51 protein-coding genes and 1 tRNA gene (2 of these 52 cut by a window edge) are annotated in these 56,241 nt (G+C 65.9%); 32 read left to right on the top strand and 20 right to left on the bottom strand.

Annotated features, from left to right (window positions below; genetic code table 11):
* From hppD to bchJ, 4 genes are all read left to right on the top strand, one after another.
* Positions 1–248: the final stretch of a 4-hydroxyphenylpyruvate dioxygenase gene (gene hppD / locus Ga0102493_RS13225; protein ID WP_034906855.1), read on the top strand. 871 nt of this gene lie to the left of the window's left edge; the window shows 248 of its 1,119 coding nt (coding positions 872–1,119); its start codon lies beyond the left edge, outside the window; it ends in the stop codon at positions 246–248.
* Positions 245–811 (top strand): VOC family protein, encoded by a 567-nt coding sequence (locus tag Ga0102493_RS13220; protein WP_034906858.1) that lies wholly within the window; start codon positions 245–247, stop codon positions 809–811. The genes hppD and Ga0102493_RS13220 overlap by 4 nt, the downstream gene beginning before the upstream one ends.
* Positions 812–912: 101 nt before the next feature.
* On the top strand, positions 913–2,541 hold the full coding sequence (bchE, locus tag Ga0102493_RS13215) for a magnesium-protoporphyrin IX monomethyl ester anaerobic oxidative cyclase (RefSeq protein WP_034906860.1): 1,629 nt from the start codon (positions 913–915) through the stop codon (positions 2,539–2,541).
* On the top strand, positions 2,531–3,562 hold the full coding sequence (bchJ, locus tag Ga0102493_RS13210; RefSeq protein ID WP_051698485.1) for a bacteriochlorophyll 4-vinyl reductase: 1,032 nt from the start codon (positions 2,531–2,533) through the stop codon (positions 3,560–3,562). Before bchE ends, bchJ begins: the two co-directional genes overlap by 11 nt.
* A gap of 55 nt (positions 3,563–3,617) precedes the next feature.
* On the opposite strand, the gene Ga0102493_RS13205 is transcribed toward bchJ, so the two are convergent.
* A complete protein-coding gene (locus Ga0102493_RS13205; protein WP_051698486.1) occupies positions 3,618–4,310 on the bottom strand; it encodes an alternative oxidase in 693 nt (230 codons plus the stop codon).
* A gap of 374 nt (positions 4,311–4,684) precedes the next feature.
* On the opposite strand from Ga0102493_RS13205, the gene Ga0102493_RS13200 reads away from it, so the two are divergent.
* From Ga0102493_RS13200 to Ga0102493_RS13160, 11 genes are all read left to right on the top strand, one after another.
* Positions 4,685–6,769, top strand: coding sequence for a hypothetical protein (locus Ga0102493_RS13200; RefSeq protein WP_034906862.1), 2,085 nt, complete (start codon positions 4,685–4,687; stop codon positions 6,767–6,769).
* Between the two features lie 401 nt (positions 6,770–7,170).
* Complete coding sequence (locus Ga0102493_RS16490) at positions 7,171–7,266, top strand: hypothetical protein (RefSeq protein ID WP_150132533.1); 96 nt, start codon at positions 7,171–7,173, stop codon at positions 7,264–7,266.
* A 71-nt stretch (positions 7,267–7,337) separates the two neighbouring features.
* Positions 7,338–8,672 (top strand): MFS transporter, encoded by a 1,335-nt coding sequence (locus tag Ga0102493_RS13195; RefSeq protein ID WP_034903015.1) that lies wholly within the window; start codon positions 7,338–7,340, stop codon positions 8,670–8,672.
* Positions 8,669–8,836, top strand: coding sequence for a hypothetical protein (locus tag Ga0102493_RS16175; protein ID WP_161490067.1), 168 nt, complete (start codon positions 8,669–8,671; stop codon positions 8,834–8,836). Before Ga0102493_RS13195 ends, Ga0102493_RS16175 begins: the two co-directional genes overlap by 4 nt.
* Positions 8,837–8,839: 3 nt before the next feature.
* Entirely contained in the window at positions 8,840–10,297 is a 1,458-nt protein-coding gene (locus Ga0102493_RS13190; RefSeq protein ID WP_034903016.1) for a cytosine permease, read from the top strand.
* Complete coding sequence (locus Ga0102493_RS13185; protein ID WP_034903017.1) at positions 10,294–11,637, top strand: APC family permease; 1,344 nt, start codon at positions 10,294–10,296, stop codon at positions 11,635–11,637. The genes Ga0102493_RS13190 and Ga0102493_RS13185 overlap by 4 nt, the downstream gene beginning before the upstream one ends.
* A 405-nt stretch (positions 11,638–12,042) precedes the next feature.
* On the top strand, positions 12,043–15,519 hold the full coding sequence (locus Ga0102493_RS13180; protein WP_083228528.1) for an autotransporter domain-containing protein: 3,477 nt from the start codon (positions 12,043–12,045) through the stop codon (positions 15,517–15,519).
* 595 nt (positions 15,520–16,114) lie between these two features.
* Positions 16,115–17,566, top strand: coding sequence for an efflux transporter outer membrane subunit (locus Ga0102493_RS13175; protein WP_051697857.1), 1,452 nt, complete (start codon positions 16,115–16,117; stop codon positions 17,564–17,566).
* Positions 17,563–18,879 (top strand): efflux RND transporter periplasmic adaptor subunit, encoded by a 1,317-nt coding sequence (locus Ga0102493_RS13170; protein ID WP_034903022.1) that lies wholly within the window; start codon positions 17,563–17,565, stop codon positions 18,877–18,879. Before Ga0102493_RS13175 ends, Ga0102493_RS13170 begins: the two co-directional genes overlap by 4 nt.
* Complete coding sequence (locus Ga0102493_RS13165) at positions 18,876–19,592, top strand: ABC transporter ATP-binding protein (protein WP_034903024.1); 717 nt, start codon at positions 18,876–18,878, stop codon at positions 19,590–19,592. Before Ga0102493_RS13170 ends, Ga0102493_RS13165 begins: the two co-directional genes overlap by 4 nt.
* Positions 19,592–20,788 (top strand): ABC transporter permease, encoded by a 1,197-nt coding sequence (locus tag Ga0102493_RS13160; RefSeq protein WP_034903025.1) that lies wholly within the window; start codon positions 19,592–19,594, stop codon positions 20,786–20,788. Before Ga0102493_RS13165 ends, Ga0102493_RS13160 begins: the two co-directional genes overlap by 1 nt.
* 648 nt (positions 20,789–21,436) lie before the next feature.
* Here Ga0102493_RS13160 and Ga0102493_RS16010 read toward each other — a convergent pair.
* From Ga0102493_RS16010 to Ga0102493_RS13145, 5 genes are all read right to left on the bottom strand, one after another.
* On the bottom strand, positions 21,437–21,721 hold the full coding sequence (locus Ga0102493_RS16010; protein WP_150132481.1) for a hypothetical protein: 285 nt from the start codon (positions 21,719–21,721) through the stop codon (positions 21,437–21,439).
* Between the two features lie 239 nt (positions 21,722–21,960).
* The gene (locus Ga0102493_RS16170) at positions 21,961–22,110 is read right to left on the bottom strand and encodes a hypothetical protein (protein WP_161490066.1); all 150 of its coding nucleotides are present in this window, start codon (positions 22,108–22,110) and stop codon (positions 21,961–21,963) included.
* Positions 22,111–22,174: 64 nt separating this feature from the next.
* The gene (locus Ga0102493_RS13155) at positions 22,175–22,429 is read right to left on the bottom strand and encodes a hypothetical protein (protein WP_034903626.1); all 255 of its coding nucleotides are present in this window, start codon (positions 22,427–22,429) and stop codon (positions 22,175–22,177) included.
* A gap of 411 nt (positions 22,430–22,840) precedes the next feature.
* On the bottom strand, positions 22,841–24,205 hold the full coding sequence (locus Ga0102493_RS13150) for a sensor histidine kinase (protein ID WP_051697859.1): 1,365 nt from the start codon (positions 24,203–24,205) through the stop codon (positions 22,841–22,843).
* Positions 24,202–24,858: a response regulator transcription factor gene (locus Ga0102493_RS13145; protein ID WP_034903028.1), complete on the bottom strand. Its 657-nt coding sequence runs from the start codon at positions 24,856–24,858 to the stop codon at positions 24,202–24,204. Before Ga0102493_RS13145 ends, Ga0102493_RS13150 begins: the two co-directional genes overlap by 4 nt.
* Positions 24,859–24,960: 102 nt before the next feature.
* On the opposite strand from Ga0102493_RS13145, the gene Ga0102493_RS13140 reads away from it, so the two are divergent.
* The 3 genes from Ga0102493_RS13140 to Ga0102493_RS13130 are packed head-to-tail and all read left to right on the top strand — an operon-like array spanning position 24,961 to position 30,394.
* Positions 24,961–26,043 carry an efflux RND transporter periplasmic adaptor subunit gene (locus Ga0102493_RS13140; RefSeq protein WP_069297550.1) on the top strand — a complete coding sequence of 361 codons (1,083 nt, stop codon included), beginning with the start codon at positions 24,961–24,963 and terminating at the stop codon, positions 26,041–26,043.
* A 5-nt stretch (positions 26,044–26,048) separates the two neighbouring features.
* Positions 26,049–29,171, top strand: coding sequence for an efflux RND transporter permease subunit (locus Ga0102493_RS13135; protein ID WP_034903036.1), 3,123 nt, complete (start codon positions 26,049–26,051; stop codon positions 29,169–29,171).
* The gene (locus Ga0102493_RS13130) at positions 29,168–30,394 is read left to right on the top strand and encodes a TolC family protein (RefSeq protein WP_034903039.1); all 1,227 of its coding nucleotides are present in this window, start codon (positions 29,168–29,170) and stop codon (positions 30,392–30,394) included. The genes Ga0102493_RS13135 and Ga0102493_RS13130 overlap by 4 nt, the downstream gene beginning before the upstream one ends.
* 287 nt (positions 30,395–30,681) lie before the next feature.
* On the opposite strand, the gene Ga0102493_RS13125 is transcribed toward Ga0102493_RS13130, so the two are convergent.
* Positions 30,682–30,774: transfer RNA gene (locus tag Ga0102493_RS13125), tRNA-Ser, on the bottom strand.
* A gap of 401 nt (positions 30,775–31,175) precedes the next feature.
* On the opposite strand from Ga0102493_RS13125, the gene Ga0102493_RS13120 reads away from it, so the two are divergent.
* The 4 genes from Ga0102493_RS13120 to Ga0102493_RS13105 all read left to right on the top strand — a co-directional run bounded on the left by Ga0102493_RS13120 (position 31,176) and on the right by Ga0102493_RS13105 (position 34,011).
* Positions 31,176–32,009 (top strand): DUF1134 domain-containing protein, encoded by an 834-nt coding sequence (locus Ga0102493_RS13120; RefSeq protein ID WP_081845612.1) that lies wholly within the window; start codon positions 31,176–31,178, stop codon positions 32,007–32,009.
* 73 nt (positions 32,010–32,082) lie between these two features.
* The gene (locus Ga0102493_RS13115; RefSeq protein WP_034903046.1) at positions 32,083–33,258 is read left to right on the top strand and encodes an amino acid aminotransferase; all 1,176 of its coding nucleotides are present in this window, start codon (positions 32,083–32,085) and stop codon (positions 33,256–33,258) included.
* Positions 33,259–33,398: 140 nt separating this feature from the next.
* The gene (locus tag Ga0102493_RS13110; protein WP_034903047.1) at positions 33,399–33,578 is read left to right on the top strand and encodes a hypothetical protein; all 180 of its coding nucleotides are present in this window, start codon (positions 33,399–33,401) and stop codon (positions 33,576–33,578) included.
* A gap of 16 nt (positions 33,579–33,594) precedes the next feature.
* On the top strand, positions 33,595–34,011 hold the full coding sequence (locus Ga0102493_RS13105) for a PilZ domain-containing protein (RefSeq protein WP_034903048.1): 417 nt from the start codon (positions 33,595–33,597) through the stop codon (positions 34,009–34,011).
* On the opposite strand, the gene Ga0102493_RS13100 is transcribed toward Ga0102493_RS13105, so the two are convergent.
* From Ga0102493_RS13100 to Ga0102493_RS13065, 8 genes are all read right to left on the bottom strand, one after another.
* Complete coding sequence (locus Ga0102493_RS13100) at positions 34,008–35,360, bottom strand: MBL fold metallo-hydrolase (RefSeq protein ID WP_034903050.1); 1,353 nt, start codon at positions 35,358–35,360, stop codon at positions 34,008–34,010. The two genes, Ga0102493_RS13105 and Ga0102493_RS13100, sit on opposite strands and share 4 nt — an antisense overlap.
* Positions 35,361–35,430: 70 nt before the next feature.
* Positions 35,431–36,057, bottom strand: coding sequence for a riboflavin synthase (locus tag Ga0102493_RS13095; RefSeq protein ID WP_034903053.1), 627 nt, complete (start codon positions 36,055–36,057; stop codon positions 35,431–35,433).
* A gap of 19 nt (positions 36,058–36,076) precedes the next feature.
* The gene (gene ribD, locus Ga0102493_RS13090) at positions 36,077–37,042 is read right to left on the bottom strand and encodes a bifunctional diaminohydroxyphosphoribosylaminopyrimidine deaminase/5-amino-6-(5-phosphoribosylamino)uracil reductase RibD (protein ID WP_150132480.1); all 966 of its coding nucleotides are present in this window, start codon (positions 37,040–37,042) and stop codon (positions 36,077–36,079) included.
* Between the two features lie 29 nt (positions 37,043–37,071).
* Positions 37,072–37,515: a hypothetical protein gene (locus tag Ga0102493_RS13085; protein WP_051697954.1), complete on the bottom strand. Its 444-nt coding sequence runs from the start codon at positions 37,513–37,515 to the stop codon at positions 37,072–37,074.
* 75 nt (positions 37,516–37,590) lie between these two features.
* A complete protein-coding gene (locus tag Ga0102493_RS13080) occupies positions 37,591–38,169 on the bottom strand; it encodes a DUF4402 domain-containing protein (RefSeq protein WP_051697860.1) in 579 nt (192 codons plus the stop codon).
* Between the two features lie 56 nt (positions 38,170–38,225).
* A complete protein-coding gene (locus Ga0102493_RS13075; protein WP_034903059.1) occupies positions 38,226–38,948 on the bottom strand; it encodes a M48 family metallopeptidase in 723 nt (240 codons plus the stop codon).
* Positions 38,945–39,439 (bottom strand): YcgN family cysteine cluster protein, encoded by a 495-nt coding sequence (locus tag Ga0102493_RS13070; protein WP_051697863.1) that lies wholly within the window; start codon positions 39,437–39,439, stop codon positions 38,945–38,947. Before Ga0102493_RS13070 ends, Ga0102493_RS13075 begins: the two co-directional genes overlap by 4 nt.
* Entirely contained in the window at positions 39,427–40,062 is a 636-nt protein-coding gene (locus tag Ga0102493_RS13065; RefSeq protein WP_051697865.1) for an SCO family protein, read from the bottom strand. Before Ga0102493_RS13065 ends, Ga0102493_RS13070 begins: the two co-directional genes overlap by 13 nt.
* Positions 40,063–40,167: 105 nt before the next feature.
* On the opposite strand from Ga0102493_RS13065, the gene Ga0102493_RS13060 reads away from it, so the two are divergent.
* From Ga0102493_RS13060 to Ga0102493_RS13040, 4 genes are all read left to right on the top strand, one after another.
* Entirely contained in the window at positions 40,168–40,830 is a 663-nt protein-coding gene (locus tag Ga0102493_RS13060) for an ankyrin repeat domain-containing protein (RefSeq protein WP_236922231.1), read from the top strand.
* 1 nt (position 40,831) lies between these two features.
* The gene (locus Ga0102493_RS13055; protein WP_418251642.1) at positions 40,832–41,524 is read left to right on the top strand and encodes a COQ9 family protein; all 693 of its coding nucleotides are present in this window, start codon (positions 40,832–40,834) and stop codon (positions 41,522–41,524) included.
* A gap of 131 nt (positions 41,525–41,655) precedes the next feature.
* A complete protein-coding gene (ssb, locus tag Ga0102493_RS13050) occupies positions 41,656–42,204 on the top strand; it encodes a single-stranded DNA-binding protein (protein ID WP_034903062.1) in 549 nt (182 codons plus the stop codon).
* A 780-nt stretch (positions 42,205–42,984) separates the two neighbouring features.
* Entirely contained in the window at positions 42,985–43,908 is a 924-nt protein-coding gene (locus Ga0102493_RS13040; RefSeq protein ID WP_034903068.1) for a DMT family transporter, read from the top strand.
* Here the strand turns inward: Ga0102493_RS13040 and Ga0102493_RS13035 are convergent.
* Together Ga0102493_RS13035 and Ga0102493_RS13030 are read right to left on the bottom strand one after the other, a co-directional pair.
* Positions 43,905–44,456: a YceD family protein gene (locus Ga0102493_RS13035; RefSeq protein WP_034903070.1), complete on the bottom strand. Its 552-nt coding sequence runs from the start codon at positions 44,454–44,456 to the stop codon at positions 43,905–43,907. The two genes, Ga0102493_RS13040 and Ga0102493_RS13035, sit on opposite strands and share 4 nt — an antisense overlap.
* Positions 44,457–44,466: 10 nt before the next feature.
* Positions 44,467–45,021, bottom strand: a complete 555-nt coding sequence (locus Ga0102493_RS13030) for a ubiquinol-cytochrome C chaperone family protein (RefSeq protein ID WP_034903073.1) — start codon at positions 45,019–45,021, stop codon at positions 44,467–44,469.
* Positions 45,022–45,346: 325 nt separating this feature from the next.
* Between Ga0102493_RS13030 and Ga0102493_RS13025 the strand changes: the two genes are divergently transcribed.
* From Ga0102493_RS13025 to Ga0102493_RS13005, 5 genes are all read left to right on the top strand, one after another.
* The gene (locus tag Ga0102493_RS13025) at positions 45,347–45,796 is read left to right on the top strand and encodes an outer membrane protein assembly factor BamE (protein ID WP_034903649.1); all 450 of its coding nucleotides are present in this window, start codon (positions 45,347–45,349) and stop codon (positions 45,794–45,796) included.
* A 54-nt stretch (positions 45,797–45,850) separates the two neighbouring features.
* Positions 45,851–46,411, top strand: a complete 561-nt coding sequence (hslV, locus tag Ga0102493_RS13020) for an ATP-dependent protease subunit HslV (RefSeq protein ID WP_034903075.1) — start codon at positions 45,851–45,853, stop codon at positions 46,409–46,411.
* Positions 46,412–46,429: 18 nt separating this feature from the next.
* Positions 46,430–47,728, top strand: a complete 1,299-nt coding sequence (gene hslU / locus Ga0102493_RS13015; RefSeq protein WP_034903077.1) for an ATP-dependent protease ATPase subunit HslU — start codon at positions 46,430–46,432, stop codon at positions 47,726–47,728.
* Positions 47,725–48,114 (top strand): ACT domain-containing protein, encoded by a 390-nt coding sequence (locus Ga0102493_RS13010; RefSeq protein ID WP_236922230.1) that lies wholly within the window; start codon positions 47,725–47,727, stop codon positions 48,112–48,114. Before hslU ends, Ga0102493_RS13010 begins: the two co-directional genes overlap by 4 nt.
* A 98-nt stretch (positions 48,115–48,212) precedes the next feature.
* A complete protein-coding gene (locus tag Ga0102493_RS13005; protein ID WP_034903078.1) occupies positions 48,213–51,086 on the top strand; it encodes a M16 family metallopeptidase in 2,874 nt (957 codons plus the stop codon).
* A 9-nt stretch (positions 51,087–51,095) separates the two neighbouring features.
* On the opposite strand, the gene Ga0102493_RS13000 is transcribed toward Ga0102493_RS13005, so the two are convergent.
* Together Ga0102493_RS13000 and Ga0102493_RS12995 are read right to left on the bottom strand one after the other, a co-directional pair.
* A complete protein-coding gene (locus Ga0102493_RS13000) occupies positions 51,096–52,931 on the bottom strand; it encodes an ABCB family ABC transporter ATP-binding protein/permease (RefSeq protein WP_034903079.1) in 1,836 nt (611 codons plus the stop codon).
* Positions 52,932–52,999: 68 nt separating this feature from the next.
* Positions 53,000–54,004: a retroviral-like aspartic protease family protein gene (locus Ga0102493_RS12995; protein WP_034903081.1), complete on the bottom strand. Its 1,005-nt coding sequence runs from the start codon at positions 54,002–54,004 to the stop codon at positions 53,000–53,002.
* Between the two features lie 153 nt (positions 54,005–54,157).
* Between Ga0102493_RS12995 and Ga0102493_RS12990 the strand changes: the two genes are divergently transcribed.
* The gene (locus Ga0102493_RS12990) at positions 54,158–55,042 is read left to right on the top strand and encodes a glycosyltransferase family 2 protein (protein WP_034903651.1); all 885 of its coding nucleotides are present in this window, start codon (positions 54,158–54,160) and stop codon (positions 55,040–55,042) included.
* On the opposite strand, the gene Ga0102493_RS12985 is transcribed toward Ga0102493_RS12990, so the two are convergent.
* Positions 54,948–56,241: the 3' portion of a lipopolysaccharide biosynthesis protein gene (locus tag Ga0102493_RS12985; RefSeq protein ID WP_069297548.1), read on the bottom strand. Its footprint extends 305 nt past the window's final position; only the last 1,294 of its 1,599 coding nucleotides appear in the window; its start codon lies beyond the right edge, outside the window; its stop codon occupies positions 54,948–54,950. The genes Ga0102493_RS12990 and Ga0102493_RS12985 overlap by 95 nt on opposite strands.

The following is a 56,241-nucleotide window of genomic DNA, read 5'->3' as shown; positions in this document are numbered from 1 at the left end:
GCCAGGATGCCGAGGCATTGCAGGCCCGCGGCATCCTGCTCGACGGGACGACCGAAGGGGGCAAGCCCCGTCTCCTCCTGCAGATCTTCGCCGAGGCGCAGGTCGGCCCGGTGTTCTTCGAATTCATCCAGAGGAAGGGCGATGAGGGCTTCGGTGAGGGCAATTTCAAGGCCCTGTTCGAAAGCCTCGAACGCGACCAGATCCGCCGCGGCGCGCTCGAGGTGGACGAAAAGGAACCGGCCGAATGAGCGAACATCCGGTCAAACTGGGCGGCATCCACCACGCCGCATATCGCTGCAAGGACGCGAAGGAGACGGTGGAGTGGTACGGCCGCGTGCTCGGCATGGGCTACACCACTGCCTTTGCCGAGGATCACGTGCCCTCGACCGGGGAATACGATCCTTACATGCACGTCTTCCTCGATGCCGGGAACGGCAACGTGCTCGCCTTCTTCGAATTGCCGAACCAGAAGGACATGGGCCGCGACGAGAACACGCCCGCCTGGGTGCAGCACCTCGCCTTCAAGGTACCTGACGAGGAGGCGCTGCTCGCCGCCAAGGCGCATGTCGAGAGCGAGGGCATCGAGGTGCTCGGCCCCACGCATCACGGCATCTTCAAGTCGATCTACTTCTTCGATCCAAACGGCCACCGGGTCGAGCTCGCCGCCGATATCGGGACGGACGAACAATATGCCGAACTCGCCCGCGTGGCGCCGCTGATGCTGGAAGAATGGAGCCAGACCAAGAAGGCCCCGCGCCACGCGGACTGGCTGCATGAAATCGCGCGCGAGGAACACGCGGCGAAGGGGTGATCCGGCCCTTTTAGGCCTTACGCCCCTTTTTTGATCTCGGACAAAGCGCATGGCCGCCGCCTCCCCCAGTCTGGGCAAATCCAGACAAGGGGAGTCGGTCCATGCGTATCCTGTTCGTTCATCCCAATTACCGGTCCGGAGGCGCGGAAATCGCCGGGACCTGGCCGCCCGCATGGGTCGCCTACCTGACGGGTCCGCTCAAGCGTGCGGGCTTCACCGACATCCATTTCATCGATGCGATGACCGAAGGGGTCAGCGACGAGGAACTGCGCGACCGGATGCTGGCGCTCCAGCCCGATGTCGTCGGAACGACCGCGATCACTCCCTCGATCTATGCCGCCGAACGCGTGCTTGAGATCGCGGCGCTGAACGTGCCGAAAGCGGTGCGGGTGCTGGGCGGGGTGCACGCGACCTTCATGTACAAGCAGGTGCTTTCCGAAGCCCCGCATATCGACGTGATCGTGCGCGGCGAGGGCGAGGAGATCGCGGTCGAACTGTTCACCGCCATTTCCGAGGGCCGCTGGAAGCAGGACCGCGCCGGGATCAAGGGCCTCGCTTTTCGCGACGGCGATAAGATCGTCGCTACGCCCGCCGCCGACACGGTCAAGGACATGTCCACGCTCAAGCCCGACTGGACCATTCTCGACTGGGACCAGTACATCTACCTGCCGCTCAATACCAAGGTCGCGATCCCCAATCTCGCGCGTGGCTGCCCGTTCACCTGCTCGTTCTGTTCGCAATGGAAGTTCTGGCGCGACTACCGCATCCGCGATCCCAAGGATGTGGTCGACGAGATCGAGGACCTGCACGTCAATCACGGTGTCGGCTTCTTCATCCTCGCGGACGAGGAACCGACCATCAACCGGAAGAAATTCATTGAGTTCTGCCAGGAACTGATCGACCGCGGCCTGCCCGACAAGGTGAAATGGGGAATCAACACCCGCGTCACCGACATCTATCGCGACAGGGAATTGCTGCCCTTCTACCGCAAGGCGGGGCTGGTCCATGTCAGCCTCGGCACGGAAGCCGCCGCGCAGATGAAGCTCGACCGGTTCAACAAGGAAACCAGGGTCGAGGAGAACAAGCAGGCGATCAAGCTGCTGCGCGATGCCGACATCTTCGTCGAGGCGCAGTTCATCGTAGGGCTGGACAATGAAACGCCCGAAACGCTCGAGGAAACCTATCGCATGGCGTGGGACTGGCAACCCGATCTTGCCAACTGGGCGATGTACACGCCCTGGCCCTTCACCCCGCTGTTCGAGGAGATCAAGGACCAGGTCGAGATCCACGATTTCAGCAAGTACAATTTCGTGACCCCCATCATGAAGCCTTCGGCCATGGAGCGGGGCGAGCTTCTGAACGGGGTGATGAAGAACTATCGCCGCTTCTACATGCAGAAGGCGCTGTTCCACTATCCGTGGCGCGGGACGGGGTTCAGGCGGCGTTACCTGCTCGGTTGTCTCTATGCCTTCCTGCGCGCCGGGTTCAAACGGACCTTCTACGATCTCGGCAAGGCAGGGTACTGGGGTCCCCAGACGCAGAAGAAGGTCGATTTCCATTTCGATGAAAGCCGCGCGGCGGCTGAGGACGCTGCGACCGACTGGCAGACCAATGCCGACCGCGCGGCGCAGGCCAAGGCGCGGCGCGAGGCGGTGCGCAAGCAGATGAAGGAACGCGGGGAAGAACGCCGCCGCGACCGGATCGACGTGGCTGCGGACAATGACGCGTAAGGCGCGCGCCTCCACGCCCGGCGAGGCGGAGATCGGCCCCAATGCCGTGCTCCAGACCGTGCGCATCATCGAGGAGCGCCTGGGCAGCGAGGTAAGCGCGGCGATCCTGGCCGAAGCCGGGCTTTCTGGGCTCCCGAGCGGCGAGTGCATGATCCGCGAGACCCATGCGATCGCGCTCCACCGCGCGCTTCATCGCCGTCTCCCGCGCGAGGCCCCGGCGATCGCGCGCTCGGCAGGATGGGCGACTGCCGACTACATCATCGCCCACCGGATTCCGGGCGCTGCGAAGGTCCTGCTCCGTCTGCTCCCGGCCTCGCTCGCCGCGCCCTTGATGATGGCGGCGATCCGTCGCCACGCCTGGACGTTCGCGGGGGCAGGGCGCTTCACGCCGCGCGGGGGCTGGAGCTTCACGATCGATCGCTCGCGCGCCGGGGACCAGCCCGCGCCGCCCGCCTGCCTGTTCGAATGGTATGGCGCGGTCTTCACCCGCCTGTTCCGCGAACTCGTCGCCGAGCGCTGCGAATGCCGCCCCCTGGCAAGCGAGAGCGAAAGCGGTGACGAGCGGCTCGTTCGCCATTACCGGATCGCGCGGTTCCCGGCAGCCGAGAGCCGATCGCCGGCGCCTGCGCCGCTCGGCATGGCTCGGATCGACCCGACGCGAAGCGGCGAGACGATCGCGAACGGGTCGCAGCAGGTGACGGCATCGGGCAATGCCCTGCGCGACATGATCGAGATCATCGACCGGGCGAGCGAGCGGGTCGAGGAGCTCGCTCCCGCCTCGCTGGTGCAGGCGGGCAATCTCAACGAGGTCGACGCGGCGATCTCCGATCTGGAGCGCGACACCCAGCAGAACGCGGCGATGGCCGAACAATCGAGCGCGGCGAGCGCGCTGCTCAACGAGGAGGTCGCGCGGCTGAGCGAACGCACGGCGTTGTTCGCCCTGTCCGCGCAGGATGAGGCCGCGCAGGGCCGCCGTAGCGCGGGCGAAGGCGCGCCGGTCGATCTCAGGCTTCACGCCTGAGGGTCCCCTCGGTCGCGTCAGGCGCGCGGCTGGGTGGGCAGCCGAATGCGAACCGTCAGCCCGGCGTCGCTCCCTCGAGCGGCCGGTGCGCCCGGCGGGCATCGAGCTCCTCGACGAAACCGTGGTTGACGTCGCGGTGCTCCGCCTCATCGGCGCGCACGGCGGTGATCACGTCGCGCAGCCTCGCATTGGCAGGCAGCTGCCAGTAATCGATCGCAATCTGCGGCGCTGGAAGGTTTTCGTGGCGGCCCGCATCGACCTCGGCCAGATAGGCGGTGTAGCTGATGACGGCTTCTTCCTCGAAATAGCCGACCACGCGGTGCGCCGTGCGCGGGGCCAGGAGATAGAGGAAGAAGTAGAAATTGTAGAACACCATCTGCGTGATCGCGATCAGCAGCCGTTCGAACCAGCTGGGCTGTGCGATCTCGATGAACGTCATCAGGTGCATCCGCTCGTTCTCGGCCTCGTCGAGCAGCGTGCGGATCCAGCCTTCGTCGTCACGCATCTTGCGCAGGGCGGTCAGATGCTGCCACAGGCCGCCGACCATGCCGGGCACCGCGGCGACAGTTTCAAGCACGACCGCGCGGTGGCCGTAGCGCTTTGAGAAGAACGTATCGGCGACGAATCGCAAGGCCTTGACGAAGCCGAAGGCGACCTTGTCGCTGGCATTGCGCGGCGGCACGTGGCTATCGATGACGGCGGCGTGATTGACCTGCCGGACGAGGGGGCGGGGATCGATCGGTTTCATGGTTTCGGGAACACCCAAAGCTCGCCTGGCCCCTTCTACCCGACCCCATGTCGGGCGCCCTGACCAGAACTCTCTCGGCGAGTTCAAGATAGACATCGGGGAGGAAATTTCGCGCGAAACCGGCGCAAAGGATGTGCGCTTTTCTGCAACGGATTCCGCTTTCGATCCTGCGCTCATGCGCGGAGTTCAAGTTCCGCGATGTTCGCGGCCTCGGGTCGCAATCCGCATTGACCCCGAAGCAAACGCGAATAAGCCCATGGCCGCTGTCGAACCCGCGTGCTTCGCAGGCGCACCTCGGACCCAAGCGCACCGTCTCGCCCGATTGCAAAGTATCGGTCCGCCTGTAAGGTTGAGCCGTTCGGTGGAGATATCGATTGGAACAGGCGGAGAGCCGGGTCGCTGCGCACGGCTTGATGAAGGCGACACTGTTCGGAGAGTTCCGGATCGAGACGCCGAGTGGGGAACTCGTGGTCCTGAGCAACCGCCGGGCCGCGCTCCTGCTCGCTGTCCTGTGTCTGGCGCCCGACCATTCGATCGATCGCGAAGCGCTTGCCCGGCTGTTGTGGCCGGACCGATTCCTCGCGCAGGCCAAGGCAAGCCTGCGTCAATGCCTGCTCGAGCTCAGGCGCAGGCTCGAAGAACATGGGATCGACTGCCTTCGGGTATCCCGCGCAGAGGTGGCGCTGGCGCCGGGGAGCCTGGAGTGCGACCTGTTCGATCTTGAAGCCGGGCTGTCATCCGATGATCCGGAGGCCGCCATCGCAGCCTTGCTTGCGATCGGAAACCGGCCGCTCATTCAAGGCCCCCCTCTCAACCCCGAGTTCGAGGAGTGGATCACCACCCGGCGCGACCATGTCGACGCGCAGCTGCGGGCGGCGATTTCCGGAGCGATCCGAAACTCTCCCAAGGCGACGAGCGAGCGGCTGCTGGAAGCGGCACGGGCGCGGTTTGCGTCCTATCGCACTTTCAACCGCGCGAGCCATCAGGCGCGCATTGCCGTCCTGCCATTCGGGCAGATGGACACTGTCGGCGGCAATTTCTTCCTCGCCGACGGGATCGTCGATGAGCTTTCGACGCGGCTTGCTGGCATCAACGGCATCGCGCTGGCGGGACGCACATCTGTCGCCGCGATGATCGAGAAGGGGCGGACGCTAACGCAGATCGCGTCCGATCTCGGTGTCACCTACCTGATCGAGGGCGACGTGAGGCGCGACGAGCAGGGGATCAGCGTCCGCATGGCGCTGATCAGCGGCCAGTCCGGCACCGAGATCTGGTCCGACCGGCTCAGCGGTTCGATCGAGGATTTCTTCGATGGGCGCAGGGTGATCGGCGCGAATATCATCGCCGCGATCTGCCGTGCCCTAGGGCTCACCGCGTCGCCCGCGCCCTCGCGCAAGATGACCCGCGACCGCGAGGCCTACGCGCTCTATCTTCAGGCGCGGGCGATGATCCAGAAGATCGGGGTCGAGGGTGCGTTTGCCAAAGGCATCGCGTTTCTTGAGCAGGCGCTGGAGATCGATCCGGATTTCGCCGAATGCTGGACCGCGCTCGCCAATGCGCACATCATGACGGCGGCGATCACGCCCAGTCTCGAGCGGGTGGCGCAATCCGCCGAAGCCGCCCGCTGCGCCGAACGGGCAATCGCGCTTGATCCGGGGCAGGGCCACGCCTGTTCGATCCTCGGGATTCACGAATGGACCCGGTTCAACCCGGCGCGCGCGCTCGAAATGGCGTTCGAGGCCTACGCCCGCGATCCTAATGATGCCGATGTCTGTTCGCGGCTAGGATCGTGCCTGCTTTATCTCGGCAAGTCGCGCGAGGCGCTGCCCTATGTCGAGGAGGCGGTGGATCGTGATCCGGTCTATGGCCGCAACTACGCCATGCTGACGTCAGCCTATCTGAGCCTTGGCGAGATCGACAAGGCGCTGGCGGCAGGCCAGCGCATGGCTGATCTCGGCACGCCAGCGATCTGGCTGGCGCTCGCACAGTTCGTTGCGGGCGATCTGCGAGCAGCCGAACGCACGCATTACAATCTGCGAAGCTTTCTCGGCACGACCTTGATGTCTCCGCCCGGTGTGGCGCCGATGGACGACGCCGCGCGCGATGCTTATTTCGCTTTCGGGGCGCGCGGTATCTACAGCGGTGTGCAAGCGGATCGCGCCGCCTATTGCCAAATGCTGGGCGGGCTCCATGCGACCATGCCCGATCCGTATGACTCGACGATCGCTTTCCCGGCAATCGCGATGGGGCACAGCGATCTGGTTATGAAGATCTATTCCGAATGCATCCACCCGAGCAACATGTTCATCCTCATGAGCCTCTGGATCGACATCGACCCGATCAACCGCACGATCCGCGATCCCCGCTTCATGGACTTCGCCGAACGCATCGGCATGGTCGAAGCCTGGGAGCGTTTCGGGTGGCCCGATCTGATCCCGGGCGACCCGCGCAGGTCCTGATCCCACACGAATTGACGCTTTTTTGACGGTCGGCCCCGTTGACTGATCGGCTGTTCTGGCCGCATCTATATCCCTGCGCACAAACGAAAAACAAGGCTCGTGGACAACGCTTCTGAACCATCGGTTCGGACGCGTAGGAGCCTTTTTGCTTCAGAAAATCGGCGCTTGAGAGAGTGCGGATTTCAGGGACTCCGGCGAGCGGTTTTTGCGACCCGGCCGCTCGCCGGGGTTCGATGCGTGATCGGCTCGAGGAGAATTGGGGTGACTGCAAGAGCTTTTCGCATGTCCGCTTTTACGGCTGCGCCGTTTCCCCCCCCCCCCCCCCCCCCCCCCCCCGGCACCGTCGCTCATGCGGCCGAGGTGGCGCATGGCTTCGTGGAAGCTTTTCCTGACCTGCCGAAATCGCCCGCGCCATCGCGCTCAACGCCTCCGACGAAGCCAGCTTCGTCACCGGCACCACGCTGACCGCCGACGGCGGCTTTCATCTGACACCGTGAAAGGACGCAACCGCGATGCCTGACGATCTCGAGGCGAAGAATTACGCGCTGGGCGAAATGGGGGAAGCGGCATGACGAGCACTGCATCGGCCATCGCGGCGACCACCGTCCGGCGCCCGCTTCCGGCGCTGTCCGAACACCGGGTCGCGCGGTTCGCCGCGATCATCATGCTCTATTTCCTGCAGGGCGTACCGCTCGGCCTGACGCTGGTCGCGCTGCCCGGATGGCTGGCCGAACAGGGCGCCAGTCCGCTCGAACTCGGCGGGTTCGTCGGGATCGCGCTGCTGCCCTGGTCGACCAAGCTCTTCAACGGCCTTGTCATGGACCGCTTCACCTTCAAGCCGATGGGCCGCCGGCGCGGCTGGATCCTGCTGGCGCAGGCCCTGATGTTCGCCACGCTGCTGGCAATGGCGGCGAGCGCGCCCGGCGCCAGCGACATCGCGCTGCTGACCGCGTTCTGCTTCGCTCTCAATGTCTGTGTCACATTCAGCGATGTCGCGGTCGACGGAATGACGGTGGATATCGTCCCCGAGGCTGAACGCACCGCGATCAACAGCCTGATGTTCGCGAGCCAGAGCTTCGGCGTGGCGGTGTGCAGCATGGTCGCGGGCCAATTGCTCGCCTCTGGGAACCTGACGATCACCGCGCTGGTCCTGGCGGCGATGGTCGCCTGCGCCTCGATCTTCGTCGCGCTGTTCCGCGAACGGCCGGGCGAACGGCTGCTGCCATGGACGCAGGGGCTGCCCTCGCGAGAATGCGAGGAACGCCAGAATTCGGCCTGGGGACCGATCCTTCGCGGCGTGCTGCGTTCGGTGATCGCCCCGCGTACCCTGCTGTTCCTGATCGGCACGGGCTGCGCGCAGGCTCTGTTCGCCTTCGCCGATGCGGTCAACCCGACGCTGGCGGTGCAGCAACTGGGCTGGTCGAGCGAACGCTATGCAAGCTTCAGCGCGCTGACGAGCCTCGTCGGGGCCGGGCTGGCGCTGTTCGTGCCGATCGTGCTGGTGCGCTGGTTCGGCCTCAGGCGTGTCATGATCGGGCATTTCCTGGCGATTGCCGCGCTCGCGGCGATCGGGGGCGCAACCTATGGCGGGTGGCAGGACGACCGGCTGTTCATGGTGCTTGCCGTGGCGCTCTATGCCCTCGGGGTGCTGCTCACCATCGTCCAGATCGTGTGGGCGATGCGGATCAGCAATCCCGCCATCGCTGCCAGCCAGTTCGCGCTGTTCATGGCGGTGCCGAATTTCTCGCGCTCGATCATGTCCGGCAATTCTGGCTGGTTGGTCGAGGGGGGCGGCTATGCAATGACCTATTACGCGGTCGCCGGGATCACGCTGCTCGGCCTGGCGCTGTGCCTGCTGGCGCGCGTCGGGGATGAGCGGGACCTGCCCGGAGCGGCCCAATGACCCGCCCGCGACCAGGTGTCTTCGAGGACGAGCTCGAGCGGCGCCTGGCGATCCTGTCGCAGGGCGAGGAAACGGATCGACGCCTGCCCGCGTCGGACGCTGTAGTGCTGGCGGCCATCACCATCGGTTCGTTCGCAGTCGTTCTCGTTGCGCAGGCGCTCTGACAAATGGCCAACGGGACACGGATCGAAACCGCGCTTGCCGAGACGCTGCCGCTGCTGCCCGAGGAGCGCAGCTGGTCGTTCCGCGACATGCTGGCGGTCAAGAGCGGGCTTTCGATCGCCACTTGGGGCTTCCTGTTCGGTGGGGCGACCGGGCAATTGGTTGGCTTCATCGACGGCGTCATCGCGCTGTTCTTCGGCACCGCCGTCGGCCTTGGTATCCTGTTCTTCGCGCTGCTGCTGCCGGTTTACCGCAAGGGGTGCGAAAGCTTCGTCTTTCTGCGAAGCGCTTTCGGTCCCCTTGGAGCGAGCCTGCTTGCCGTTCCGCTCGTGCTCGGAATGGTGCCTTTTTCCGCCGCCATTCTTTCCACCATGGCGGGCGCCGCGACCGAGGAAGTGCTGATCGGGCTGTCCCTGTTTTCGGCGGACAGCGGCTTGCCCTTGTCCGCGATCATGTCCTTTGCCGTGCTGGGGGTGAGCTTCCTTCTGGCCGCGCGCGGAAGCGACACCTTGCGCCTGTTCAACCTTGCCACCGTGCCGCTGCTCGTGCTGCTTTCGGGCGGATTGCTGGTGGCGGTCTTCATCGAGGCAGGCTGGGAATGCATCTTCGCCGCGGAGCCGCCCGAAACGCGGTGGGACCGCCCGACCCGGCTGATGCTGGCGGTGGAACTCAATATCGTGGCCGCAATTTCGTGGTTCGGCCTTGCCGGCAATCTCATGCGCTATGGCGAAAGCGCGCGCGCGGCGACATGGGGCACATGGATCGGGCTGGTGCCGGTGTCGTTGTTGCCATCCATCGCGGGTCTTGCCTCCTCGCTCGCGCTGGGTTCGGCCGATCCGGTGCAATGGATGACCCCGCTGGTGGGACCGGTGCTGGGGCTGGCGATGCTGCTGATCCTCATCATTGCCAATGTCAGCAGCGCGGTCGGCTTGCTTCAGGGGAATGTGACGACGATCATCCAGAATTTCGGTGCGCCCATCCGCCGTCTCGGGTTTGCAGGGATGACCAGCATCCTTTGCGTGATCGCCTCGCTGATCATCTGGTTCGCTACCGATGCCCTATATGCCAAATTCTATTCGATAACTGCGTCTTTCGGAGCGATCTTCGCTGCCTGTGTCGGGGTCCTGCTGGCCGACCGACTGGTGCTTCGCCGTTCGGACGCGAATCTGGCGGCCCTGCATAATACCTCGGGCGGCCCCTATGCCTTCTGGTCCGGCATCAATCCGGCGGCGCTGATCGCGCTTGCTGCTGGGTTTGCAACATATATCGCGCTGCTCGAACCCGTCAGCCAGACGCCGGACGCGCTGTTCCGTTACACCTCGGCGAGCCTCCCCGCGATTGCAGGCGCATTTGTCGTCCACCTGGCGCTGACGCGTCTGGTCACGATCCCCGCCCGGCGCGGCGGCTATGACGGCGTGCGAGGCGCAAGGTTCGACGTCAGCGATGCGGAACCCGCCGAATGAGCGGGAGCCCGCAGCCTGGCCAGCTCCACAAGCGGCTCGGTCTGCCGTTCGCCATCGCCGTGTGCGTCGGACTGGTCGTCGGGACCGGCATCATGCGCGCGCCGGGCGAGATCGCCAACATGGTGCCCGATCCGACGGTCGTCATGCTGCTGTGGCTGGCGGGAGGGCTGTACGTCCTGCTGATGGCCAATGTCGCGGCCGAAATCTCGTCGGCCATCCCGCGCTCCGGAGGGCATTACATCCCGGTCCACGAAGCGCTGGGGGATTCAATGGGTTTACTCGTCGGCTGGACCATGTGGGTCGTCGGGGTTGCGGCTTGCGCCTTCTTGTCGCTCGCCGCAGCGGAGTTTCTGGGCACGGTCGTCCCATGGGTCGCCGACCATGTGGCGAGCGTGGCGGTGTTCTTCCTGCTTTGCGTGACAGCGCTCAACTGGGCCGGAGTGGAAGAAGGTCGCCGGGCACAGATCATCAGCACCGCTCTCAAGATCGTCCTGCTGCTCGCGGTCGTCGGCGTCGCGCTTGTCATGCCGGCGGGTGCGGCGGCGGGCGAGGTCGAAGTCGCACCGATAGAAGTCGAGCCGCTCTCGGTCCTGACCGTGCTTGCCGGATTGCAGTTCATCGTCGCAGTCTATGACGGCTGGTATGCGTCGATCTATTTCGCGGGAGAAGACAAGGATCCCGGCCGCAACATTCCGCGTTCGCTGTTCCAGTCTGCGATCATCGTCACCCTCATTTACCTTGCCGTCAACTGGGCCCTGATCCGGGCGCTTGATTTTTCGGTGCTGCGCGCATCGACCTTGCCCATGGCGACCGTGATCGAGGTGGCCACCGGGCGGTGGGGTTCGATCGTCGTGGCTCTGGTCGCGGTGCTGATGGCGCTGGGAACGCTTAATGCGGTCGTGATGTCGAACCCGCGCGCGCTCTATGGCATGGCCGAGGATGGCCTGTTCGTGAAATCCGCGCTCAGGGTCAACCGCGGCGGAACGCCCACCTTTGCTCTCGCCATTGGAACATTGCTAGCGATCCCGTTGATCTATTCGGGCGGCTATGTGTTCGTTTTCCGTCTTGCGGGCGCGATGGTCCTGTTCGGGTCGTGCCTGTTCGTGCTGTCCTATTTCGCGCTCCGAAAGCACCGCCCCGACCTCGCCAGACCCTATCGCGCCAAGGGACACCCGGTCCTTCCCGCGCTCGCCCTGATGATCAACCTTGCGCTTCTGACCGGTTTCGTGATCGCCGAACCGGTCAGCGGGGCAATCATGGCGGGGATGATTGCGGTCTGCATCCCTGTCGGCCTTCATCTCGAGCGCGAGAAACGGCGGCGTGCCCCGACAGCTACCTAAGCACCTTCGGAAGTTGGCCCGCAGCTAGGCGAACCGATGCGGCTGCGTCGGATTGCCTTTTGGATCGGCTCTTGCCAGACTGATTTCGTCGCGACAGTAAAGCAAGAGGTCGGTTTGCTAGGAGACAGTCGTTCGAACGTGGCGAACTGCGGCAGCTTGGTGGGAAGCGGACACAGATTCGTGAGATCGCTTCGAGGGCTCAAGCGAGCAAGTAACTTTATTTCCCTTTAGCAACATTGAGCCGTCATGCAGTTGATTTGAAAAGCCTCGTTAGGCAAACCCATGACTAACGAATGCGCAATACACCGAAGTCTGCTGTAAAACTGACAAAATTTACTGAGACATTTTCGACGATTTGTGTTTTCTTGTGATTGACGGGTGGGCGACTCGAACAGGGGAATCAGCATGTCAAAATTGCGGCTTCTAACCGGCGTAGGATTTCTGGGTTTCGCAGGAGGGCTCTTGCCAGTCCCTGCCAGCGCTTCAGACCCCAGCAATCAAGCAAACGAAGACATCAGTTTGGAAGCGCAAGGCACCTTTGTGGGGTTTCGAAGCGATGCGCCAGCCGTCTCGCTTGAGCTACCAGATCCGGCCGCAATGGCCGACTACATCGCCCTTCGATCATCACCCAACGCTCGAGTGGATCTGACGCTGGAGGCCCCTAATCTCAGCGATTATCGGGCAAACACTGGCACGCCCGGCAATGACGCCATCCAGCCTGAGATATTTGTGCGCGATGATGTCGGGCTGCCAGCCTCCTTCGACGCCGATGATACGCAGCCTTCTGTCGTCCAGATTTTCAGTCAGGACAACGTGACGGGCGACGTGTTTCTCAATTGTACAGGCAGCGTCATCAATCCTCGCACCATTCTGACCGCCGCACACTGCTTGAATTTCAATTCGTCGGAAGCCTATGGCCTGCCCGAAATCGGCGCTGCAACTACTATGCTGATCGCCACTGGAGCGGACACCTCTTCGCGGCTGTTCAATTATCTTGCCACCGGGGCCGGTTACGCTGAAGGCGGTCTGGCGCAGAGCACCGACGTGGTCATCCATCCATCCGCCAACCTAGACGATGGCGGGCTACCTTTCCCATTCGCAGACATAGCTCTGATCGCGGTCGACCAACCGATCACCGATGTTCCGATCCTGCCTATTCTGCTAACCCCGCTGACTGAGCTCACGAGGGTTGTGCAGGTTGGCTATGGCTCGTTCGGGGCCGGGCTTGGCGGGCCTCCGGCGGATGCAACTATATTGGATAGTCTCCTGCGGCGCGTTGGCGAAAATGACCTCGGCGCTCTTGCATCCTTTGCTGATTTTGATGACGTCGTGTTTGCCAACGATGCACCCAACGCAGTCAATTTCGGTAGCAGCACTCAGCCGTACTATTGGACCGACTTCGATTTTCCAGACCGTGATGCGTTCGGCCTGACAGGCTGCAACTTCAACGGTAACGGACCGGAATGCGCGACCCTGGGCGATATCATCTCGACCGATTGGTTTGACGGCGACGCCTTACCCAACGAGGTTGGAACAGCTCCGGGGGACAGCGGTTCGCCGCTGATCGTGCCCGACCTCTACGATCAGCCGGTCAATATTGCGGTGCTTAGCGGTGGGGTAAGTTTTTTTCGCGAGTTCCTCAATGCCACATTGGGTTTCGACAACACCTATGGCGACATCAGCTTTTACAATCCGATCTACCCTTTTTTCCAGTTCATAAGCGAAAACACGTCGTACAAATACGTCTCAGCCAAAGCTGGGAGCGGGAACTGGTCTGACCCGAACCGTTGGACCCAGGATCTTGACCCCGCGTTCCTCATCGATGACGGCACCGGCAATCTCGTGAACGGCTTGCCCGAAGGCGAAGAGGCCGGCATCTTCTCGGTCGGCGACAGCATCGGGATCATTCTAGGCACCGATATTGCGGACTTCCCAGATATCGTGTCTCCCTTTGGTCCGCAGCCGGGCGATCCGAATTTTGGTGGTAACCTGCCAGAGAGTTCAGCGCTATTAGGGCCGGGTTCGACAGGCTTTGTTGCGCAGAACACCGATGGCTCACCGGGCCAGTCGTTTGAGAACCCGGCCAAATATTTCGAGGTCCACCTCAACAAGTTTGGCGTGACGAATGTCGATATTGATGTCGAGATCGACAAGCTAGTGCTCGACAACGGCCTCGCTTTATTTAACCTTCCCGAAGAGCGCACCTTCAACACAATCATTGGCTACGAGCAGTTCAACGGGACCGCGAGGATCGATGGACAGTTCAACGCGGGGCTAGTCGCTCTGATGGGCGGATTGCTGACCGGCGAAGGGACGGTTGCGAGTGAGGTCGTGTTCAACATCGGCGCTGGCGTTGCGCCGGGAGGTCTGTTTGGCATCGGCACGCTCACCATCGATGGGGACTATGTCCAAGCTAGCGACGCAGCGCTGTTGGTGAACACCGAAGTCCGCCGTCGGCAAGTCACCAATGACCTGTTGTCGATCACCGGCGATGCAAGCCTTGCTGGCAATCTCATCGTGGCGGGAAATCGTCGTCTGCGTTTTGCCGACGAATTTGCGGTGCTTGCCGCAAACACGATTGCCGGCGGCTTCGACGAGACCCTCCTTGTGACCTTCTCACCGCTTCTCTTTGCTGAGTCGCGCGTCGAAGGCGGCGAGGTAATCGTTGATGTGAAGGCTCGGCGTCTGCGCGATCTGTTCTCGTCCTTCCGCAACCTCAAGTCGCTCGGAGCCGCGCTCGACACGCTTCGTTTCGATGGGCGTTTCAACGAGTTTGTGGGGCTGTTCGACGTGATCGACGGCGCCGGCGTCAATGCCCTCGTCCCAACGCTGCAATCCTTGACGCCGATAAGTGCGTTTGGCCAATCGACCGTTGCGACAAACTTCTCGCAGCGGTTCACCGGGCAAATCTCGCAGCGCACGCTAGCCTTGCGTGGGGGTAACCGGGCGGCCAACACCTTCTCCGCTGCGGGCGCTGGTCAGGTGTCGAACATTGCACAGGTCGGCGGCGCTGAAATCGGCAAGCTCGGCTTTTTCGGGACGGTGAGCGGTCAGTATCTGGTCACCGCTCAAGAGCGCAACACTGGCAGAAACGCCTTGGAGGAATCAGCCTTCATGCAGGCCGGCGAACTGACGCTGGGTGCGGATTTGCGGATGTCCGAAAATCTGACCATCGGCTTTGCAATGACCAGCATCCAGAACAGCGCGCCGGTTCTGGGCTTCCGACAGCGCGCGGACGACACCAGCCTTTCCGGGGCAGTCTACGCCGCGCTACAATCGGGCCAGATGTTTACGGACGTCTATATGGGCTTCTCACGCCAGAGCTTTGGCGTTGAGCGCGCCAGTCAAGGCAACTTTGCCCTTTTGTATGACAGCGCGAGAGGCGAAGCGCAGGGCCGCCAGCAGTTTGGTGGAGCGCGCGTCGGTTACGCATTTGGCCTTGCGCCGGGCGTGAAGGCGGGGCCTGTGGCCAGCGTCGACTATGTACGCAGCGATCTTGGCGGTTTCTCCGAGTTCGGAGCGGGCGACTTCGGTCTCACCGTGCTTGACCGTACTTTCACCTCGGTCGGAGCAAAGGCAGGCATGATGGCGTCGCTTGAAACCGGTACGGGGCGCAAAGGCGGGCTGACCGCTTTTGGGTCGGTGGCTTACGCGCGGGAACTGGCTGACACGCAAGACATCGTCACCGCCGCATTCCTCAGCGCCAAGGATGTGCCATTTACAGTCGTCAACCAGCTTGACCCGAACTGGGTCTCGCTGTCGGCCGGTTTCGATTTTACGCTTGGTTCGTACTTCAGCGTTGGCCTAAGCGGGCAGTCCGACATGGGCCGCGGCGTGCTGACGAATAACCAGGGACGTGTGAACTTCAACTGGAAGTTCTAGGCTGGCTGCCAACAGCCACTCTTTGCCTGACCGGTGGCATGAATGTGGGCGAGGCGCGCATCTGAGCGCCTCGCTCCGTTCCCACTCGCGCCAGTCAGTCCTGCGATATGCCGTTGAACATTCTAGACGCCTGCCAGCTGTGCACATGATTTGTTCTCAAAGTCCCCGTCAGAGCAAACGTCCATGATGGGGGCGCTAACGGAAAGGCGGCTTCTAGGGGCTCACCGCCCAATTCTTGCCTATCTCGAGTCGACTCCAACCTTGCCGCTCGAACTGGGCTAGGTCATGCCAAAGATTGCGGACTGGCTGCTTTCGGAGGTATCCTGTTCCCTGCCCGCTGCTACGAGGTGGGTGGATTGCCGAATAGCATCCCTTGACGTCGCTCAAGGCGAGGCCGACAGGCTGCGGTCATAGCTCGATGCTGGGGCACGCGGCGGCCTCCGGTACTCGACCCCGCCAGTCCGCTTTTGTACGCATGCCGGAAAATCGGGGGGGCAGCGGTGTGATCTATGGAGAGGGCTAGATGAGCGACGAAGCAATGGATGTCGCGAGGGATGCTTTCGGTGCTGAACCGGCAGTCTGAGGATCGGCCTGAATGAAGGACGGATACGATCGCGTCGCACCGCCGATCTCGGGCGGTGTGCTGGCTATTGCCATCCTCGCGCTGGCCGGTTGCGCCTCGCTTGCTCCCGAGCAGCCTGCGATGAGCAGCGTTCAGCCCGTTCCCGAGCAGTGGGTTCTGGCGGAACCCGGCGCGACGGATATTCCGCTTGAGCGCTACTGGGTCATGCTTGAGGATCCGCTGGTTGAGGAGTTCGTGGGGCGCGCAAGGGCCGAAAACCTCGATCTCGTTCAGGCGGTGGCACGCCTGCGCGCCGCTCGGGCGTTCCTGCGACAGGCGCGTGCCGACCGCGTGCCCACCGTCAATGCGAGCGGCGGCGCGAGGCGCGATGTCGGCGATTTTGCTGCTGACGACGTGCTGCTTTCGGCTGGTCTCGATGCTGCATGGGAGATCGACCTGTTCGGGCGGATCGACGGTTCGATCGACGCGGCGCGCAGCGACGTCGAGGCGGCGGGCTATTCGCTCGGCGATCTTGAGCGGGTGATCGTCGCTCAGGTGGCGAACCAGGTGGTGACGGCCCGCTCGCTGGCAGAGCAGCTCGCGATCGCGCGCGAGACACTCGCCAACCAGGACGACAATCTCCAGATCGCGCGCTGGCGCAACCAGGCGGGACTGGTGAACAGCCTCGATGTCGAGCAGGCGCGCACCCAGCGGGCACAGACCGCGGCGAGTATCCCGCAGCTTGAAAGCAATCTCGTCGCCGTGGCCAACTCGATCTCGACCCTGATCGGCGAGACGCCGGGCCGGGTCTATCGGGCGTTGGAGGAGGCTCCGCGCTCGGTGCCCGTGCCGCCAATCGACGTCGCGCTCGCGGTGCCCGCAGACACGCTGCGCCGCCGTCCGGACGTGAGCGCCGCCGAGGCAGGGCTCGCGGCCGATCTCGAGCGCGTGGGCGTCGCCCGCACACAGCTTTTTCCGCTGGCGCGGTTGTCTGGCACGATCGGCACCAGCGCCACCGATGTCGGCAGCCTGTTCGATCTCGTTACCGGAAACGTCTTCGCCAGCCTGTCGCAGCTGATTTTCGACGGCGGCCGGGTGCGGGGGCGGATCGAGGGGGCACAGGCTGCCGCCGACGGGTCGCTCGCCGCTTGGAGGCAGAGCATCCTCCTCGCGCTCGAGGAAGTCGAAAGCGCGGCGGTCGATCTCGATACCAGCGCCGAGCGGGTGATCGCCCTTGCCGAGGCGACCGAGGGCGCACAGAACGCCGCCATCCTTGCGCGCAGCCAGTACCAGGCCGGCCTCATCGATTTTCAGCGGCTTCTGGTCGCCGAGAGCCAGTTGCTCGGCACGCGCAACGCACTCGTGAATGCCGAGGCGGGACGCGCGATTGCCTTCATCAGCCTTGCTCGCGCATTGGGCGGAGGGTGGTCCGTGCCGGATGGGACAGGCATCGAACAATCGGCGGCTAGGGAGTCCACGCAGTGAACGAAGCGACCAATCCGGCCGATCCGGCTGGCGTGGACGAATTTCTCGGCACGCAGCCGCGCCCGCGCTGGCGACGGTGGATGAAATATTGGCTGCCCGGCCTCGGCGTGCTGCTGCTGGTGGTCACCGTCGTCCGGTGCACGGCCGATGCCCCGCCTCCCGACTACATCACCCAGGAGGTGACGCGGGAATCGCTTGCCCTGTCGGTCACCGCGACCGGCAACCTGCGCCCGACCAACCAGGTGGAAGTCGGCGCCGAAGTCACAGGCCCGGTCGACAGCGTCACGGTCGACGTCAATGATCGCGTTTCCAAGGGCCAGGTGATCGCGGTCATCAACACCGAAATCATCGACCAGCAGATCGCCCAGGCTCGCGCCAATCTCAACGCCGCCCGCGCCGGGCTGGCGCAGGCGCAGGCGACGCTCGACATCGACCGCGTCCAGCTTGCGCGGCTCGAGGAAGTGCGGCGGCTTTCGGATGGGCGCGTTCCCTCACAGATCGAACTCGAGCAGGCCGAAGCGGCCGTGGAGCGGGACCTTGCCGCGGTGGCCTCCGCCCGGGCCAACATCGAAGCGGCCGATGCGTTGCTCAAGGGCAATCTCACGACCCGATCCCGGGCGGTGATCCGCTCGCCGGTCGATGGCGTGGTGCTCGCCCGCCGGATCGAACCCGGGCAGACCGTCGTCGCGGCCTTCAACACCGTGACCCTGTTCGTCATCGCCGAGGATCTGTCGAGAATGCAGCTGCGGGTCGCCATCGACGAGGCGGATGTCGGCCAGGTGAAGGCTGGGCAGGAGGCGAGCTTCACGGTCGATGCCTATCCCGGCCGCCGTTTTCCCGCGACGCTCGAGCGGATCGACCTTGCCTCGGGCAACACGGTCGAGGGGCAGGCAGGCGGGGCGGCAGCGGGCGCAGCGGGGGCGAGCGCGGTGGTCAGCTACGAAGCGCGGCTCGTGGTCGCGAACCCGGAAGGCCTGCTGCGGCCCGGCATGACCGCCACCGCGACAATCGCCACCCAGAACACCGGCAAGGCGCTGCTGGTGCCCAATGCCGCGCTGCGCTTCCGACCCGATGCACAGGAGGAAAGCGGCGGCGGCGTGTTCCAGCCGCAGATCGGGCTGGAGGAGCAGAAGCAGCAGGCCACGATCGGCGTGGGCAGCCGCCAGCAGGTGCAGGTTCTGCAGGATGACGGGACGCTCGAGCCCGTCGAGGTCATCACCGGACGCAGCGACGGGCGGCGCACCGTGGTGCGCTCCGAAATCCTCGAACCCGGCATGAAGGTCGTCACCGGGGTCAGGGCGGCGGGCCGATGACGGGCGAACCGCTGATCCAGCTCGAGGGCATCACCAAGACCTTCGGTAGCGGAGCGGCGGCGTTCCAGGCGCTGAAGGGCGTCGACCTGACCATCGAGCGCGGCGAATTCGTCGCGATCATGGGACCGTCGGGCTCGGGCAAGTCGACGACGATGAACATCCTGGGGTGTCTCGATGTGCCGACCGCAGGCGTGTTCCGGTTTCGCGGCGTCGAGGTGCAGAAGCTCGACCGTGACCAGCGCAGCCTCCTGCGGCGTCGCTATCTCGGCTTCGTGTTCCAGGGCTTCAATCTGCTCGCACGTACGACTGCGCTGGAGAATGTCGAACTGCCGCTGCTTTATCGCGGGGAGAGCAAGGCCGTTCGCCGTGCGGCTGCGATGAAGGCGCTCGACCAGGTGGGACTGGTGCCGTGGGCCAATCACACCCCGGCGGAGCTGTCGGGCGGCCAGCAGCAGCGTGTCGCCATCGCCCGTGCGCTGGCGACCGAACCGGACGTTTTGCTCGCCGACGAGCCGACCGGCAATCTCGACAGCGAACGCTCGGTCGAAATCATGGAATTGCTGCGGCGTCTCAACGCCGAGGGGATCACGATCCTGATGGTGACGCACGAGGAGGAGATGGCGGCCTTTGCCAAGACCATCGTGCGCTTCCGCGACGGACTGGTCGAGCGAGTGGATCGCGGAGTGCTCGCCGCTGAAGGCAGCCCCGCCTGATGCTGGGCACGACGATCCTTCTCTCCCTGCGCGAAATCCGGCGGCACATCCTTCGATCGATCCTGACAACGCTCGGCATCATCATCGGCGTCGCGGCGGTGGTCACGATGGTGACGCTCGGCAACGGGGTGACCGCCTCGGTGCAGGAGGAAATCTCATCGCTCGGCGCGAGCAATTTCATTGTCTTTCCGGTGCGCACGGACCGGGGCACCATCCGCCCCTTCGACGAGGACGACGTGCGCGCGGTGCAACAGCAGATCGCCGGCGTCACCATTGCCGGCGGCAACGCCGGAGCCAGCGCCACGGCCTTCTACAACGGTCAGGACTGGGACACCCGCGTGCAGGGGGTGAACAACGCCTTCCTCAAGGCTCAGTCGATCGACTTGACCGACGGACGCGCCTTCACACAGGACGAGGAGACGGCCGGCAAGAACGTCTGCCTGCTCGGGCTCAAGGTGCGCGAGGCGATATTTCCGCCCGGCGCCAGCCCTGTCGGCGCGCGAATGCGTCTCGGCGACGTGTCGTGCCAGGTGGTCGGCGTGATCGAGGAGCGCGGCCAGGGCGGCGGCGGCGCGGATGATGACGATGCGGTCTACATGCCGCTCAAGACCGTCCAGCGACGCTTCAAGGGGAATGACAACCTCGACTATTTCGTGGTGAAGTATGATGCAGCCTATCAGGCCGGTGTCATCCAGGATTCGCTGGTCGACCTGCTGCGCGAACGCCGGCTGCTTCAGGATGGCCAGCCCAACGACTTCAACGTGATCGACACCGCGCAGGTCAACCAGGCGTTGGGCGCCGCTACCGGGGCGCTTACGGCAATGGTTGCGGTAATCGCCTCGATCAGTCTGCTCGTCGGCGGTATCGGTATCATGAACATCATGCTCGTTTCGGTGACGGAGCGCACCCGGGAGATCGGCATCCGCCTCGCGATCGGCGCATTGGCCAGCGAGGTGCGGCTGCAATTCCTGACCGAAGCGGTGGTGCTTTGTGCGCTGGGGGGCCTCGTCGGTATTGCCCTGGGTTTCGTGGCGTCGATCGGACTGGCCTCGGTGATCGACGTTCCGTTCGTGTTCGATCCGGTCATCAATATCGTAAGCTTCGCCTTCGCAGCGGGCATGGGGATTGTTTTCGGATACTACCCTGCCCGACGCGCATCGCAGCTCGACCCGATCGACGCGCTGCGCCATGAGTGAGCAACCCCGCTGCGCTGAGAGGTGTCTGACCGGGGCAGGTAGGCGATGAGCTGGCGCTCCTGAGGAGTGCTCCCGCCCGCCTGGAAGATCGAGCAGATCGAAAAGAGCAACCCTGGATGGGATGACGTTTTCGAGAAGATCCACTGACCGATGGCGATCCCAGCTTTCGCTGGGATGACGGAAAGTGCAATCGCAGATCCCCCCCATTTCCTGCGGCTTGGGACGCTCAGGCTACCTGCTCCTAGCAGGCAGACCGCTTGCTCGGCTGCTTTGCCAAAAACAGACCGGCAGGAGCCGTCCCCTTCCTGGACAAATGCGCACCGAATTTTTGTCGCTAGTTCTCGTGCGGGTTGGTGAACGTCAGGTCCTGAGCAGGGATCAGCAAAGCTGCCTCTTGGCTTTGGGGTAGCCGCGGCCTCGTCGGCTCTGGCCAGGGCCCGCAATCGCCCCTTGAAGGCGTCCGTATATTTGGTCTTTTGGAGCCGGCAACCCAACCTCGTTGATTCTCATAAGGCGGCGCCGGCGCTAGCCTTGGTAGCGGGAAGACGGTTCTCCATGCCGTTATCGGAAAAGGGCCGATACCGCTTGAAGAAGCAGCGGCCGCACCGGCGCAAAAGGGACTGTCTGGATTGCGAACCGCTCATGATTTCATCGGCACAGATACTTGACTATTCTGCTGTCTCCTGAGCCGCGACTGATGCTTTCTTGGAATGCTCTACGGTCAAATTTGCCACAATGCTTTTCAGCAGCCTCTCTGGCCTCATCAAGTTGATTGCCCTTGATCCGGTAAGTCACACTTTCCGAATTTGCTTGGGAGACGATAGGATTTGATTGAAACGTCGCACAGGCGGAAATCGAGAATGCAAAAGCAGCCAAGACGAGCCCGAAGCCTGGCTTCATACGCCAAACCTGAATTTCTCGAATAGGTGTCATGGGAATATTCCTTCCGTTTAGGGCAGGCGCTCATCTGCACCCGCACGCTCTACTGGCGGTCACCCTCCTCCGAATGCGTCTTCAAGCCGGGAGTGGAGGGACTTGCCGCTGCGATAGTCGTCGGGTCGATGTTCTCTTCTGGTAGCGAGGCAGGAGCGTCCGGCTTCAGCGATCCCCCTTCGTTTTCCCATTCGCGGGTCCCAGGCTCAGGGGATGCCGCGGTTGGTGGAATGGCCATCTCATCCACTCCTGTGAGCGGCCAAACTGGACAGGCCATTGGCCTTGCGCCACATCGCAATGCGCTTCGCGCGCAGCCCCATCAGATAGGCATTCGTTTTTTGCTCTTCGGCCGTAAGCGTGAAATCGCACCGAAACTGGTCAATTGGCATGGTGGCGCTTCCTCTCGAGCGGGACAGGTAAGGGCCGGGGATCGGTCCCCGGCCCTCGTCTTCGTCAGCCCTGCTGGGCGCGAGCTTGCTTTTCCTGTTCGGAAGATTCGCCCTGCTGGTGCTGGAGATTCACGGCGGGCTTCCTGCCGCCGTCGACTTCGCTGGTCTCGTAGCTGAAGCGCTGGTCGACCTTGGGCATCTGACCTTCCTGCTGCAGGTCTGCCTTCTTGAAGCGCAGCGCATCACCACCCTTTTCAGGGGTGATCGAGCCGGTGCCCGAACTGCTGTCGTAGCTCTTAATCTTGCCATAATTGGCCATCGGATTTTCCTTCCATTTCGCGCGGGCGCTCATCATCGACCGCTTGTGCGCGGGCTAAGAGGCGAAAAGGAAAGAAGAGATGGCCGTATTACTGACCTTCGGGACCGTCGATTGCGACTGGTAGCTTTGGATAATATGGTTATTGGCAACGTCAAATTCAAGATCTGGAAACTCTATTAGGGATACAATTTCTGTATTAAATGTTTAGACCAAGGTTCCGCGTATCGTATCTCGCTTCCAGGTGGTCGTTCGGGTTCAATTATACCGCAATTGACTACCCATCTGCGGTCATCAGCGGGTTTGATACACGATCTCAGAAGCGGTATGGCTGCTTGAGGCGTCACGCCGCCGATAGTCGAAATTCTCAAACCGACCCCTAAGCAGAAACTGCCCTGCGACCCTTCGGGGCCTTCATTCGATCACTCCATCGCCAGCGAAGCGGATCATTGCTCGGAGACCGCGTTCGCCGTTGCGAATGGCGAGATCGACCCCCATCGCTTCGGCGAGGTCGCGGGCGATGGCAAGGCCGAGGCCCGACCCGGCCATCGCGCGATCGAAGCGCGTGCCGACTTCGAATGCGCGGGCAATGTCGGCCTCTGCCATGCCGGGGCCGTCGTCCTCGATCTCGGCGGTGAAGTGCCCCTTCCTGTCGCATTCGAAGGTGAGCGTGACCGCGCTCAGCGCCCATTTGCCCGCGTTGTCGAGCAGGATTGAGAGAAGCTCGGCGAAATCGACCGGGTCGAGCGGCAGGACGAGCCCCTCGCAGCCGGTCGCTCGCATGGTGAAGCGGCGCTCGGGATGAAGCCGCTCCATCGCCCGCAGGATCGGGACCGCGACCTCGGGAATAACGACGCCCTTGCCCGATCGTTTCCGCCCCGCGGATGAGCGGGCGCGGGCCAGCTGGTATTCGACCTGCTGCTCCATCGCGCGCGCCTGGTCGAGCAGGACCGCGCCCGAGGCGGCGCATTCGCTGCGCTCGGTCAGGCGCTCCGCCTCGTCGGTGATGACCGCGAGCGGGGTGCGCAGCGAATGGGCGAGATTGCCCGCCTGAACGCGAGCGCGGGCGACCATCTCCTCGTTCTGGCGGATATAGGCGTTGAGATCGGCTGCGAGCGGGGCAATTTCAGCCGGATACTCGCCTTCGAGTTCGAGCGCCTCGCCGCGTCGCAACCTGCCGAATGCCGCGGCAAGCCGGTCGAGCGGCCTCAGCCCGAAGGCGATCACCGCCAGCCCGGTTCCCAGCAGCAGCGCCGCAAGTCCGGCCAGCCACAGCGCGAGGTCCGCGGTGAAGGCGTCGATCAGCCGGTCGAGTTCGCTCTGGTCGGTGGCGATGACGAAATGGATGTCCTCGCCTGCGGGCCCCCTCCGGGTGAAGCCATAGGTGATCGCGGCTCCGGTCGGCCCGCTGTCCACGCGGTGAAGGATCTCCGGCGAATGGGCGATGCTTTCGTCGAGCGCCCCCTGCGTCATCGAGCGCGAGCGCAGCGGCTCACGTCCGGGAGCGGTGACCTGCCAGTAGAATCCCGAAAGCGGCACCTCGTAACGCGGGTCCGACAGCGGGCGCGACAGGCGTATCGCGCCGTCAGGGGCGATCTCGGTCAGGCGCGCCAGCTCGCGCACATGGACCTCGAGCTCCTCGTGATAGGATTGCTCGACATGGGCCGAGAAGATGCTCGCCGCCGAAATCCAGATCGCGGCGATGCCGAGCAGCACCCACAGGCTTACCGCGAGCAGAAAGCGCAGCCTGAGGCTGGAAAGGGAGGGGAGGCGTATCATCGCTCGAAGCGGTAGCCCATTCCGCGCAGGGTCGTAATCCGCTCGCGTCCGATCTTGCGGCGCAGGCGCCCGACCAGCACCTCGACGGTATTGAGTTCGCGCTCCGCGTCGAGTTCGTAGAGGTTCTCGAGGATGTCACCCTGCGACATGACCTGCCCGGGGCGGCGCATGAACAGGTGGAGCAGGCGGAATTCCTGGCGGCTGAGCGAAAGCGGTTCGCCGCTTTTACGTGCGGTGCGTGCGAGCGGGTCGAGCACGATGTCGCCCGCCTCCAGCGAGGCGCTGCGCGAGCCTTGCTGGCGGCGGAACAGGGCATTGAGTCGGGCGAGCAGTTCCTCGAAGCGCACCGGCTTGACCACGAAATCGTCCGCGCCCGCATTGAGGCCCTCGACCTTGTCCTGCCAGCTGCCGCGCGCAGTGAGGATCAGGATCGGCGTTTCCACCCGCCGGTCGCGCCAGCCTCGCAGGAGGTCGAGCCCGCTCCCGTCGGGCAGGCCGAGATCGAGGATGATCGCGGCCATGCGCTCCACGTCAGGCCAGTCCTCCGCCTCGCTTTGGCTCGTGGCGAGATCGACTGCAAAATCGGCCGCGCGCAAACGCTCCGACAGGCGGCGACCGAGCTCGGGATCGTCCTCGACGAGCAGGATGTGCATGGCGAAATCCGTCCTTTCCGCCGCCCGGAGTGGCGCGCGAAACTGACAATAAGCTGGCAGGCTGACAAGTTGTTGTCAGCTTGGGAGCCCACACGGCGGGGCATGAAAACGCGTCCCATCGCCCTTCTTGCCGCCCTCGCCGCCATGGCGGGCCTGCCGGCCTGTTCCTCCCCCCAATCGGAACAGGCCGGCAGCGATGCAGGCGAGCCCGCCCAAGCCCCGGACGGCCTCGCGATCGAGACGGCCGAGGTTATGGAGATCGACGGCGTCCCGCTGGGCAGCGTGCCGGGGACGATCACCCTGCCGCCCGAAGCGCGAGTCGCGGTGACCGCTCCCTTTCCAGGGGCTGCGGTGCGGGTCTACGTGATCGAGGGCCAGCGCGTCGCGCGCGGCGATCCGCTTGCGCTCGTGCGCGCGGCGGAGCCGGTGCAGATCAGCGGCGAACTGGCCCGCGCGCGCTCGGCCGAGAAGCTGGCCGAGGCCCGCGCGAAGCGCCTCGCCCAGCTCGCCGAGGAAGGGATCATCGCCGAGGCGCGCGCCGACGAGGCGCAGGCGGAATACGAACAGGCCCGCGCGACCCGTGCGGAGGCGGCCCGCCTCGCGGCGCTCGGCGGGATCGGGCCGGACGGGACGATGACGCTGGCCGCGCCCATTTCCGGCCGCGTCGCCCATGTCGGGGTCGAAACGGGCGGCGGCGTCGACGGGATGGGCGCGCCCTTCGTGATCGAGGCCGACGGCGCCTATCAGGTCGAACTGCAATTGCCCGAACGGCTTGCGCGCGAAGTGCGGCCCGGCATGGCGGTCGAGATCGCGCTTCCCGGCGCGGACGGAGGGGCGCTGCAGGTGGGCGGACGTATCATCGCGGTCGCGCCTTCGATCGACCCGGCGACGCGCTCCGTCATGGCTCGCGCCAGCATCGGGGCCGCCCCGGGCGTGGTTGCCGGGCGCAATGTGAGCGTCATGATCCGCGGAGGCGGCGCAGGGCTCGCGGTTCCCGAGCGCGCGGTCAGCCGGATTGGCGGCGCCGACCACGTTTTCGTCCGCGAGGGCGAGGACTGGGCTCCCCGCCCGGTCGTCGTCGGAGCGGTCGGCGGCGGGCAGGCGGTCATCGCCGAGGGGCTGGAGGCGGGCGAAACGGTCGCGGCAAGCAGCATCGCCGAACTCAAGGCAATGAGCGCGGAGTAGGCGCAATGCTCAACAAGCTCGTCGAAAAGGCGCTATCCCTGCGCCTCGCCGTCCTCGGCCTTGCCGCGATCCTCGCCGGGATCGGGGGCTGGTCCTTTGCCAACCTGCCGATCGACGCCTTTCCCGACATCAGCACGACGCAGGTCAAGATCATCCTCAAGGCCCCCGGGATGACGCCGGAGGAAGTCGAGAGCCGCGTCGTCACCCCGCTCGAGATGGAACTGCTCGGCATCCCCGAACAGACCGTGCTGCGCTCGGTAGCCAAATACGCGATCGCCGACATCACGATCGATTTCGAGGACTCGACCGACATCTACTGGGCGCGCCAGCAGGTCGCCGAGCGGTTGAACGCGGCGATGGGCGACCTGCCGCCGACCGTCGAAGGCGGGCTCGCGCCGATCTCGACGCCCCTGTCCGAGATGTTCATGTTCACGCTCGAGGGCCCGCAAAGCCTCGCCGAGAAGCGCCGCGTGCTCGACTGGACGATCCGCCCCGCGCTGCGCACCGTACCGGGCGTCGCCGACGTCAATGCGCTGGGCGGCTATGTCGAGACTTTCGAGGTCGCTCCGCGCGTGAACGCGCTCGCCGCCGCGGGGCTTTCGACCACCGACCTCGCGGCCGCGATTCAAGCAAGCAATCGCAATGATGGCGCGGGCAGGCTCGCGAGCGGCGAGGAATCGCTCATCGTCCGCTCGACCGGGGCGATCCGCACGCTCGACGATCTCGCGGCTGTGGTGGTCCGTTCGCAGGGCGGCGCGGTGGTCCGCGTGGGCGATGTCGCCGACGTGCACACCGGCAGCCTGACGCGCTACGGCGCGGTCACCAAGAACGGCAGGGGCGAAGCGGTGCAGGGCCTCGTCATCGGCCTACGCGGGGCCGACGCCTCCAAGGTCGTCGAAGGGGTCAAGACGCGGCTTGAGGAAATCCAGCCAAGCCTTCCCGAAGGTATGAGCGTCGATGTCTTCTACGACCGCTCCGACCTCATCGGGCGCGCCGTGGGCACGGTCGAATCCGCCCTGCTCGAAGCGACGGTGCTGGTCGTCATCCTGCTGCTCCTGTTTCTCGGTGACCTGCGCGCCTCGGTGATCGTTGCTCTGGCCTTGCCGATGGCGGCGCTGCTGACCTTCATCTTCATGCGATCGATCGGGCTGACGGCGAACCTGATGAGCCTTGGCGGGCTCGCCATCGCAGTCGGCATCCTTGTCGACGGGGCGGTGGTCGTGGTGGAGAACGTGGTCGAGCGGCTGTCGGACGAAAAACACAAATCGCTCGGCAAGCTCCACAACGTCTATGTCGCCGCCGCCGAGGTCGCCAAGCCGGTCGCCTCGGGCCTCGCGATCATCGCGATCGTGTTCCTGCCGCTGCTCACGCTGGAAGGGCTGGAGGGCAAGTTGTTCGCTCCCGTGGCGCTCACCATTGTGCTCGCGCTCGCCTCGGCGCTGGTGCTGTCGCTGACGCTGGTCCCGGTGCTCGCCTATTACCTCCTCAAGGTGAAGGCGACCCGCGCCGAACACCACCACGAGCCCTGGCTGATGCGCCAGATCGCGCCGCGCTACCATGCGTTGCTCGTCGGGGCCTTCGCGCACAAGCGGCGGGTCTTCGCGGTCGCCGGGATCGGGCTCGCGCTCGCCGGGGCGGCCTACAGCGTGACGGGCAAGACCTTCCTGCCGGTGATGGACGAAGGATCGGTCATCGTGCAGCTGACCAAGCTGCCCTCGATCTCGCTCGAACACAGCGTCGAAGGCGACATGAAAGTGCAGCGCGCGATCCTTGAGAATGTGCCCGAAGTCGAGGCGGTGATCGCTCGCGTCGGCTCGGACGAGCTCGGCCTCGACCCGATGAGCCCGAACGAGACCGACAGCTTCCTCCAGCTGAAACCGCGCGAGGAATGGCGGGTCGAGGACAAGGACTGGCTGCTCGGCGAATTGCGCAATGTGATGGAGCGTTTCCCCGGGATAGAGCCGACCTTCACCCAGCCGATCGATATGCGGACCTCGGAAATGCTGACCGGCGCGCGTGGCGATCTTGCAATCAAGCTGTTCGGCCCGGACCTTGCCGAACTCTCGCGGCTGGCCGGCGAGATACAGGCGCGGCTCGAGGCGATCCCCGGCACGAGCGAGGCGATGACCGTCGCTAATGACCAGGTCGACTATCTCCTCGTGGACATCGACCGCGTCGCCGCGGGCCGGGTCGGGATGCCAGTCTCGGACCTCCAGGACATGATGCGCGCCCAGGTCGAAGGCGTGCGCAGCGGAGTCGTCAACGAGGGCGTGCGGCGCGTCCCGATCGTCGTGCGTGGGCAAGGTGGCGCGGGCGAGCTGGGCGCGCGGGAATTCGCCGACCTCGTCTACCGCTCGCCCACCGGCCAGCTCGTCCGCGCGAGCGATGTCGCCGATGTCAGCCGCGTCGAAGGCCCGGTCAAGCTCGAGCACGAGGACGGCTCGCGCTATGCCATGGTGCAGGCCTTCGTCTCGGGCCGCGACCTTGTCGGCTATGTCGAGGATGCGAGGGCCGACATTGCCGCCAATGTCCTGCTGCCGCCGGGGTACCGGCTCGAATGGGGCGGCCAGTTCGAAAACCAGCAGCGCGCCTCGGCCCGGCTCGCCGTGGTGCTGCCGGTTGCGATCCTGCTGATCTTCGGCGTGCTCTACGTGACGCTGCAATCGGTCCGGGCATCGCTGCTCATCCTCACCAACATCCCCTTCGCGGCGGTCGGCGGGATGATCGCGCTCGCCGTGTCGGGCGAATATCTCTCGGTCCCGGCCTCGGTCGGCTTCATCGCGCTGCTCGGCATTGCAGTGCTCAACGGGCTTGTCATGGTGACCTATTTCCGCCAGCTGCGCGAAGAGGGCGTCCCGCTCGCGCAGGCGGTGCGGCAGGGGGCCGAGCGGCGGCTGCGCCCGGTGCTGATGACCGCGAGCATCGCCGCCTTCGGCCTCGTCCCGTTGCTGTTCGCGACCGGGCCGGGCTCGGAAATCCAGAAGCCGCTCGCGATCGTCGTGATCGGCGGGCTGGTCTCGGCCACCCTGCTGACCCTCGTGCTTCTCCCGATCCTCTACGAACGCTTCGGAGAGGGGCCGCGCGAGCGCAGCGCCGACAGCGACACCGAGAAGGAGGCGCTGGCATGATCCGCAAGGCGCTTTTCCTCGCTCCCCTTCTGCTGGCGGGCGCCCCCGTCCTCGCCGAGCCCGGCCTGCCGCCCGAAGCTGCGGTCGAGCAGGCGCTCGAGGAGCATCCCGAGGTCAACGCCGCGCGCGCCCGGCTCGACGCGGCCCGGGCGCGGGCGAAGGGGCTCGCGCGCGGGCCTTACGAGTTCACGGTGCAGGGAACCTACCAGCGCCGCAATGTCCGCTCGGGCGGGGAATTCGACGAATACGACGCGATGCTCTCGCGCAGCTTCCGCCTGCCCGGCAAGGCCCGGCTCGACCGCGAGATCGGCCTCCACGGCATCGAGGCCGCCGAGAACATGGCCGAGGACGCGCGCCACGAAGCCGCGCTCGCGCTCGCCGCCTACTGGTTCGACTGGCTCGCCGCCTCCGCCGTGGCCGAAGTCGACCGGGCGGCGGTGGCGAATTACGAAACCGCGCTCGCCGCGCTCGAGCGGCGGCGCGACCTGCGCGACGCCTCGCAGCTCGAAGTCGACCGGGCGGCCGCCGCCCTCGCCGAAGCGCGCCGGGCGCTCGAACAGTCGAGCGGCATGGCTGATCTTGCCCGGTCGCGCCTCGCCGCGCGCTTTCCGGCTCTCGCCCTCCCGGCGCAGGCCCCGGACATTCCGTTGCCCGAAATGGCCGATGCGCGGCTTTCGCAGCTGGGCGACCTCGTGGTCGTCAACAGCCACCTCATCGCCGCCGCAGAGGCCGAAAGCGAGCGCATGGCCGCGATGGCCGACCGTGCGCAGCGCGACCGCGTGGCCGATCCCAACATCGGCCTCAGGGCTTTTTCCGAGTTCGGGGGCATCGAGCGCGGCGCGGGCGTGGTGGTGTCGGTCCTGCTGGGAGGCGGACACCGCGCCGCGCTGGCGAGCGAGGCGGGCGCCTCGGCTTCCGCGGCGTTGTCACAGGCGCAGCTCGCCCGCATCGAGATCGAGGAAACCGCGACGTCCGACGTGGTCGAGGCGCGCTATCGCATCGCCACCTGGGCGCGCGCCCGCGAGACGGTCGAGGCGCAGATGAAAGCCCTCGCAAAGCTGCGCCGCGGGCAGGAACTGGGCGAAATCGACCTTGCCGAACGGCTGCTGGGCGAACGCATGGTCCACGACGCCTTCCGCATCGAGGCCGAGGCCCGCGCGGACGCGATGCGGGCGATCACGAAGCTAAGGATCGACGCTCACGACCTCTGGATCGCGGACTGACAGCACCCGGTGGTTCGGGCCGGAAGCCGGACGCTATGTCAGCGCGCAGCGGCATTCGCCAGTGTCGCAAACGTCTCCTTTCCACCCATTTTCCGTCATTCCGCAAGGCTTGGCACTCGCCCGAAAGCGGACCGGCAGCTTTATCTTCGGCAGCGCTAAAGTAGGGGGCTTCGGCCATATCCTCGGTGCTGCTGCATGCATTATTCGCTGTGAGATCGAACCGCAGGGCAGGGGGTGGACGAACCCGTTAACCACTTAATGCATTGAATATAAAGGATAAAATGCGTTGGCGGAGACGGAGGGATTCGAACCCTCGATACCGCTATAAACGGTATGGTCCCTTAGCAGGGGACTGGTTTCAGCCACTCACCCACGTCTCCGCGACGCAACCTCGGCTGTGAGCCGCGCGCTATAGTCGGGCTGGCCGCGCGCTTCAAGGTGGCATTGTCGCTTTGCCTTCTTGCCGTGCGAGTTCAGTCCCTTGGCCGGAAACTGAAGAAACGGGCAGGATCGCGGCAGCGGTTCGCCGCACGTTCATACGCGGGCGGTTAGCCGATTCGCCTCGTCGCGTTTTCGATTCGCCTCGCCGAGAGCCGATTGCCGCTGCCCGAACGGATGACGGAGAAGGGCGGGCTCGCTTTGGGGGCGATCATGGCGCAAGGCGTCAACCATGAGGCAAGAGGCGGAATGCTGAACCATGACTGGACCTGACCGGATCACATCCGATGCCCGATGCCGGACCGCGCTGCGGCCGGTGGGACGGCTGTTCGCAGTCTTCGCCATGCTGCTCGCGGGGCTTGCCGGCCCGCTCGCGGCGCAGGACGCAGTCGAGACCTTCGATCCCGACGAGGCCTATTCCGCCCCGGCCGCGCCGGATGCGAACGGCGCGATCGATGCCGATCTCGCCCAGCCGCCGGTCGAGCCCCGGCCCGTGCCGCAGGAGCCGACCGAGGTCGAGACCTCGCGCGCGCCCGGCTTCAGCGACGATTTCGCCGATTACTCGGAGCCACCGGCCGACAGTTCGGAGACGGGCGTCCCGGTGGACGATCTGCCCGAATGGACCCGCGATTCCGGTGCCGAGCAGGCGCCGGAAATGGCCGAGACGGTTCCCCAGGGGGCAGCCGCCGATCCGGCGACCTATGGCGAGGATGACCTGATCGGCGCTGCCGAAGGCGTGTTCGGCAAGGGTGCGGAGGGCCTCGCCCGATTGATCGAGGACCTTCTGAAAAAGCAGGGCGAACCCAATGGCTACATCGTCGGGCGCGAGGCTGGCGGGGCCTTCATCGTCGGTGCGCGCTACGGGTCCGGCACGCTCCATCACAAGGTCGAGGGGACGCGCAAGGTCTACTGGACCGGCCCTTCGATCGGCTTCGATGCCGGGGCCAATGCGGGCAATACCTTCGTCCTGGTCTACAACCTGTTCGACACCGAGGACCTCTACGAACGCTTTCCGGCGGGCGAAGGGCAGGCCTATTTCGTAGGCGGGATGACCGCGAGCTACCTGCGCAAGGGCGATATCGTGCTGATCCCGATCCGGGTCGGTGCGGGGCTGCGGCTCGGCGTCAATGCGGGCTACATGAAATTCTCCAAGAAGCAGCGCTGGCTGCCCTTCTGACGCTGCACCGGCCGCGCGACGCGGGCGATTCCCGGTTGCAGCGCGGCCATCGGCGCGGCAGGAGGCGCTTGCCATGCTCGAACGACTCGAACCCCAATCGCCCGACGCGCTGCTCGCGCTGATCAAGCTTCACGCCGCCGATCCGCGCGGCGACAAGATCGACCTCGGCGTCGGCGTCTATCGTACCGAGGAGGGCGCGACCCCGGTTTTCGCCGCGATCAAGGATGCCGAACAGCGCCTGATCGATGATCAGGACAGCAAATCCTATCTCGGCCCGGAAGGCGACATGGGCTTCGTCAACGCGCTCATGCCCTGGATATTCGGCGAGGACGCGACCATGGGCGGGCGGATCGCCGGGATGCAGACGCCGGGCGGGACCGGCGCGGTGCGGCTCGCCGCGGCGCTGGCGCAGAAAGCGGGGATGAAGCGGCTTCACATGGGCGTGCCGAGCTGGCCGAACCATGCCCAGATCCTCGGCGATCTGGGGCTCGAAATCGCTCCCTTCGATCATGCGAGCGCCGACGGGACCGCCGATATCGACGCGGTGCTCGGTGCGATCCGGAGCGCGGGCGCGGACGAAGGCGTGCTGCTGCATGGCTGCTGCCACAACCCGACCGGCATCGACTACACCCCCGAGGAATGGGCGCAGATCGCCGATGCGTTCGAGATGTCGGGCGCCTTTCCGATCATCGACACCGCCTATCAGGGCCTCGGGCGCGGTCTCGAGGAGGACGCGGCGGGCCTGCGAATGGTCCTGGCGAAAGTGCCCGAGGCATTCATCGCCTATAGTTGCGACAAGAATTTCGGCATGTATCGCGACCGGGTGGGAGCCTTCTACATCCTTTCCGATGGCAAGGAGACGCTCGACAGGGCCTTTTCCAACGCCAATGCGCTGGCCCGGGCGAGCTGGTCGATGCCGCCCGATCACGGCGCCGCCGCGGTGCGCCTGATCCTGCGCGACAACGCGCTTACGCAGATGTGGCAGGACGAACTCGATGCGATGCGCGCGCGGATGCGACAGGTGCGCGACCGGCTCGCGGCTGCGGGCATGGCGGGCAGCGTCGACCTCGCCCCGCTCGGGCGGCAGAACGGGCTGTTCTCGATGCTCCCCGTGACCAAGGAGCAGGTCGCGAGCCTGCGCGAGGATCATGCGATCTACATGGCAGGGTCGGGCCGCATCAATGTCGCTGGTCTGACAATGGGCAATATCGACCGCTTCATCGATGCGATCGCCGAGGTGACCGGCTAGGAGCCTCCCCGGGGAATTCATCAAGTATCTGATATTATTCGGTAAACGCCGAATTAACGGCCTGTGAAGGTTCTCACATATATCGTCGGGCGACAAAAACCCGAACGGGTCGCGCCTGATAATCCATGAGGAGACATCACATGGCCACCAATCCGACCGGCGCCGACGATCCTGCCATGGGTCGTCGCAAAGGCGACCGGCGAGAGGCGCAGGAACCCTTCGAGGGCGCCGACCGCCGTGCCGGCGAGCGCCGCGCAGGCGGTGATCGCCGCCGGTTCGAGCGCCGTTCGGGCGTCGATCGCCGCGCCGATCAGGACTGAAGGGGCGCTGGCGCAGATGGGGATCAGCGAAAACCTGGAATCGGTCGAACGGCGCTATGCCAGGCGCCGCCATATCAATATGGGCGCGGTGCTCAAGGGCACGGACGGGGCTGAATATCGCGGCACGATCCGCAACATTTCCGAAACGGGCTGCCTGTTCGGTTGCGACGGAGCGGCAGGGCCGACGCCCGGTGCGCATTACAGCCTCCGCATAGAAGGGCTCGAAGTGCAGGTCGTATGCGCCGCGTGGTCCGAGGACGGCCATGCCGGGCTCGAACTGGCTGAACCGCTGCACCCGGCGGTCGTCGACGATCTCGTGCGGGCGGCGCTGCTGGCGCTCGCCGCCAATGCGCGCCAGGACCGGCAAGGCAATCGCGAGCGGCTCGAAGACCTGCCGCCGCTTTCGCGCGGGCGGCGCGGTTCGCTGCTCTAGCCGTGGGCCCGGGACCAGGCGCCCATCGAGCCGAGATAGATGTCGAGGTGTTCGAAGCCTCGTGAAACGAGCCAGCCGGCCGCGACCGTAGCGCGCATCCCGCTCGCGCACATCAAGGTGTAATGCCGCGCCGGGTCGAGATCGCGCCAGCCTTCGTTGAGATGGCCGACATAGAGATGCAGTGACCCGTCGATCGCGCCGCTTGCGCGCTCGTCGGCATCGCGCACGTCGAGCAGGGTCCATTCCCCCTCGTCCTCCTCCAGCCTGTGTGCGACCGTCCCGGTGCGCACCATCGGGATCGTTCGCATGTCCGCGCCCCCGGCTGCTGCCGGGACAACGCCGACATAGCCGCCCGCGATCCGATCGAACCCGATCCGCGCAAGATGCTCCATGGCCGCTGCCAGCTGCGCCTGGTCCGAAGCCACCAGTCCGATGCGATTCTCCTCGCCGATGAACCAGCCCGCAAAGGCGCTGATCATGCCGGTCGGCAGGCTCATCGATCCGCCAAGGTGGCCCGAGGCGAAGGCGAGCGGGTCGCGCACGTCGACCAGGCGATCGCATTCCGCTTCGCGCAGCTGCGCGAGCGAAAGAACCCGGGGCCGCAGAACGCGCGGCGCCGGGGCGGCTCCATCCATGTTGAGCTGTTCCATCAGGCGGAAATAGGGCGGCTGATAATGGTTCTCGTCGATCTTGAATGCGATGAACTTGTCGCGGCTCGAGAATTGCAGGCGCGGATTGTTGCGCCTTTCGTGGCCGATGGTCGAGAATTCACGCTCGGCCATGCCCGACCCGCAGACCGAGCCTGCACCATGCGCCGGATAGACGATCGCCTGATCGCCGAGTCCGAGCAGTTTCTGCAGCGAATCGTAAAGGAGCCCTGCGACCTCGCGCTTGCGATCGGGGTAGAAATCGGTCCGTCCGACATCGCCCACAAAAAGCGCGTCGCCCGTGAAGACGCCGACGGCGCCATCGGGATATTCGGTGTCGTGGATCGCATAGGCGAGATGGTCGTCGGTATGGCCCGGTGTCTCGATCACCTCGATGCGAAGCTGGCCGATATCGACGGTGTCGCCGTCACGCGCGGTGTCGGCGAAGACGACAGGGCGTTCGGGGTTCGGGCCGTGGAGCACCTTGGCCCCGGTCATGGCAGCAAGGATCGGCGAGCCGGAGACGAGGTCCTCGTTGCGGTGGGTTTCGAGGATATGGGTGATCTCGAGGCCTGCCGCGCGCGCTTTTTCGAGATAGATCTCGCAGTCGCGGCGCGGATCGACCACCGCTGCCTTCCCGCCCGCTCCGACGAGGTAGGACAGGTGCGACAGGCCCGGTGTCTTGATGGTTTCGAGGATCATGGCTGCTCTCCCTTTTGCTGTGTGCCCAAGCAATGGGATAGGCGCGCCCCGTGTTCCTACTGAGGCGGCGCTATCGGCCCGACCCTGTAAGGCCCTGCATGCGCTTGAGATAGCGTGCGAGCACGTCGATCTCGAGATTGACATGCGCACCTACTGCAAGCTGGCCCAGCGTGGTGACCTCGGCGGTGTGGGGGATGATGTTGAGTGCGAAATCGCATGCGCCGTCGGCCCTGTCGCGCACGTCGTTGACGGTAAGCGAGACCCCGTCCACCGTGATCGATCCCTTCTCCGCGATGAAGGGTGCCATTTCGGCCCGCGCCCGGATCGCGACGAGCCACGAATCCCCGGTGCGCTTGTGAGCGACGACTTCGCCGATCGAATCCACATGGCCCGTCACGATATGTCCGCCCAGCTCGTCGCCGAGCCGCAGCGAAGGTTCGAGATTGAGCCGGCGGCCTTCCTCCCACATGCCCGGCACAGAGCGCGAGACGGTTTCGCCCGAGACGTCGACATCGAACCACGCATCGCCCTTCGTGCCGCCGCGCGCGACGACCGTCAGGCAAACGCCCGAACAGGCGATCGAGGCACCGATGTCGATCCGTTCGGGATCGAGCGGGGCGGCGATGCGCACGCGCCGGTCGCCGCGCTGCTCGCTGCTCTGGATGGTGCCGATGGCGGTGACGATGCCGGTGAACATTGGGGGGCGTGCTCCTTCGCTAGCGGACGCGCTGATAGGCGGTGAAGCTGTCGCTGCCAAGCTGGCAGCAATAGCTGCGCCGCCAGCGGCCATGCGCGTGTTCGAGCCCGTCCGGACCGTCGAGCCCGAGGCTCCCGAGCGCGCGCAGCCCGTCGCCGATCACGATGGGCGCGCGGTAGAGGTGCAGTTCGTCGACGAGATCGGCTTCGAGAAAGGCCGAGGCCGCCCCGGCGCCGCCTTCGACATAGACCGAGAGCACGCCATCGAGATCCGCGATGTCGGCCGGTTCGTTGACGACCGTGACGCCGTCCGGCTTGACCCCGCGCGTGAGCACCAGGCGCTGCGGGCTGCGCTCTTCGAGCCCTCGCAGGCGCACGTCGAGCCGCGGGCGATCCGCCCGCCACGTTCCCCCGCCGACAAGGATCGCATCGTGGCGCGCACGCATCGCGTGAACATGGGCGCGCGCTTCATCGCCGGTGATCCATTGGCTGGTGCCGTCGGCCAGCGCGATGCAGCCGTCGAGCGATAGCGCGAGCTTGAGCGTGACCCGGGGCCGACCGAGCCGGCGAAGCGTGAGATAATCAGCAAGGCTGGCTGCGGATGCCGCATCGTCGAGCAGCGCGACGTCTATCCCGGCGCGTTCGAGCCGGGCGATGCCCTCGCCAGCGGTGCGCGGGTCGGGGTCGCGCTGGCCGATCACCACCCGCGCCGGGGCAGCATCGGCGACTACGTCGCAGCAGGCCGGCCCGCGCTTCGAGGCATGGGCACACGGTTCGAGCGTGACATGGAGGGTCATCCCCTTGGCGCCGCCACCGGCGAATGCTTCGAGCGCAATCGCCTCGGCATGCGGGCGCCCGCTTTCGCGGGTCCAGCCGCGCGCCATGACGCGGGGCCGTTCGCCTTCGGAAAGGAGCAGCGCCCCGACTCCCGGATTGGGACGGCAGAGTGGGCGCGCGCGCAGGGCGAGCCGTGCCGCGGCAGCCATCCACGCCTCGTCGCCTGTCGCCGGCGCGCCTATTGCGCGGGTCCTTCGCCGCTGTCCTGTTCGGCTCCCGCTGCCTCGGCTGCGGCCTGTTCGGCGGCGCGTTCCTCTTCGGCGCGGCGCTCGATCTCCTCGACATCCATGCCCGTCGCCCGGCCAAGCGCCTTGTAGAGCTCGCGCTTGCGTTCCGCGATCGCCTCGGCCCGCGCCTCGCGCAGTTCCTTGACCTCCTGATTTTCCAGATTCGAGGCCATGATCTCCTCATCCGTGCGGTCGGGATCGAGGGTCGTGATGTAAGTGACCGTGGGCCGTGCCGGTTCCTTGTAATGGGTCTCGTTCGAAAGCCAGGCGAATATCACCACCAGCGGCAGGCAGGACGCGGCGAGGATCGGCCAGCGATAGGGGTTCGGCTTCCTGAACTCGTGCCAGAAATCGAGCGCCCCCGTCTTGGGGTTGAAGCGTGAATGGGACAGCATGCGGGAGAACATGGGCGCAATATAGGTGACCGCGCGCCCGCGCGCCAGTTCCCTTCGTCGCGGGCGGCGGAGGTCCTAAAGGTAGGTCACGCTGATCGGCACGCGCCCGCGCAGGTCGCCGCCGGCGCGTTCGTCGCCGCTGATGACGAGCGTGCCCGCAAAGGAGAATTCGAGCCGCCCGTTTTCGTCGAGCACCGGCATGGCCGGCAGCGAGGTGGCGAAATCGCGCAGCCGCGCCTGCCCTCCGAGAATTCCGCGCATCTCGATCTCGAAAGGGAATTGGACATTGATCGGCTCGAACGGGGCGCCCGTCACGATCGCGCGGCCGGTGATCGGCATGCCGCCGAGATCGTCGACATCGCCGAACAGCCGCTTTTCGCCGGTATCGAGATCGAGCAGGACGCGCCCTTCGCCCCGGCCGATGATGACGACGCGGCCGAAATCCATGTCGGAATCGATCTCGATCGATAGCCGCTGGCAATTGCGGTTCCGGTTGCCGTTGCCATTGCCATTGCCATTCTGGTTGCCCTTGCCGCGGCAGCCGGGCGGCAGGTCGCACTGCGGGCACGCGCCTTGCGCCAGCGCCGGCGGCGCGGCGGCGGGCAGGGCAAGCCCGAGAAGGGGGGCGAGCAGCAGGAAAACCCGTGCGAACATGACCGCCGGTTAACAGGCCATGGTTAACGAGCTGCTAAGCATGCTGGCGAAGGCAATCAGCCGAAGGCGGCGTAGAGCGAGCGGCCCTGTTGCTTGAGCCAGCCATCGGCGGTGCGGATTTCGCCTTCGTAGATGTGTGCGAGCAGGGCGTGAAAGGCGGGCGAATGGTCGAAATGGACCAGGTGCGCGACTTCGTGTGCGACGACCGAGCGGCGGACGAAATCGGGTGCCTGCACCAGCCGCCAGTTGATGCGGATGCGGCTCATGTCCGAACAGCTACCCCAGCGCCGCTGTGCGCGCGAAAGGGCGATTGGGACAGGGTCGAGCCCGGCGGCGGTGCAGTAATCGTACATGTCCGCCTCGACCAGCGCCAGTGCCTCGCGTTCGAGCCAGCGCCGCAGCCGCCCTTCGATCCCGTCAATCGGCCCGCCCACGCGCAGCGCGCCATCCGCCAGGCGCGGCGTGCGCGGCGCGGTCTCGGCCCAGTCGATGCGCAGGGCCTCTCCCCGCAGCAATACGTCGCCGCCCGGTCGCGGAGCGGCGCGGCGCGGGATCCTGGCGTGCTGCTGGGCCAGCCAGTCGGTACGGGCATGGGCGAACGCGATCGCCTGCGCGCGCGGCGCCCAATGGGGCACGGTCAGGCGCACCTCGCTGCCGTCGGGCGCGAGGCGCAGGGTGAGCCGCCGCGCGCGTTTGTGCTGGCGCAGGACGATCGGCACGCGCTCGCCGTTGAGTTCGATCTCGGGATCGATCGCGGCTCGGCGCAGCCAGAGCGTCATGTCTCATCCCCGCTTTCCGCGAGGACCGGCGGCTCGAGCGCGTCCATGTCGGGCGCGGGCCATTCGACGATATGGTGTTCGAGCGGGCCTGCCTCGGTCTCGCTTACCACGCGGCCCGCGACCGAGACGCCGACTCGGTGCACCGCCTCGCGGTCTCCGCAGACGAGATAGTGCCAGCTCGGCAGCAGGCGCCCGGCGGCCCTCAGGCGATAGGCGCATGTCGAAGGCAGCCAGGGCACGTCCTCGACGATGGAAAGCGTCAGGCGCAGGCAATCGGGCACTAAGGCCTTGCGGTTGCGATAGTCGCGGCAACGCGCGGTTCCGGTATCTAGCAGCTTGCAGGCGACATTGGTGTCGGAAATCTCGCCCGTATCGGCATCCTCGATCTTGTGCAGGCAGCACTTGCCGCAGCCATCGCACAGCGCCTCCCACTCGGCGCGGTTGAGTTCGCCGAGCGGCATGGTCCAGAAGCTTTCCCTCAGCTCGCCCATTTCCGGATCTCGGCGGCAAAGGCCTGCGCGCCTTCGCGGCCCGGCTGGTCGGTCGGCAGCGGGGCGATCGGTTCGCCCTCGGGACCGAACAGGTAGGTGATGCGCGAATGTTCCATCAGGTAGCCCCCGTCGGGCGTTTCCTCGCCCCTGGCGGCATAGACCGCGAATTCCTCCACCGCCTTGTCTACCTGCGCCTGCGTGCCGGTGAGGCCGATGATATCGTCGGAAAAGGCGCTGGTGAATTCGCCGACGACCTCGGGCGTGTCGCGCGCGGGATCGACGGTGATGAAGATCGGCTGGACGCGCGCGGCGAGTTCGGGATCGCTTTCCTCCAGCGTCTTCATTCCCTGCGCGATGCGCTGCATGTCGGTCGGGCAGATGTCGGGGCAATAGGCGAAACCGAAATAGACCACGCGGTATTTGCCGGCGAAATCGTCCCATCGCACCGTCTCGCCCGCACTGTTCACCAGTTCGAACGGCCCGCCGATGCTGGAACCGGCGAGCGGCGGATCGATCGGAGCGGACGCTTCGGGCGCACAGGCGGCCAACATGAGCACGCACGCCAGCGCGGCAAGCGTTCCGGAAGCGGTGGATCGGGCGGAGGTCTTGGCGTGTGGGTTCATGCTCTGCTAACTGGCGATGTGACAGCGGGGCGGCGTGGTCGAAAACGTTCGACGGGCCGCGCCCGTGCAATGGGAAAGTGGCAGGAAATGCGAAAGGACAAAAGCGTGTTCGCACCCGTTTTGCGCAAGTTAGGAAGTCCCGCGCTGATTGCGAGAGCGGCGCTGGGTGCCCTCGTGATCGCCGGGGCCGGACATGCGGTAGTGCTCGCTCCGCCCGCTGCGGCACAATTCTATTCCGAGGGCTACCAGTTTCTCAAGGCCGTGCGTGACCGCGACGGCGATGCCGTGACCGAAATGCTGAACGAGCCGGGGACGACCGTCATCAATGCCCGCGACATCACGACGGGCGAAACCGGGCTCCACATCGCCGCCGCGCGGCGCGACGTGCTGTGGGTGAAATTCCTGCTCCAGAAAGGCGCCGATCCGAACATCCGCGACAACAAGGGCCTGACCCCCCTGCAGATCGCAGCGACCCTCGGCGAGGTCGATGCGGTCGAGGAGTTGATCAAGCGGGGCGCGCAGGTCGACGTTTCCGACAGCCAGGGCGAGACTCCGCTCATTGCCGCCGTCCACCAGCGCAACGTGGCGCTGGTGCGCCGCCTGCTCGCACAGGGGGCCAATCCTGACCGCAACGACAATTCGGGCCGCTCGGCGCGCGACTACATGGAATTGCAGCGCGGCAATTCGCTGATGCGGGCCGAATTCGAGGCCGCCGACGAAGCGCGCAAGGATGAGGGAACCAACCAGCAATACGGGCCTTCCTTCTGACATGGACACGATGACCGACCAGCCCGACTTCGCCGACATGACCTTGGACGAGCTTGCGATTGCGCTCGCCCCCGACATCGCCGCCTCGGCGGTGTTCGACGGATGGAACGACACCGCGCTCGAAGCCGCCGCCGAAATGGCCGGCGCCGATCCCGACGTCGCAAAGCTCGCCTTTCCCGCGGGTACGGCGAACGGGCGGGCGATGCAGATGATCGAGGCGTGGATTCGATCGGTCGACAAGGCGATGGAGGCTGAATGGCCGCAAGAGCGCCTCGCCCAGCTAAAGATCCGCGAGCGTATCCGCACCCTCGTCGGTTTCCGGCTCGAGGCGGTCGCCGATATCGACGAGGCGGTTCGCCGCGCGCTCGCGATCATGGCGATGCCGCAGAACGCTCCGCGTGCATTGAAATTGGGCTGGGAATCGGCCGACCTGATGTGGCGGCTCGCAGGCGACAGGGCGACCGATTACAACCACTATACCAAGCGCGCGATCCTCGCCGGGCTCTATTCGGCGACGCTAGCGGTCTTCGTGAACGACGACAGCGAGGGCAAGGAGGACACCTACGCCTTCCTCGACCGCCGGATCGAAGGGGTCATGAAATTCGAGAAGGTGAAGGCGCAGCTGACCGGCGGCGACCGCGAACTGCCCAGCCTGACGCGGTTTCTCGGCCGGCTGCGCTATCCCTCTAGGTAGAAACCTCCATATCGGAAGTGGAAAACGGTCCCGGGTCCTCGCCTCGGGGCGCGGGCTGCCCTATTAACGCTGTGAGAATCGCAGCGGCCGCGCGGCCATGCGGATGAATTGACGGGAAGGGACGTTTCGAAATGGCGGGTTCGCTCAACAAGGTCATGCTGATCGGCAATCTCGGGGCCGACCCCGAAGTGCGCACGTTCCAGAACGGCGGGAAGGTCTGCAATCTGCGCGTCGCGACGAGCGAGTCGTGGAAGGATCGCAATACCGGCGAGCGACAGGAGCGGACCGAATGGCACTCAGTCGCGATTTTCAACGAAGGCCTGGCCGGGGTTGCCGAGCGCTATCTCAAGAAAGGCAGCAAGGTCTATCTCGAAGGCCAGCTGCAGACCCGCAAGTGGCAGGACCAGAGCGGCAATGACCGTTATTCGACCGAGGTCGTGCTGCGCGGGCCGAACTCGGTCATGACCATGCTCGACGGCGCGCCCGGCGCAGGCGGCGGCGGCGGCGGTCGTTCCGGCGGTTTCGGCGGCGGCGGTGCCGGCTATGGCGATCGCGGCGCGGGCGGCCAGCCTGCAGGCGCAGGCGGCGCCGGCGGCGGCTGGAACCAGGGAGGCGGCGGTTCGGGCGGCGGCTCGGGTGGCGGCAATTACGACGATCTCGACGATGACATCCCCTTCTGATCGACGAACCCCGAAATGGGACGCGCTGCGGCGCGGCCTGGTGCTGGTGGCGGGTCTGTCCTTATTGTTCGCGTCGGCCCTGTCGGCACCGATTGTCCCGGCATCGAAATTGTCCGCGGCGGAGCCGGAGCAGACGGTCGCCGACCGCCGTGCACGGCGGCTCGAGGAACGCGATGTGGCGCTTGCGGCGGCCCGCGAAACCATTTCGGAATGCACGTCGGGCTGCATCACGCCCATCGAGGCGACGGCCCTTGCCTTTTCCGCGGGAGAAGGCCGCGCAGTGCCTGGGCGTTTCCTCCTCGACGTGCGAGGCGGGGGGCGCAGCCGTCTTCGCCGTGAACAGAACCTCTATTTCCTCAATTCGCAAGGGGATTACAGCGCATTCGGCGTCCTCGTGATCGCTTTCGAGGCCGATGCCATGCGGGCCCTGCTCAATCCCCAGCCGCTCCCCCGGGCCACGGCCGAGCCCGAGGGCGACATCGTCGTCCAAGCCCATCGCCCGCGCGATGAGGTGTCGCTCAGCGTCGCCAACATGATAAGCCGCTATCGAGGCAAGCGCATGCTGGTGGACGGAGAGGTGAGCCTGCAATGGATCCGGCAGGGATACGGCGCCGTCTCCGAAGGGCGCCGCACCCGGCGCGAGCGCGGGTATTATCAGGTCTGGGTGCGGGTCACCGATCCGGCGCAGGTCGCGTGGGTGGGCGAGCCGGCGCCGCGCGACTAGAAGCTGCCGAAGCCGATGGAACCGCCCGCGCACGCAGCCATTGATACCGCGACGCCATGGCATCGCCGGAAAACACCTCTGCCTCGCCGCTCACGATCGGCCAGCTCATCGCCGGAATGGGCCTGTTCGGCAGCGCGACGCCGCTGTCCAAGATCATCGGCGAGCACTACCCGGTCTTCACCGCGAGCTGCATGCGCATGGTTATCGCGAGCATCGTGCTTGCTCCATTCGTCCTCGCGCTGACCAGCCGCTATCGGGATACGGAGCGCTCCGACTGGGCCGTAATCGCCGCCATCGCCGCCTTCGGCATGGTCGGCTTCACCGCCACCATGCTGTTCGGGATGCGGCTGACGACGGGCGTCATCGGTTCGACCATCATGAGCGCCTCGCCCGCCATCACTGCCGCGGCGGCGGTCGTGTTCTTCGGCGCGGCGATGAACTGGCGCAAGGGCGGGGCGCTTGCGCTCGCGGTCGTGGGCGTCGTCGTGATCAACGTCTTTCGCGGGGGCGGCAATGCAGGCGAGGCGGTGCTGCTGGGCGGCTTTCTGGTGCTCGTCGCGGTCTGTTTCGAGGCGGCCTACACCCTCCTTTCGCGCAAGCTGTCCGACGGGATCACCTCGCTCGAGGCGACACTGGCAGCGTCGCTCCTTGCCGCCCCGCTCTTCGTCGCGCTCGCCTTCACCTTCGATCCCAACCCGTTCGATTTCTCGCGCGGGACCGACCGCTCGCTTTATGCGCTGCTGTTCTGGGGGGCGGGCACGGGCGGGCTCGCGCCGGTGCTGTGGTACAACGGGGTGAGAAAGGCGCCGGGCGCGCTTACGGCAGGGGCGATGTCGGTCATGCCCCTGACGGCGCTCGGCCTGTCCTATGTCCTGCTCGGCGAAGCCTTCCGCTGGGTCCATCTCGCCGGTTTCGGGCTGGTGTTCGCCGGGCTGGTGCTGATGATCCTCGAACACGCAAAAGGCGGCGAGGGGGATTAGTTCTTCTTCAGCGCGGCCAGCGCCTCGGCGAGGGGCCCGCGTGGCGTATCCTCGTCGGCGAGCCCCGCTGCGGCCCGCGCTGCATCGGCGCCCGGACCTTCGGCATAGGGATCGATCGCGAGGCCCAGCGTCTGCGCAACCGCCTCGCCGAGGTCGAAGGCATCGCCCGCATATTCGATCTCGTCGAGATCCTCGCGTTCGAGCTCGATCTCGATCGCCTCATCCTCGTCCGCAGGCGCGGTGCGCGCGGATTCGGGCACGAAGCTGAGGTCGAAGGCCTCGCTGATCGTGACCGGGAAATTCTCGTTCGAGACCGCGCAGATCTGCTGCACCGCCGCGCTCAGCATCCCTCTCGCGCGGATCGCTTTCGCTCTTTGCTCAAGCGTGACTTCGGCCCGCAGCGAATCGATGCCGCCAAGACCGAAACGTCGCGCGAGAGCCTCGCGTTCGGCCGCATCGGCCTCGATCACCACCGGATCGGCCGGCAGCGGGCGCGCCTTCACTAGGCGGCTCAGTTCAGGGCCCTGATGTGTCGCAGCATCGGTCACGCAGGGGGCCTTACCAGATTCCGCTCGCCTTGATCATGTCCTCGTCGCTGAAGCGCGACAGGCGATCCGAAAGGGCGAGCAGCTTGTCCGCGACGCATTCCGCCGATGCCTGATCGTCGGCCCCCTCGGCGAACTGCACATTGCGGCTTACGGCAGCGACGAGCTTGTCGCGGTCCTTTTCGTTGAGCGCGCCGCGATAGGCGCCAAGCCGCCCGCCGAGCAGGCTCATCAGCTTGCCGACCTTCTTGCCCACGACCACGTCGTTGACGCCGAATTCGCGCAACTGACCGTCCATGTCCTCGACGAACAATTCCGCGAGCAGGGCGCTTTCGGCGCGCATTTCGGAAGCCTCGATCCGCACGATCACGGTGCTGAGGACAGCGGTGATGAGATCGAACCGCCCACCGACCGTGTCGGCGACCCTGCAATCGGTGTAGAAGCTTTTCTCGCGGGCGAGTTCGATCACCCGGTGCCACAGCGGGCGGATGCGCTCGCGCGGGTCCGGCGCTGTGCCAAATACCTTGGCAAGGAAGGCGAGCGGGCGGGATTTGTCCTTGGTCGGCATCGAAGGGCTTTCGGGTCTGGCTTTCGGGCGGGAGCGCCTTTCTGCCGGAAGTGGCAGGCGTTCAGTCCGGATTCAACCGCGCAGGTGCATCGCGGTTCCGCGGCCAAGCGTCGGCCGGGCGCCCTGCGGCGTTGCCAGCCGCGCCGAGGCGGCTTAAAGCGCCTTGCACGAATGACGGACGGGCGCGCATCGCGCGCCGATTGAGAACAGACGGGAATCGGTCACCTTGGATATCGAACGCAGCTTCGCGGAGGCGGATACTGGCAATGGCACCACCGGGCCCGAACCCGGCGCCGGAACCGGCATTGGCCGGGCGGCGCGGGCGATGCTGGTCGCGCTGGGCGTGGGCCTCGTGCTGTCGGGCTGTTCCTCGATCCGCGAATCGCGCGGCTACATCCGCGATCCGATCCTCACCCAGTTGATCCAGCCCGGCATCGACAACCGGCGCTCGGTCGAAGGGACGCTCGGCCGGCCGACCTTCACCAGCGCCTATGGCGAGCCGACCTGGTATTACGTTTCCAGCACCACGGGGCGCAAACCCTTCGTGCGCCCGCGCATTCGCCAGCACAACGTGCTTGCCGTGCGCTTCGACGATGCGGGCAATGTCGCCGAGGTCGATCGCTCCGGCATCGACGAGGTCGTCTATCTGCGGCCCGATGGCGACAAGACGCCCACCCTGGGCCGCGAGCGCGGCTTCCTAGAGGACCTGTTCGGCAATATCGGGCGCGTCGGCGGTGTCGGCGGTCCGGGTGCGGGTCCGGGCGGCGGGCCATAGGCTAGGCCGGGGCGCAGGCTTGACCGCTTTGACCGAGCGCCCATATCGCGCGGCATGAGCAATTCGAGCGACAGCCACGGCATGGTCCAGTGGCACGGCACCACCATCATCGGCGTGAAGCGCGGCGAAAGGACCGTCATTGCGGGCGATGGCCAGGTCTCCATGGGCAACACCGTAATGAAGCCCAATGCCCGCAAGGTCCGCCGGATCGGGCAGGATGACGCGGTGATCGCCGGGTTCGCCGGCGCCACCGCCGATGCTTTTACCCTGTTCGAGCGGCTCGAGAAGAAGCTCGAGCAATATTCCGGCCAGTTGATGCGCGCCTCGGTCGAACTCGCCAAGGACTGGCGCACCGACAAGTATCTGCGCAATCTCGAAGCCCTGATGATCGTAGCCGACAAGGATGCGCTGCTGGTGCTGACGGGCAATGGCGACGTGCTGGAACCCGAAGGCGGCATCGCGGCGATCGGTTCGGGCGGCAATTACGCTCTCGCCGCAGCGCGGGCGCTGTCCGATTACGAGGACGATCCCGAGGCGATCGCGACCAAGGCGATGGCGGTCGCGGCCGATATCTGCGTCTTCACCAACGGAAACCTGACCGTAGAGACGGTCTGACCGGACACCGATAGACCCATGGACAATCTCACCCCCAAGGCGATCGTCGCCGCTCTCGATGAACACATCATCGGCCAGAAGGAAGCCAAGCGCGCGGTTGCCGTCGCGCTGCGCAATCGATGGCGGCGCCAGCGGCTCGGTCCGGACCTGCGCGACGAGGTCACGCCCAAGAACATCCTGATGATCGGCCCCACCGGCTGCGGCAAGACCGAGATCAGCCGGCGACTGGCGAAGCTCGCCGAAGCTCCCTTCGTCAAGGTCGAGGCGACCAAGTTCACCGAAGTCGGCTATGTCGGGCGCGATGTCGAACAGATCGCGCGCGATCTCGTCGAGGAAGCGATCCGGCTCGAAAAGGAGCGCCGCCGCGAAAGCGTGCGCGAGGCGGCCAGCGATGCTGCGATGGAGCGCCTGCTCAACGCGCTGGTGGGCGAAAACGCGTCCGAGGCCACCCGCCAGAGCTTTCGCGAACGCATCGTCCAGAACGCGATGAACGAGGTTGAGGTCGAGATCGAGGTTTCCGAAAGCCCGGGAATGCCCTTCGACATGGGGAACATGGGCGGCTCGATGCAGATGATCGACCTGTCCGACATGATGGGCAAGGCGTTCGGCAAGCGTCCGTCGAGAAAGCGCAAGCTGCGCGTTCCCGATGCATGGGACAAACTGGTCGACGAGGAAGCGGACAAGCGCCTAGACGATGACGATGTCGCGCGCGTCGCGCTGGAAAACGCGCAGACCAATGGGATCGTGTTCCTCGACGAAATCGACAAGATCGCCGTATCCGACGTGCGCGGCGGATCGGTCAGCCGCGAGGGCGTGCAGCGCGACCTGCTGCCCTTGATCGAGGGCACGACCGTGTCGACCAAGCATGGCCCGATGAAGACCGACCACGTCCTGTTCATCGCGAGCGGGGCGTTCCATGTCGCCAAGCCTTCGGACATGCTCCCCGAACTGCAGGGCCGTCTGCCGATCCGCGTGAACCTGCGGGCACTGACGGAAGAGGATTTCGTGCGCATCCTGTCGGAGACCCGCGCCAACCTGGTCGAGCAATATCGCGCCCTGATCGGGACCGAGGAGGTCGAGCTCGATTTCACCGACGATGCCGTGCGCGAAGTCGCCCGGATCGCCGCGCAGGTGAACGAGAGCATCGAGAACATCGGCGCGCGGCGGCTCCAGACCGTGATGGAAAAGCTGCTCGAGGAAATCAGCTTCGAGGCCGAGGAGCATGTCGGCGAGACGATCACCGTCGATGCCGCCTATGTGAAGGAGCGCCTGTCCGAACTCGCGGGCAATTCCGACCTGTCGAAATACATCCTGTGACGCGCGGCCGGCCCGTCAGCGATCTCGGCGAGATGCTGGCGGGCATGCGACCTGACCTCGACGATCGCGCCTTTGCCTTCGTCGTCATCGAGGGCGACCGCCCGCCTCCGGTCGACGCCTTCGCTCTCGTGCACGAGGCGGAGGGAAGGAGCGCGATCGTCCCCGCGCCCGATGCGGACCCGCGCTTCGCCCGGATCACTTTGGCCGTACATTCCGCCCTCGAGGCGGTCGGGCTCACCGCCGCCGTCTCAGGCGCGCTCGCGGCGAAGGGCATCGCCTGCAATGTCGTTGCGGGGTTTCACCACGACCACCTCTTCGTCCCCTGGGAGCGCCGGGTGGAGGCGCTTGGCATTCTCGATGCCCTTTCGCATGACGCGCGTCGATGATCGTGGACGGTTCATAGGGCGCGCGCAGGCCGACGGTTGAGCAACGGGGCGAGGCAGGCTTTACTCCCTCACAATCCAAACGAACCGGGGACCCAGCCATGATCAGGACCACCATGCTCGCAGGTGCCGCGCTTGCCGCGCTCGCCGCACCCGCATTGGCGCAGCAAGAGCCCGCCGCGCGGATGCCGCCCGCGCTCACCGCGCCCGCGATCGAATACGAGATGTGGACGCTCGAAAACGGTCTTCGCGTCATCGCCATCCCAGACGAGACGACCAGCACCGTCACCACCTCGCTGTGGTACGATATCGGCTCCAAGCTCGACCCCGAGGGCCGCAGCGGATTTGCCCACCTGTTCGAGCACATCCTGAGCCGCAAGACCGAGAACATGCCCTACAACATGATCTATTCGCTGACCGCGGATATCGGGGGCACGCGCAATGCGTCGAACTGGATCGACCGGACCAATTACTACGAGCAGGTTCCCGCCGCCTATCTCGAGACGATGCTGTGGACCCACCGCGAGCGCATGGCGAAGGTCGTGGTCGACGAGGAGGTGTTCGAGACCGAGCGCGGCGTGGTGAAGGAGGAACTGCGCCAGCGTGTCCTTGCCCCGCCCTATGGCCGCCTGCAGCGCTTCGTTCTTCCGGAGAACGCCTATGACGTCATGCCGCATCGACGCCCCGGCATCGGCTCGATCGAGGATCTCGACAGCGCGACGCTCGACGATGCGCGCGCCTTCTACGAGGCCTATTACGGGCCGGACACCGCGACGCTGATCGTCGCCGGCAATTTCGAACTCGCCGGCCTCAAGGCGCTCGTCGATGAATATTTTGCCGACATCCCGCCGCGCGCCAACCCGGTGCTGCTCGCGATCGAAGCGCGCGAGCCGGAACGCACCTCCCCGCGCACCGTCGCCGCGACCGCGCCCAACGTGCCGCTGCCGGTCTATGGCGGGGTCTGGAAGGGCGTGCCCGTCACCCATCCCGACGCCGCCGCTCTCGAAGTGCTCGAGGCGATCCTCGTATCGGGCGACAACAGCCGGCTCGACAAGGCGCTGGTGAACACGGGCGAGGCGGTGCAGGTGGTCGCCACCGTCCAGTCCTTCCGCGAGGCGGGCGCGCTCGGCGCCTATGCCATCGCGCGGCCCGACCGGATCGAGCAGGCGGGCGTGACGCTCGATGCCGAACTCGAAAAGCTGCGCAGCGAGCCGGTGACCGCGGCCGAACTCGCCGAAGCCAAGAACGAGATCATCGCATCGACCCTGCGCCGCCGCGAAACCGCGCGCGGGCGGGCATTCGAGCTGGGCGAGGCGCTCGTTTCCTCGGGCGATCCGGGTTTCGCCGACAAGCGGCTGGCCGCCATCGGCGCCGTGACCGAAGCCGACGTGCTGCGCGTGGCGCGCGAATATCTCGACCCGCAGAGCCGCGTCACCGTGACCTATACCTCGGGCGAGGCGGACCCGTCTTCCTATGCCAATCCCGTGCCGATGCCGACTTTCCGCACCCTGCCGCCGGCTACCGGCGAAATCCGGCAGGTCAGGCCTGAGGACGAGCGCATGGCGCCTCCCGGACCCGGCACCGCGCCCGAAGTGGCAAAGCCCGAAATCGTCGAGGCAGAGCTGTCGAACGGCATCCCCGTGGTCGCGGTGCAGACAGGCGAAGTCCCGATCGCGACGATTTCGATGCTGTTTCCCGGCGGCAGCAAGACCGATCCGCGCGACCTTGCCGGCCTCGCCCAGCTCGCCGCTAGCCTCGCCGACAAGGGAACGGCCAGTTACACCGCCGAGGAAATCGCCGCGCGTTTCGAAAGCCTCGGCGCGGCCTTCGGCGGCGGGGCGGGTTCGGACGGAACCAGCTTCTCGCTCACCGCGCCGGTCGCCAATCTCGACGCGGCGGGCGCGCTCGCGGCGCAGATCGTCAAGGGCGCAAGCTATCCCGCAGAGAAGGTCGCGCGCGAACGCGACCGCGCGATAGAGGGGCTGAGGGTCGCGATGAAGGAGCCCGGCAGCCTTGCAGGCTACGTACTGCGCACCGCGATGTATGGCGATGCGCCCTACGGCACGCAGCCCGACGGGACCGAGCAAAGCCTTGCCCGGATCGATCGCGCGGCTCTCATCGGCTACCGCGAGGCCTATTTCCAACCGGACCGGATGAAGATCGTCGTCAGCGGCGGGATCGCGCCCGAGCGGGCGGTGGCGCTGGCCGAGGAGATGTTTGGCGACTGGTCGCAATCCACCGATCCGGGGGCCGTGCCCGAGGAAGCGGCCGGTTCGGAGCCTGGTGTGCGCACGGTCGTCATCGACCTGCCGGGAGCCGGCCAGGCGGCCGTGCTCGCCGCGGTGCGCGCGCCGGCGCGGATCGATCCGGATTACTTCCCGCTCGAACTTGCCAACAGCGTGCTCGGCGGCGGGTCGAGCGGGCGATTGTTCGAGGAGGTGCGCACCAAGCGTTCGCTTTCCTATGGCGCCTATTCGGGTTTTGCCGACCGGGCAGACGATTCGATTCTGACTGCGAGCGCGCAGACCAAGAACGAGAGCGCCGCCGACGTCGCGCAGATATTCCTCGACGAATTCGAGCGGCTCGGCAGCGAACCGCTCGACGAGGACCTGTTGCAGAAGCGCAGGCTCTATCTGTCAGGCAGCTACGCCCGCGCGCTCGAGACCAGCGGTGGCTTCAACGCGATCGTCGCGACCCTGCTCCAGCAGGGCCTGCCGCCCGAGGAAGCGAACGCCTATGCCGAAAGGCTGGCAGGCGTCGATCCGGGCGCGGCCAGTCTGGCCGCGAAGACCTATGTCGATCCCGACAGGGCGACCATCGTGATCGTCGGCGATGCAGCGCAGTTTCTCGAGGACGTGCGCGAGCTGCGCGGCGCGGTCGAGGTGATCCCGGCGAGCGAACTCGATCTCTCTTCGCCGAGCCTGCGGCGCGCGGCGGAAGCCGGGGAAGCGGAGAAAGCCGAGGTGGGGGACTAGGCGGACGGCTTATTCCGCCGCTTCGGCTCGCTCGCTGCGTTCGCTCGCCTGCTGGGTCCACATTTCGGCATAGAGCCCGCCGCGCGCGAGAAGGCTCGCATGGTCGCCTTCCTCGGCCAGTTCGCCCTGGTCGAGGACGAGAATACGGTCGGCATCGGCGATGGTGGAAAGCCGGTGCGCGATGGCGATGGTGGTGCGCCCGCGCTCGATCCGGTGCAGCGTGTCGAGGATTTCTTGCTCGGTGCGGGTGTCCAATGCGCTCGTCGCTTCGTCCAGCAGCAGGATCGGCGGGTTCTTCACCAGCGTGCGGGCGATGGCGACGCGCTGCTTTTCTCCTCCCGACAGCTTGAGCCCGCGCTCGCCCACCAGCGTCTCGAAGCCGTCGGGCAGGCGTTCGACCAGCCCCGTCAGCGCGGCTCCGCGCGCAGCCTCCTCGACCGCCGCCTCGTCCGCGCCTTCGGCGCCGTAGGCTATGTTGTAGCCGAGCGTGTCGTTGAACAGCACGCTGTCCTGCGGGACGATCCCGATCGCCGCGCGCACGCTCGCCTGCCGTGCCTTCGCGATATCCTGTCCATCGATCAGAATGCGCCCTTGCAGCGGATCATAGAAACGGAACAGCAGCCGCCCGATCGTGCTCTTGCCCGCGCCCGAAGGGCCGACGATCGCGGTCGTCGTCCCTGCGCGAACCTCGAAGGAAAGGTCCTTGAGGATCGTGCGCCCGGGGTCGTAGCCGAAGGTCACGTTCTCGAACCGGACCGATGGCTCGCGCACGATCAGCGCGGGCGCGCCTGGAATATCCTCAACCTCGACATCGGTATCCATGAGCCGGAACATCTCGCCCATGTCGACGAGCCCCTGGCGGATCGTGCGATAGACCCAGCCGAGCAGGTCGAGCGGACGGAAGAGCTGCATCAGGTACATGTTGACCGCGGTGAGATCGCCCACGCTGAGAGCGCCCTCGCTCCAGCGCCACACCACGAAGGCGAGCGCGCCCGCCATCAGCGCATTGGTGATGAACGCCTGCACGATATTGAGCATGCCGAGCGAATTCTCGGTCTTCTCCGCCGCCTTGGCATAGGCCCGCGCCGAGCGGGCGTAACGGGCCTCCTCGCGCGACTCGGCACCGAAATACTTCACGGTCTCGTAATTCAGGAGCGAATCCACCGCGCGGTGCAGCGCCTCCCCGTCGAGATCGTTCATCTCGCGCCGCAGTTTGGTGCGCCATTCGGTGATCGCCCGGGTGACGGCAACATAGGCGACCACCGTGACTGCGGTCGCCAGCACCAGTTCCCAGCCGAACAGCGTCCAGAAAATCACCGCCACTGCGACCAGCTCGACAAGGGTGGGGGCGATGTTGAAGAGCATGAAATAGAGCATCATGTTGATGCTCTTGGTCCCGCGCTCGATGATCTTGGTGACCTCGCCCGTGCGCCGGCCTAGGTGAAACCGCAGCGAAAGCCGGTGGAGCCGGTGGAAAACGTCCTCTGCGAGCGTCTGGGTCGCGGTCTGGCCGACCCGTTCGAACACCATCTTGCGCAGATTGTCGAACAGGACCGAGGAAAAGCGCCCGAACCCATAGGCCAAAACGAGCGCGAGCGCGACGAAGCCCGCGCCCTCCATCCCCGAAGTGCCCCGGGCCTCGCTCAGCGCATCGACCGCGTTCGAGAAGGCCAGCGGCAGAGCGAGCGTCACGGCCTTCGCCGCGAGGACGAAGACCATCGCCCCGACGATCCTCCAGCGCAGGTCGGGGCGGTCCTTGGGCCAGAGATAGGGGAGAAAGCGCCTTAGCAGGTGCCAGCCGTCGATCTCGCGCGGGTCGGAAGAGGAAGGGCTGTCAGGCGGCATGCGCGAGCGAATGTGGGCGCATGCCCTGCTTTCGGCAACCCCGGCGGCGCGGGGAGCCGGTCCGCCTGCTAGCGATTGAAGCCGTACGAGGTCCCCCGACGCGCGCGCCGCATCGCCCGCGCGACATCGCGCGGCAGGTCGAACAGGACGCGCTGGCTCGCGAAATCGATCGCGACCCTGTCGAAGATCTTGAGATGCTGCATGCCGAGCGAGATCACCGGCTCGTCCTTGAGACCGAGCGCCTCGAAGGCGGGCGGATCGGCGAAGGTCAGCGGGACGCCCTTGATCGACAGGCCCTCGATCGTGAGGTCGCCCACCACCGCCAGTTCGCCGATGATGTCGACGCCGTTGACGTCGGTCGCGGTGACTTCCTGCGACCGTTTGGCGCGCAGCCGGTCGCGCAGGGCGGTGTTGGCGAGGCTCATCTGCGCGCCGGTATCGATGATGACGGTCGCGCGCACGCCCTCGACCAGCGCATCGGTGAGCAGCAGCTGGCCGAGCCGGGGCCGCGCGCGCACGACGATTTCGAAGCCCCCGCGCGAACCTTCCTTCTCGCGCGTGTTCTCGAGCGCGATCGTCTCGTCGCGGAAATCGATGAGGACGCGGAAATCCTGCAGCGTGTCGAGCCCGATGATCCCGTCCGCCCCGACATGGGCGCGCGTCAACAGGGGGGAGACGAGGCCGGTCACGGTGTGGCTGCCGACGGTGAGCGCGCCGACTTCGACGAGCTCCACCACGCGGCGGCTCGCCATGCCGACGAGGATCGCGCGGCCGAACGGGGGCAGGGCGAGGCCGAGATTGATCTCGTGGGTGAGCGCAGTCGCTTCGCTGCCGGTGTCGATCATGAAATCGAACGGTCCCGCCCCCTCGATCAGGACAGGCACGGTGAAACGGGCGAAGCGCTCCTCCTCGAGTGGGAGGATCTCAGTTCCCGCACCGGCGAGGTCGGGGGCGATCGGTCCCTGTTCGAACGGCGGCGGGGGCGGATCGAGCGAAGGTTCGGCGAAAGCCGCGGAAGAAGCGAACCCGAGCGCGGCGGCAAGACCGAGCGCTGCCTTGTAAATGTCTGTCATCCTGTCCCATCCCCGGTGCCTGCGGACATCGCCGCCGCGCCGATGGCCAAATGTTACCATGGCCCGTCCATTCGCCCAAATCCGGCACAGTTCCGCTCGCGCTCGGCCGGGGCGATTGGCAAGCCGCGCGCGCCTGCTAGACGCATGGGCGTGATGCCCGATGCGCACGCCTTTCGCCGGATTCAGGTCACGGTACTCGCCCATAACGAGGAGGCGCGGATCGCCGCGTGTCTGGCAAGCCTTCCGGTCGGCGCGCAAGGGGTGACGGTGACGGCCGTCGTCAACGGGTCGAGCGACCGGACTGCGCATATCGTGCGCGCGCACGCAGGTGTCGAACTCGTCGAATATGGGCAGGGCGGAAAGGCGCGGAGCTGGAACCGCTTCGTGCTGGAGGAAACGCGGGCGGCCGATGCTTTCGTCTTCGTCGACGGCGATGCGCAGCTCGTCCCCGGCACGGTCGAGGCGCTTGCCGCAGCGCTAGCCGAGGACCCGGGAGCCAATGCCGCCTCCGGCCTGCCGATGAACGGGCGGCGGGCGAAGGCCTATCGCCGCTCGATCGCGGCCGAGAGCGGCCTGTTCGGCGATTGCTATGCGCTTGCGGGCGACTTCGTCCGGCGGATGCGGGCCTCCGGCATTCGCCTGCCTGACGACATCATCGGCGAAGACGGTCTTATCCGTGCGCTTGCCTGCACCGACCTCGCTTCGGAACGCGAGTGGAGCAATGCCCGGATCGTGCCCGTGGAGGCGGCGGGCTTCTGGTGCGAACCGAACGCGATCGATGCGAAGGGGCTGCGCCAGCAGGCTGCACGCATGGTCAATTATTCGGTGCGGCATTTCCAGAACCGGATCGTCAGCGACATCATGCGCGGACCCGGACCTGTCGACCTGCCGCGCGAGCTCGCCTCGCTCTATGGCGAATACCTTCCGTGCTTCCGGCCCCGGATCAGCCCGCTATGGTTTGCGTTCGATCGGGCCGCGCTGGCGAGGATGCGGGAGAGCATGGCGGCTCGGGCAGGGCATCCTCCCGCGCGGACCTGAGCATCGTCCAGCTGTCGCGCACGACTTGTGGCCAGACCAGGATCAGCGCCGCGAGGTAAGCCGCCGCGCCGACCGGAACCAGCACGGCGAGGCGCCACCACGGCGCGATTTCGGGCAGGATGGCGCCCGTGCCCGCGACCGCCAGCCCCATCGCGGCGCTCGCCGCGACCGGAGGCAGCATCGCGCGGGCGAGGTCGAGCGGGGCGAGGCCGACCACCGGCAGGGTCAGCGTCAGCGTCGCCGCCAGCAGCGCCGGGGCCACGACCCACCATGCGTAGGTCAGCCCTTCCGGCCCCCAGTTAACCCCGACGAGAAACGATCCCGCGAAAAGCACGGCCCCCAGGATCGAGGTGGTGAGATAGATGCGCGGCCGCCCCATCGCATTGGTCGCCGGGCTGCACACGATGTGCAGCGAAAGCAAGGGCATGACGATCGCGAGATTCCGCAGCAGCGGCGCCATGCCGAGCCATTTTTCGCCGAACACCGTCGCCACTGCCTCGTGCGCGGTGAGGGCAAGACCGACATAGAGCGGGAAGACGACCAGTGCGACGGTGCGCAGCACCCGGAGGAAATACGGGCCAAGCCGCTTTCCGGCATGGTGCAGTTCGGCATAGGCCGGGAAGGCGACCTCGTTGATCGGCGGCAGGAAGCGCCCCGACAGGATCAGCGCCACGAACAGCGCTTCGGAATAAAGGCCGAGTTCGTAGGTGTCGAAGATGCGTCCCGCGATGAAGACGTCGCTCTGGCTCTGGATGATCCAGAAGAACTGGCACAATGTCAGCGCTCCGCCGAAAGTGATGATCGCCCGCGCCCCGCGAAAGTCGACCGTCGGGATCGTGTAGACGGGCGCCGCGACGCTCAATGCCAATGCGCGCGCGGCAAAGGCGAGGATCGGCGCATAGACAAGTGCCCATACACCCCAGCCGCGCCATGCAAGGACCAGCGCGACGCTCGCACCCGTGACCGCGCCGGCCATGCCCGCAAAGGCCTGCGGGCGGAACTTGAGGCGGCGCGAGAGCATCGCTTCGGGGAGCGCGATGAAAGGCACGACGAGAAACAGCGCGACCTGGACGCGCAGGATCTCAGCGACTTGCGGTTCGCGAAAATAGGCCGCGGCGAAGGGTGCGAGCACAAGCAGCGCGCCAGCAAGCGAGGCATTGAGCAGCAGCAGGAGGCCGAAGACCTGCGCGATATCGCGG

The sequence above is a fragment of the Erythrobacter litoralis genome (genome assembly GCF_001719165.1).
Classification (GTDB): Bacteria; Pseudomonadota; Alphaproteobacteria; order Sphingomonadales; family Sphingomonadaceae; genus Erythrobacter; species Erythrobacter litoralis.
The sequence above is the reverse complement of the archived record's forward strand: the minus strand, read 5'-3'. Positions and strand labels throughout refer to the sequence as shown.

What these genes read in the sequence shown, in the direction of transcription:
- Ga0102493_RS13220 (WP_034906858.1), top strand. Translation starts at nt 245, where the DNA reads ATGAGCGAACATCCGGTCAAACTGGGCGGCATCCACCACGCCGCATAT.
- bchE (WP_034906860.1), top strand. Translation starts at nt 913, where the DNA reads ATGCGTATCCTGTTCGTTCATCCCAATTACCGGTCCGGAGGCGCGGAA.
- bchJ (WP_051698485.1), top strand. Translation starts at nt 2,531, where the DNA reads ATGACGCGTAAGGCGCGCGCCTCCACGCCCGGCGAGGCGGAGATCGGC.
- Ga0102493_RS13205 (WP_051698486.1), bottom strand. Translation starts at nt 4,310, where the DNA reads ATGAAACCGATCGATCCCCGCCCCCTCGTCCGGCAGGTCAATCACGCC.
- Ga0102493_RS13195 (WP_034903015.1), top strand. Translation starts at nt 7,338, where the DNA reads ATGACGAGCACTGCATCGGCCATCGCGGCGACCACCGTCCGGCGCCCG.
- Ga0102493_RS16175 (WP_161490067.1), top strand. Translation starts at nt 8,669, where the DNA reads ATGACCCGCCCGCGACCAGGTGTCTTCGAGGACGAGCTCGAGCGGCGC.
- Ga0102493_RS13190 (WP_034903016.1), top strand. Translation starts at nt 8,840, where the DNA reads ATGGCCAACGGGACACGGATCGAAACCGCGCTTGCCGAGACGCTGCCG.
- Ga0102493_RS13185 (WP_034903017.1), top strand. Translation starts at nt 10,294, where the DNA reads ATGAGCGGGAGCCCGCAGCCTGGCCAGCTCCACAAGCGGCTCGGTCTG.
- Ga0102493_RS13180 (WP_083228528.1), top strand. Translation starts at nt 12,043, where the DNA reads ATGTCAAAATTGCGGCTTCTAACCGGCGTAGGATTTCTGGGTTTCGCA.
- Ga0102493_RS13175 (WP_051697857.1), top strand. Translation starts at nt 16,115, where the DNA reads ATGAAGGACGGATACGATCGCGTCGCACCGCCGATCTCGGGCGGTGTG.
- Ga0102493_RS13165 (WP_034903024.1), top strand. Translation starts at nt 18,876, where the DNA reads ATGACGGGCGAACCGCTGATCCAGCTCGAGGGCATCACCAAGACCTTC.
- Ga0102493_RS13160 (WP_034903025.1), top strand. Translation starts at nt 19,592, where the DNA reads ATGCTGGGCACGACGATCCTTCTCTCCCTGCGCGAAATCCGGCGGCAC.
- Ga0102493_RS16010 (WP_150132481.1), bottom strand. Translation starts at nt 21,721, where the DNA reads ATGACACCTATTCGAGAAATTCAGGTTTGGCGTATGAAGCCAGGCTTC.
- Ga0102493_RS16170 (WP_161490066.1), bottom strand. Translation starts at nt 22,110, where the DNA reads ATGCCAATTGACCAGTTTCGGTGCGATTTCACGCTTACGGCCGAAGAG.
- Ga0102493_RS13155 (WP_034903626.1), bottom strand. Translation starts at nt 22,429, where the DNA reads ATGGCCAATTATGGCAAGATTAAGAGCTACGACAGCAGTTCGGGCACC.
- Ga0102493_RS13150 (WP_051697859.1), bottom strand. Translation starts at nt 24,205, where the DNA reads ATGATACGCCTCCCCTCCCTTTCCAGCCTCAGGCTGCGCTTTCTGCTC.
- Ga0102493_RS13145 (WP_034903028.1), bottom strand. Translation starts at nt 24,858, where the DNA reads ATGCACATCCTGCTCGTCGAGGACGATCCCGAGCTCGGTCGCCGCCTG.
- Ga0102493_RS13140 (WP_069297550.1), top strand. Translation starts at nt 24,961, where the DNA reads ATGAAAACGCGTCCCATCGCCCTTCTTGCCGCCCTCGCCGCCATGGCG.
- Ga0102493_RS13135 (WP_034903036.1), top strand. Translation starts at nt 26,049, where the DNA reads ATGCTCAACAAGCTCGTCGAAAAGGCGCTATCCCTGCGCCTCGCCGTC.
- Ga0102493_RS13130 (WP_034903039.1), top strand. Translation starts at nt 29,168, where the DNA reads ATGATCCGCAAGGCGCTTTTCCTCGCTCCCCTTCTGCTGGCGGGCGCC.
- Ga0102493_RS13120 (WP_081845612.1), top strand. Translation starts at nt 31,176, where the DNA reads ATGCTGCTCGCGGGGCTTGCCGGCCCGCTCGCGGCGCAGGACGCAGTC.
- Ga0102493_RS13115 (WP_034903046.1), top strand. Translation starts at nt 32,083, where the DNA reads ATGCTCGAACGACTCGAACCCCAATCGCCCGACGCGCTGCTCGCGCTG.
- Ga0102493_RS13110 (WP_034903047.1), top strand. Translation starts at nt 33,399, where the DNA reads ATGGCCACCAATCCGACCGGCGCCGACGATCCTGCCATGGGTCGTCGC.
- Ga0102493_RS13105 (WP_034903048.1), top strand. Translation starts at nt 33,595, where the DNA reads ATGGGGATCAGCGAAAACCTGGAATCGGTCGAACGGCGCTATGCCAGG.
- Ga0102493_RS13100 (WP_034903050.1), bottom strand. Translation starts at nt 35,360, where the DNA reads ATGATCCTCGAAACCATCAAGACACCGGGCCTGTCGCACCTGTCCTAC.
- Ga0102493_RS13095 (WP_034903053.1), bottom strand. Translation starts at nt 36,057, where the DNA reads ATGTTCACCGGCATCGTCACCGCCATCGGCACCATCCAGAGCAGCGAG.
- ribD (WP_150132480.1), bottom strand. Translation starts at nt 37,042, where the DNA reads ATGGCTGCCGCGGCACGGCTCGCCCTGCGCGCGCGCCCACTCTGCCGT.
- Ga0102493_RS13085 (WP_051697954.1), bottom strand. Translation starts at nt 37,515, where the DNA reads ATGCTGTCCCATTCACGCTTCAACCCCAAGACGGGGGCGCTCGATTTC.
- Ga0102493_RS13080 (WP_051697860.1), bottom strand. Translation starts at nt 38,169, where the DNA reads ATGTTCGCACGGGTTTTCCTGCTGCTCGCCCCCCTTCTCGGGCTTGCC.
- Ga0102493_RS13075 (WP_034903059.1), bottom strand. Translation starts at nt 38,948, where the DNA reads ATGACGCTCTGGCTGCGCCGAGCCGCGATCGATCCCGAGATCGAACTC.
- Ga0102493_RS13070 (WP_051697863.1), bottom strand. Translation starts at nt 39,439, where the DNA reads ATGGGCGAGCTGAGGGAAAGCTTCTGGACCATGCCGCTCGGCGAACTC.
- Ga0102493_RS13065 (WP_051697865.1), bottom strand. Translation starts at nt 40,062, where the DNA reads ATGAACCCACACGCCAAGACCTCCGCCCGATCCACCGCTTCCGGAACG.
- Ga0102493_RS13055 (WP_418251642.1), top strand. Translation starts at nt 40,832, where the DNA reads ATGGACACGATGACCGACCAGCCCGACTTCGCCGACATGACCTTGGAC.
- ssb (WP_034903062.1), top strand. Translation starts at nt 41,656, where the DNA reads ATGGCGGGTTCGCTCAACAAGGTCATGCTGATCGGCAATCTCGGGGCC.
- Ga0102493_RS13040 (WP_034903068.1), top strand. Translation starts at nt 42,985, where the DNA reads ATGGCATCGCCGGAAAACACCTCTGCCTCGCCGCTCACGATCGGCCAG.
- Ga0102493_RS13030 (WP_034903073.1), bottom strand. Translation starts at nt 45,021, where the DNA reads ATGCCGACCAAGGACAAATCCCGCCCGCTCGCCTTCCTTGCCAAGGTA.
- Ga0102493_RS13025 (WP_034903649.1), top strand. Translation starts at nt 45,347, where the DNA reads ATGCTGGTCGCGCTGGGCGTGGGCCTCGTGCTGTCGGGCTGTTCCTCG.
- hslV (WP_034903075.1), top strand. Translation starts at nt 45,851, where the DNA reads ATGAGCAATTCGAGCGACAGCCACGGCATGGTCCAGTGGCACGGCACC.
- hslU (WP_034903077.1), top strand. Translation starts at nt 46,430, where the DNA reads ATGGACAATCTCACCCCCAAGGCGATCGTCGCCGCTCTCGATGAACAC.
- Ga0102493_RS13005 (WP_034903078.1), top strand. Translation starts at nt 48,213, where the DNA reads ATGATCAGGACCACCATGCTCGCAGGTGCCGCGCTTGCCGCGCTCGCC.
- Ga0102493_RS13000 (WP_034903079.1), bottom strand. Translation starts at nt 52,931, where the DNA reads ATGCCGCCTGACAGCCCTTCCTCTTCCGACCCGCGCGAGATCGACGGC.
- Ga0102493_RS12995 (WP_034903081.1), bottom strand. Translation starts at nt 54,004, where the DNA reads ATGACAGACATTTACAAGGCAGCGCTCGGTCTTGCCGCCGCGCTCGGG.
- Ga0102493_RS12990 (WP_034903651.1), top strand. Translation starts at nt 54,158, where the DNA reads ATGCCCGATGCGCACGCCTTTCGCCGGATTCAGGTCACGGTACTCGCC.